At 35.4% G+C, this 57,671-nt stretch carries 57 protein-coding genes, 1 other RNA gene and 1 other annotated feature (1 of these 59 cut by a window edge); of the genes, 7 read left to right on the forward strand and 51 right to left on the reverse strand.

Going from position 1 to position 57,671, the window contains the following annotated elements; translation table 11 throughout:
- The 14 genes from yqeH to H9D55_RS06095 all read right to left on the reverse strand — a co-directional run.
- Window positions 1-620, reverse strand: partial view of a ribosome biogenesis GTPase YqeH gene (gene yqeH, locus H9D55_RS06030; RefSeq protein WP_377275352.1) — the 5' portion only. It extends 487 nt beyond the left edge of the window; 620 of the gene's 1,107 nt are visible here — the first part of the coding sequence; the start codon lies at window positions 618-620; its stop codon lies off the left edge, out of view.
- Window positions 604-1,146, reverse strand: a complete 543-nt coding sequence (locus H9D55_RS06035) for a YqeG family HAD IIIA-type phosphatase (protein WP_186077759.1) — start codon at window positions 1,144-1,146, stop codon at window positions 604-606. Before H9D55_RS06035 ends, yqeH begins: the two co-directional genes overlap by 17 nt.
- Before the next feature lie 173 nt (window positions 1,147-1,319).
- Complete coding sequence (locus H9D55_RS06040) at window positions 1,320-2,021, reverse strand: 5'-methylthioadenosine/adenosylhomocysteine nucleosidase (protein WP_186077761.1); 702 nt, start codon at window positions 2,019-2,021, stop codon at window positions 1,320-1,322.
- The gene (gene greA, locus H9D55_RS06045; protein WP_186077763.1) at window positions 2,014-2,502 is read right to left on the reverse strand and encodes a transcription elongation factor GreA; all 489 of its coding nucleotides are present in this window, start codon (window positions 2,500-2,502) and stop codon (window positions 2,014-2,016) included. The genes H9D55_RS06040 and greA overlap by 8 nt, the downstream gene beginning before the upstream one ends.
- Window positions 2,503-2,520: 18 nt before the next feature.
- The gene (locus tag H9D55_RS06050; protein WP_186077765.1) at window positions 2,521-3,129 is read right to left on the reverse strand and encodes an O-methyltransferase; all 609 of its coding nucleotides are present in this window, start codon (window positions 3,127-3,129) and stop codon (window positions 2,521-2,523) included.
- 161 nt (window positions 3,130-3,290) lie between these two features.
- Entirely contained in the window at window positions 3,291-4,418 is a 1,128-nt protein-coding gene (gene mltG / locus H9D55_RS06055; protein ID WP_186077767.1) for an endolytic transglycosylase MltG, read from the reverse strand.
- A 75-nt stretch (window positions 4,419-4,493) separates the two neighbouring features.
- Window positions 4,494-4,799 (reverse strand): DUF1292 domain-containing protein, encoded by a 306-nt coding sequence (locus tag H9D55_RS06060; RefSeq protein ID WP_186077769.1) that lies wholly within the window; start codon window positions 4,797-4,799, stop codon window positions 4,494-4,496.
- A gap of 11 nt (window positions 4,800-4,810) precedes the next feature.
- On the reverse strand, window positions 4,811-5,230 hold the full coding sequence (ruvX, locus tag H9D55_RS06065; protein WP_186077771.1) for a Holliday junction resolvase RuvX: 420 nt from the start codon (window positions 5,228-5,230) through the stop codon (window positions 4,811-4,813).
- Entirely contained in the window at window positions 5,223-5,486 is a 264-nt protein-coding gene (locus H9D55_RS06070) for an IreB family regulatory phosphoprotein (RefSeq protein WP_186077773.1), read from the reverse strand. Before H9D55_RS06070 ends, ruvX begins: the two co-directional genes overlap by 8 nt.
- 54 nt (window positions 5,487-5,540) lie before the next feature.
- Complete coding sequence (gene alaS / locus H9D55_RS06075; protein ID WP_186077775.1) at window positions 5,541-8,171, reverse strand: alanine--tRNA ligase; 2,631 nt, start codon at window positions 8,169-8,171, stop codon at window positions 5,541-5,543.
- A 251-nt stretch (window positions 8,172-8,422) separates the two neighbouring features.
- Window positions 8,423-10,807 carry an SF1B family DNA helicase RecD2 gene (gene recD2 / locus H9D55_RS06080; protein ID WP_186077777.1) on the reverse strand — a complete coding sequence of 795 codons (2,385 nt, stop codon included), beginning with the start codon at window positions 10,805-10,807 and terminating at the stop codon, window positions 8,423-8,425.
- Window positions 10,808-10,823: 16 nt separating this feature from the next.
- Complete coding sequence (locus H9D55_RS06085) at window positions 10,824-11,474, reverse strand: tetratricopeptide repeat protein (RefSeq protein ID WP_186077779.1); 651 nt, start codon at window positions 11,472-11,474, stop codon at window positions 10,824-10,826.
- Window positions 11,471-12,577, reverse strand: coding sequence for a tRNA 2-thiouridine(34) synthase MnmA (mnmA, locus tag H9D55_RS06090; protein ID WP_186077781.1), 1,107 nt, complete (start codon window positions 12,575-12,577; stop codon window positions 11,471-11,473). The genes H9D55_RS06085 and mnmA overlap by 4 nt, the downstream gene beginning before the upstream one ends.
- 13 nt (window positions 12,578-12,590) lie before the next feature.
- Window positions 12,591-13,715, reverse strand: a complete 1,125-nt coding sequence (locus H9D55_RS06095) for a cysteine desulfurase family protein (RefSeq protein WP_186077783.1) — start codon at window positions 13,713-13,715, stop codon at window positions 12,591-12,593.
- Between the two features lie 134 nt (window positions 13,716-13,849).
- On the opposite strand from H9D55_RS06095, the gene H9D55_RS06100 reads away from it, so the two are divergent.
- Window positions 13,850-14,851: an LLM class flavin-dependent oxidoreductase gene (locus H9D55_RS06100; RefSeq protein ID WP_186077785.1), complete on the forward strand. Its 1,002-nt coding sequence runs from the start codon at window positions 13,850-13,852 to the stop codon at window positions 14,849-14,851.
- A 149-nt stretch (window positions 14,852-15,000) separates the two neighbouring features.
- On the opposite strand, the gene H9D55_RS06105 is transcribed toward H9D55_RS06100, so the two are convergent.
- Window positions 15,001-16,176 (reverse strand): M20 metallopeptidase family protein, encoded by a 1,176-nt coding sequence (locus tag H9D55_RS06105; RefSeq protein WP_186077787.1) that lies wholly within the window; start codon window positions 16,174-16,176, stop codon window positions 15,001-15,003.
- Between the two features lie 277 nt (window positions 16,177-16,453).
- Between H9D55_RS06105 and H9D55_RS06110 the strand changes: the two genes are divergently transcribed.
- Window positions 16,454-18,133, forward strand: coding sequence for an ABC1 kinase family protein (locus H9D55_RS06110; RefSeq protein WP_186077789.1), 1,680 nt, complete (start codon window positions 16,454-16,456; stop codon window positions 18,131-18,133).
- 19 nt (window positions 18,134-18,152) lie between these two features.
- On the opposite strand, the gene H9D55_RS06115 is transcribed toward H9D55_RS06110, so the two are convergent.
- Window positions 18,153-18,605: an RrF2 family transcriptional regulator gene (locus H9D55_RS06115; protein ID WP_328795565.1), complete on the reverse strand. Its 453-nt coding sequence runs from the start codon at window positions 18,603-18,605 to the stop codon at window positions 18,153-18,155.
- 41 nt (window positions 18,606-18,646) lie between these two features.
- Here H9D55_RS06115 and H9D55_RS06120 point away from each other — a divergent pair, with 41 nt between their 5' ends.
- Window positions 18,647-19,918 carry a replication-associated recombination protein A gene (locus H9D55_RS06120; RefSeq protein WP_186077793.1) on the forward strand — a complete coding sequence of 424 codons (1,272 nt, stop codon included), beginning with the start codon at window positions 18,647-18,649 and terminating at the stop codon, window positions 19,916-19,918.
- An 86-nt stretch (window positions 19,919-20,004) separates the two neighbouring features.
- Here the strand turns inward: H9D55_RS06120 and H9D55_RS08215 are convergent, their stop codons facing one another.
- From H9D55_RS08215 to H9D55_RS06130, 3 genes are all read right to left on the reverse strand, one after another.
- On the reverse strand, window positions 20,005-20,133 hold the full coding sequence (locus H9D55_RS08215) for a hypothetical protein (protein ID WP_268884002.1): 129 nt from the start codon (window positions 20,131-20,133) through the stop codon (window positions 20,005-20,007).
- A gap of 123 nt (window positions 20,134-20,256) precedes the next feature.
- Window positions 20,257-20,449: non-coding RNA, 6S RNA (gene ssrS / locus H9D55_RS06125), on the reverse strand.
- A gap of 50 nt (window positions 20,450-20,499) precedes the next feature.
- Window positions 20,500-21,189, reverse strand: a complete 690-nt coding sequence (locus H9D55_RS06130) for a Crp/Fnr family transcriptional regulator (protein ID WP_186077795.1) — start codon at window positions 21,187-21,189, stop codon at window positions 20,500-20,502.
- Between the two features lie 119 nt (window positions 21,190-21,308).
- Here H9D55_RS06130 and H9D55_RS06135 point away from each other — a divergent pair, with 119 nt between their 5' ends.
- From H9D55_RS06135 to H9D55_RS06145, 3 genes are read left to right on the forward strand one after another with little or no spacing between them, the layout of a single operon-like run.
- Window positions 21,309-21,461, forward strand: coding sequence for a cytochrome c oxidase subunit 2A (locus tag H9D55_RS06135; protein ID WP_186077797.1), 153 nt, complete (start codon window positions 21,309-21,311; stop codon window positions 21,459-21,461).
- 16 nt (window positions 21,462-21,477) lie between these two features.
- On the forward strand, window positions 21,478-21,960 hold the full coding sequence (locus H9D55_RS06140) for a cytochrome c oxidase subunit II (RefSeq protein ID WP_186077798.1): 483 nt from the start codon (window positions 21,478-21,480) through the stop codon (window positions 21,958-21,960).
- The gene (locus tag H9D55_RS06145) at window positions 21,960-23,642 is read left to right on the forward strand and encodes a b(o/a)3-type cytochrome-c oxidase subunit 1 (protein WP_235963129.1); all 1,683 of its coding nucleotides are present in this window, start codon (window positions 21,960-21,962) and stop codon (window positions 23,640-23,642) included. The genes H9D55_RS06140 and H9D55_RS06145 overlap by 1 nt, the downstream gene beginning before the upstream one ends.
- Before the next feature lie 41 nt (window positions 23,643-23,683).
- On the opposite strand, the gene aspS is transcribed toward H9D55_RS06145, so the two are convergent.
- The 27 genes from aspS to H9D55_RS06280 all read right to left on the reverse strand — a co-directional run bounded on the left by aspS (window position 23,684) and on the right by H9D55_RS06280 (window position 51,540).
- Window positions 23,684-25,453 (reverse strand): aspartate--tRNA ligase, encoded by a 1,770-nt coding sequence (gene aspS / locus H9D55_RS06150; protein WP_186077800.1) that lies wholly within the window; start codon window positions 25,451-25,453, stop codon window positions 23,684-23,686.
- Complete coding sequence (gene hisS / locus H9D55_RS06155) at window positions 25,443-26,711, reverse strand: histidine--tRNA ligase (protein WP_245202341.1); 1,269 nt, start codon at window positions 26,709-26,711, stop codon at window positions 25,443-25,445. The genes aspS and hisS overlap by 11 nt, the downstream gene beginning before the upstream one ends.
- A gap of 257 nt (window positions 26,712-26,968) precedes the next feature.
- Window positions 26,969-27,691: an N-acetylmuramoyl-L-alanine amidase family protein gene (locus tag H9D55_RS06160; protein WP_186077802.1), complete on the reverse strand. Its 723-nt coding sequence runs from the start codon at window positions 27,689-27,691 to the stop codon at window positions 26,969-26,971.
- A complete protein-coding gene (gene dtd, locus H9D55_RS06165) occupies window positions 27,691-28,143 on the reverse strand; it encodes a D-aminoacyl-tRNA deacylase (RefSeq protein ID WP_186077804.1) in 453 nt (150 codons plus the stop codon). The genes H9D55_RS06160 and dtd overlap by 1 nt, the downstream gene beginning before the upstream one ends.
- Window positions 28,144-28,152: 9 nt before the next feature.
- Window positions 28,153-30,315 (reverse strand): RelA/SpoT family protein, encoded by a 2,163-nt coding sequence (locus H9D55_RS06170; RefSeq protein ID WP_186078215.1) that lies wholly within the window; start codon window positions 30,313-30,315, stop codon window positions 28,153-28,155.
- 99 nt (window positions 30,316-30,414) lie between these two features.
- The gene (locus H9D55_RS06175; RefSeq protein WP_186077805.1) at window positions 30,415-30,933 is read right to left on the reverse strand and encodes an adenine phosphoribosyltransferase; all 519 of its coding nucleotides are present in this window, start codon (window positions 30,931-30,933) and stop codon (window positions 30,415-30,417) included.
- 62 nt (window positions 30,934-30,995) lie between these two features.
- Complete coding sequence (recJ, locus tag H9D55_RS06180) at window positions 30,996-33,218, reverse strand: single-stranded-DNA-specific exonuclease RecJ (RefSeq protein WP_208454738.1); 2,223 nt, start codon at window positions 33,216-33,218, stop codon at window positions 30,996-30,998.
- 73 nt (window positions 33,219-33,291) lie between these two features.
- Complete coding sequence (gene secDF, locus H9D55_RS06185) at window positions 33,292-35,571, reverse strand: protein translocase subunit SecDF (RefSeq protein WP_186077807.1); 2,280 nt, start codon at window positions 35,569-35,571, stop codon at window positions 33,292-33,294.
- Between the two features lie 89 nt (window positions 35,572-35,660).
- Entirely contained in the window at window positions 35,661-35,924 is a 264-nt protein-coding gene (yajC, locus tag H9D55_RS06190) for a preprotein translocase subunit YajC (RefSeq protein WP_186077808.1), read from the reverse strand.
- Window positions 35,925-35,938: 14 nt separating this feature from the next.
- Window positions 35,939-37,084 carry a tRNA guanosine(34) transglycosylase Tgt gene (tgt, locus tag H9D55_RS06195; protein WP_186077809.1) on the reverse strand — a complete coding sequence of 382 codons (1,146 nt, stop codon included), beginning with the start codon at window positions 37,082-37,084 and terminating at the stop codon, window positions 35,939-35,941.
- Between the two features lie 11 nt (window positions 37,085-37,095).
- Window positions 37,096-38,118 (reverse strand): tRNA preQ1(34) S-adenosylmethionine ribosyltransferase-isomerase QueA, encoded by a 1,023-nt coding sequence (queA, locus tag H9D55_RS06200; RefSeq protein WP_186077810.1) that lies wholly within the window; start codon window positions 38,116-38,118, stop codon window positions 37,096-37,098.
- Window positions 38,108-39,121 (reverse strand): Holliday junction branch migration DNA helicase RuvB, encoded by a 1,014-nt coding sequence (gene ruvB / locus H9D55_RS06205; RefSeq protein WP_186077811.1) that lies wholly within the window; start codon window positions 39,119-39,121, stop codon window positions 38,108-38,110. The genes queA and ruvB overlap by 11 nt, the downstream gene beginning before the upstream one ends.
- 15 nt (window positions 39,122-39,136) lie before the next feature.
- Window positions 39,137-39,730 carry a Holliday junction branch migration protein RuvA gene (gene ruvA, locus H9D55_RS06210; protein ID WP_186077812.1) on the reverse strand — a complete coding sequence of 198 codons (594 nt, stop codon included), beginning with the start codon at window positions 39,728-39,730 and terminating at the stop codon, window positions 39,137-39,139.
- Window positions 39,731-39,738: 8 nt separating this feature from the next.
- Window positions 39,739-41,022, reverse strand: coding sequence for a GTPase ObgE (gene obgE, locus H9D55_RS06215; protein ID WP_186077814.1), 1,284 nt, complete (start codon window positions 41,020-41,022; stop codon window positions 39,739-39,741).
- A gap of 61 nt (window positions 41,023-41,083) precedes the next feature.
- Window positions 41,084-41,374, reverse strand: coding sequence for a 50S ribosomal protein L27 (rpmA, locus tag H9D55_RS06220; RefSeq protein ID WP_186077815.1), 291 nt, complete (start codon window positions 41,372-41,374; stop codon window positions 41,084-41,086).
- Window positions 41,375-41,385: 11 nt separating this feature from the next.
- The gene (locus tag H9D55_RS06225; protein WP_186077817.1) at window positions 41,386-41,703 is read right to left on the reverse strand and encodes a ribosomal-processing cysteine protease Prp; all 318 of its coding nucleotides are present in this window, start codon (window positions 41,701-41,703) and stop codon (window positions 41,386-41,388) included.
- A complete protein-coding gene (gene rplU / locus H9D55_RS06230; protein WP_186077818.1) occupies window positions 41,703-42,011 on the reverse strand; it encodes a 50S ribosomal protein L21 in 309 nt (102 codons plus the stop codon). Before rplU ends, H9D55_RS06225 begins: the two co-directional genes overlap by 1 nt.
- Before the next feature lie 11 nt (window positions 42,012-42,022).
- Window positions 42,023-42,092, reverse strand: a sequence feature (ribosomal protein L21 leader region).
- 42 nt (window positions 42,093-42,134) lie between these two features.
- Entirely contained in the window at window positions 42,135-42,653 is a 519-nt protein-coding gene (mreD, locus tag H9D55_RS06235; protein ID WP_186077819.1) for a rod shape-determining protein MreD, read from the reverse strand.
- Window positions 42,654-43,499, reverse strand: coding sequence for a rod shape-determining protein MreC (mreC, locus tag H9D55_RS06240; protein ID WP_186077820.1), 846 nt, complete (start codon window positions 43,497-43,499; stop codon window positions 42,654-42,656).
- Window positions 43,500-43,959: 460 nt separating this feature from the next.
- Window positions 43,960-44,646: a RadC family protein gene (radC, locus tag H9D55_RS06245; RefSeq protein ID WP_186077821.1), complete on the reverse strand. Its 687-nt coding sequence runs from the start codon at window positions 44,644-44,646 to the stop codon at window positions 43,960-43,962.
- Window positions 44,646-45,359, reverse strand: a complete 714-nt coding sequence (locus H9D55_RS06250) for a prepilin peptidase (RefSeq protein ID WP_186077822.1) — start codon at window positions 45,357-45,359, stop codon at window positions 44,646-44,648. Before H9D55_RS06250 ends, radC begins: the two co-directional genes overlap by 1 nt.
- Before the next feature lie 714 nt (window positions 45,360-46,073).
- Window positions 46,074-46,682 carry an SCO family protein gene (locus H9D55_RS06255; protein ID WP_186077823.1) on the reverse strand — a complete coding sequence of 203 codons (609 nt, stop codon included), beginning with the start codon at window positions 46,680-46,682 and terminating at the stop codon, window positions 46,074-46,076.
- 73 nt (window positions 46,683-46,755) lie between these two features.
- The gene (locus H9D55_RS06260; protein ID WP_186077824.1) at window positions 46,756-49,716 is read right to left on the reverse strand and encodes an AAA family ATPase; all 2,961 of its coding nucleotides are present in this window, start codon (window positions 49,714-49,716) and stop codon (window positions 46,756-46,758) included.
- Window positions 49,703-50,821: an exonuclease SbcCD subunit D gene (locus H9D55_RS06265; RefSeq protein WP_186077825.1), complete on the reverse strand. Its 1,119-nt coding sequence runs from the start codon at window positions 50,819-50,821 to the stop codon at window positions 49,703-49,705. The genes H9D55_RS06260 and H9D55_RS06265 overlap by 14 nt, the downstream gene beginning before the upstream one ends.
- Window positions 50,822-50,988: 167 nt before the next feature.
- A complete protein-coding gene (locus H9D55_RS06270) occupies window positions 50,989-51,111 on the reverse strand; it encodes a YvrJ family protein (RefSeq protein ID WP_186077827.1) in 123 nt (40 codons plus the stop codon).
- Window positions 51,111-51,323 (reverse strand): DUF2922 domain-containing protein, encoded by a 213-nt coding sequence (locus H9D55_RS06275; RefSeq protein WP_186077829.1) that lies wholly within the window; start codon window positions 51,321-51,323, stop codon window positions 51,111-51,113. Before H9D55_RS06275 ends, H9D55_RS06270 begins: the two co-directional genes overlap by 1 nt.
- A gap of 16 nt (window positions 51,324-51,339) precedes the next feature.
- Entirely contained in the window at window positions 51,340-51,540 is a 201-nt protein-coding gene (locus H9D55_RS06280) for a DUF1659 domain-containing protein (protein WP_186077831.1), read from the reverse strand.
- 95 nt (window positions 51,541-51,635) lie between these two features.
- On the opposite strand from H9D55_RS06280, the gene H9D55_RS06285 reads away from it, so the two are divergent.
- Complete coding sequence (locus H9D55_RS06285; protein WP_186077833.1) at window positions 51,636-52,142, forward strand: DUF2621 family protein; 507 nt, start codon at window positions 51,636-51,638, stop codon at window positions 52,140-52,142.
- On the opposite strand, the gene H9D55_RS06290 is transcribed toward H9D55_RS06285, so the two are convergent.
- The 5 genes from H9D55_RS06290 to H9D55_RS06310 all read right to left on the reverse strand — a co-directional run bounded on the left by H9D55_RS06290 (window position 52,139) and on the right by H9D55_RS06310 (window position 57,545).
- Window positions 52,139-52,648 (reverse strand): CcdC family protein, encoded by a 510-nt coding sequence (locus tag H9D55_RS06290; protein WP_186077835.1) that lies wholly within the window; start codon window positions 52,646-52,648, stop codon window positions 52,139-52,141. The genes H9D55_RS06285 and H9D55_RS06290 overlap by 4 nt on opposite strands.
- The gene (locus H9D55_RS06295; RefSeq protein ID WP_186077837.1) at window positions 52,649-53,353 is read right to left on the reverse strand and encodes a cytochrome c biogenesis protein CcdA; all 705 of its coding nucleotides are present in this window, start codon (window positions 53,351-53,353) and stop codon (window positions 52,649-52,651) included.
- Window positions 53,354-53,421: 68 nt separating this feature from the next.
- Window positions 53,422-55,200 (reverse strand): ABC transporter ATP-binding protein, encoded by a 1,779-nt coding sequence (locus tag H9D55_RS06300; protein ID WP_186077839.1) that lies wholly within the window; start codon window positions 55,198-55,200, stop codon window positions 53,422-53,424.
- Complete coding sequence (locus H9D55_RS06305; RefSeq protein ID WP_186077841.1) at window positions 55,193-56,977, reverse strand: ABC transporter ATP-binding protein; 1,785 nt, start codon at window positions 56,975-56,977, stop codon at window positions 55,193-55,195. Before H9D55_RS06305 ends, H9D55_RS06300 begins: the two co-directional genes overlap by 8 nt.
- Window positions 56,978-57,308: 331 nt before the next feature.
- The gene (locus H9D55_RS06310; protein WP_186077842.1) at window positions 57,309-57,545 is read right to left on the reverse strand and encodes a YneF family protein; all 237 of its coding nucleotides are present in this window, start codon (window positions 57,543-57,545) and stop codon (window positions 57,309-57,311) included.
- Window positions 57,546-57,671 lie beyond the last annotated feature (126 nt).

Here is a 57,671-nt window from a genome sequence, read left to right on the forward strand (position 1 = left end):
GGAATATCTATTAACCCTAGTGTCGTACCCGGAATATTCGATGTCGTGATAACATCCTTCTCTCCAGTACTGTCTTCTATTAATTTATTGATTAACGTTGATTTTCCTACGTTAGTTGTACCAACAATATAAATATCCTGTCCTTTTGATTCTTTGCTCACAATGTCAAGTAACGCCTTTAAATTATGCCCTTTTATTGCAGAAATAGTGATTGTTTCGTGAGCTGTAATCCCCTCATCTGCAAGCATTTTTTTCGCTCTTGAAATCACACGATTCATGTTAGTTGATTTAGGTAATAAATCGACTTTATTAATTACCGCAATGACACGTTTATTACCTACGATTCTGTTAAATGATGGTATTAAGCTACCTTTAAAATCAAATACATCAATAATTTTAAGTACTATACCATCTTTTTCAAAAATCGAGTTTAACATCGTCATGAATTCTCCCGATTCCATCATGACATCTGGCGTTTCATTATAATTTTTTAATCTAAAACATCTCTGACAAATAACGTCTTCATCTTGCATTCTGTTTGCTGGTACGAATCCAGGTTGAGTCTTATCTTCTGATTGAAGCGCTGCTCCACAACCAATACATTTATACATTGCCACTATTTTCCCTCCAATTAATGAGTTCTTTATTGTCCATCCATTTCATAACAACGCGTTCCATACGTCTATTTAAGAATGTTGCATATCCGTCTTTATCTTTAATTGGTAATACTAGTATTGAATCAACGCCTACACGATTAGCGCCTAACACGTCTGTCATAAGCTGATCGCCTACCATAACAACTTCACGTTTTAACACATTTAACATGCGTAAACCAAGGTGAAAATTTTTCATTAATGGTTTTCTTGCGCTGTGAATATAGTTTAAATCGTGCGGTATAGCAAATCTTTCAACACGATTACGATTTCCGTTAGATAAAATCAGTACTTCGATTTCATTTTCTTTTAACTCTTTAATCCAATTAAGAACTTCCTCATTTGCATTTGAATCATCAAAAGCAACTAAAGTATTATCCAAGTCGATCATAACTGCTTTTTTGTTTTTGTTTTTTAACATCTCCACACTAATTTCTGAAAAACGGTTAACATACTCACTTGGTAGAAAGTACTTTTCAATCAATTTTTTCATACAAATACCCTCATTTTAAATATAATACAAAAAAGCGCCTAATAATAGGCGCCATTTTATTACTCTTCAATCTCAAATTGTTCAGCTTCTGTATCTTTGTATACGAAAAAGCCAATGATTGTTGTAATAACCACTGCAAGAATCATTAAGAAAAGCATTGTACCCCTCCGTTATCACAGTTTCCTTAATACTAATTTTACCGTGTTAGATGAGTGAATACAAGCTTTTAAAAGAAACTCATCATAATTTATATCAGCACTATTATCCGCTTTATCACTCATAGATCGCATGATTAAACATGGGACTTCAAATCTGTGACACACTTGTGCAATAGGAGCAGATTCCATATCAACAGCAAGTGCTTCATTGAATTCATTTAATATAAATTCCTTACGAGCATCGTCATCTATAAAACTATCTCCACTTACAATTAAACCTTCGTGGAAGTTCACATCTCCATACTCATTGAGCGCTTCTACAGCAACTAGTACAGTCTCCTTATCGCCTTCATAGACAAGTGGCATACCTGGTACTTGACCGTATGCATACTCAAAATTAGTTGCATCTACATCGTGATGTATCATTCCACTACCTACTACGATATCTGCAATATCAAGTTTTGGAGATAAAGACCCAGCTACCCCTGTGTTAATAACTAGGTTGGCGTTGAATTGTTGAATTAATAATGTAGTTACAATCGAGGCGTTTACTTTACCAATTCCACATTCAACCAATACAACATTTTTCCCGTATAGTTCACCTGAAAAATATTTAATACCCGCAATCTTCACAATATCTTCAATCGTCATATCATTTTTTAATATTTCGATTTCTGGTTCCATTGCACCAATAATACCAATGATTTTTTTAGTCAATTTTAGTAATCTTAACTTTCATTTCATTGCCGTTTGGTAGTGGTACTTTAACTTCGTCGTTTATTTTCGCACCAATTAAAGCTTGCGCAATAGGTGATTCGTTAGAAATTTTACCTTCAAAAGGATCTGCTTCTGCTGAACCCACGATTTTGTATACTTCTTCGTCACCTTTCGGTAACTCTACGAAAGTGACTGTTTTACCAATTTGAACAGTTGTGTTATCTTTTGAGTCTTCGATGATTTTTGCAAAGCGAATCATCTCCTCAATTTTAGAAATTTCCTGTTCAACAAATCCTTGCTCGTCTTTAGCTGCATCGTACTCCGAGTTCTCTGATAAGTCTCCAAAGCTTCTTGCAACTTTTATTTTTTCTACTACTTCTGGACGTTTTACCGTTTTAAGATGCTCAAGATCCTTTTCTAATTTCTCAAAACCTTCTTGTGTCATTGGGTATTCTTTATTTAAGCTTACATTTTGTTCCATAATAAATTCTCCTTTAAATTAAATCGTAATTACTAATAGTCCGTCACCAACATTAAAATACATGGTGTGATCATAATTTTCTTTGACATAGTGATTAAAGCGGTCTACTTTTTCTTTTAATTTTCTTTTATTTTTATTTTGAATTGTTTCTTCAATTACTAGACCTCTAAGCAAGATATTATCAACAATGATAAATCCACCAGGATTTAGTAAAGGTTTATACTTTTCAAGGAATAGCTGGTTGTTACCTTTTGAAGCGTCAATAAATATCATGTCAAAAGTACCATCTATTTCTACTTCCTTAGCGTTGCCATGAATATTATTCACTCTATCTTGCACATTATATTTTTTAAAGTTTTCATCTGCAATCTTATAGCTATCTTTATTTAGTTCAACTGTCGTAAGCTGAACATCATCATGAACAGAAACAATGTGCAAACCACTATAACCAATTGCTGTACCAATTTCTAAAACTGATTTCACTGATTTTAATTGAATAAAGTTTTTAATGATATTAAGTGCATCACTATCAATAATCGGTATCTTGTTTTCAAGAGCATATTGATAGATATCTGCAAACAACTCGTCTCTAATATTCAGCGCTTCTATATACTGATTTTCATCCATTACATCACCACAAAAAATAAACAACCGACACTAATGGTGTCAGTTGTATAATCATTAATTTGTACTATACCACATACAGAGTAAAAATGAAACTGTTTTCTTTTTCATCATAAAAGTGCAGAAACTCATTAAAAAAGACGCATCCAAAGATGCGCATATTATTAGTCTGCATTAATATATTTCTCTCGTTTTTCTTCGTGTTCTTCTAGCGTCTCAGAGAAGTGATTCACTCCATTTTTGTCAGCTAAAAAGTAATAGTAGTTTGTATTTGAAGGGTTTAATATACTCTGAACTGATTCTGTACCAGGGCCTGCAATTGGACCTGGAGTTAATCCTCTATGTTGATAAGTGTTGAAAGGATCATTCACTTCTAGGTCTTCATATAAAACAACATCTTTATGCTTTCCTTGTGCATAAAGGACTGTAGGATCCGTTTGTAAAGGCATAGAAGGCTCTAGAGCAAGTCTGTTTAAGAAGACACTTGTAATTTTTGCACGATCTGCAAGTGAGGTTGCTTCTTCTTCTACTAGCGAAGCTAACGTCAGGAATTGATGAAATGTTAATGTTTCATTATTACCTTCAATATTTATATTGTATTCATCAACAGATTTATACAGGTTATACGTATTAATTTTAGTTGCGTCTAACATTTGTCTGATCAATTTGTCCATACTCGGTTCTTCTTCAGTGATATCATATGTCGCTGGGAATAAATATCCTTCTAGTGGATATTTGATATCCTCGTCTAATATCTCATCAGTTAACATGTCTGGATAATCTTCAATTAGTTGTTTCATATATTCCTTGTCCTGAATCTTATTGATGAATACTTCTTTTTTGACTGGAAGTGTATTTTCGATTGTGTCACCAATCTCATCAATTGTATAACCTTCAGGAATTGTTAATTTATAGACTACTTCTTCATAAATGATGCCTGTTTCTAACGTTTTAGAAATTGTTTCGAAATCCATTGATGGTGACAAATTATACTGGCCTGCTTGATAGTTAGAAATACTATTTAACCTTAAATACATTTGAAACAAGAAACTATTCTTAATAATTCCACTTTCTTCAAGCATATCACTAATATCACTTGAACTCGCCCCAGAAATAATTTCAACTTGTACAACTTCTTCAGAATCTGGATTTAGTGGTTTAGAACCTGATTTAACGTAGATAAAACCAGAAATTGCTAAGACGATTAGAACTACCGCTAAAATAGACACAATAAAGAGTGAAAGATATGAAGAAACATTCTTTGAGAATCTCACGTCATCATTTTTTTTCATAAGTCCTCCATTGTTTATCTTTAAAAAGTGCTTCCAATTTAAATCGAACTGGAAGCACTGAAATTAATTATTTAATTATTCAACATCATCGAAGTTAGTGTTTACGATTTCTTCAATCATGTCCCACTCTTCGTCTGTCTCAACTGGTAAGAAACGTCCTGTTTCACCATCTTCATCCGGCTCTAAAATCATTGGGATGAGTTCAATTTCAGTTTCGTCGTCATCGTCGTTGAAGTTACCTTCTTCAGCTAATATCACATAGTGTTTATTGAATCCAGGATGTTCAAATTCAAGTAACTTTCGGTAAAGTACTTCATTACCTTCCTCATCGTATAGAGTTAGTAGTTCTTCTTCATTGTTCAAATTTAATTCTTCAGACATATGTCTTCTCCTTAATGGCTATCTAAGTAGCCTTGAAGTATAAATACTGCAGCCATCTTATCGATGACTTTGCTTCTTTTTTTTCTGGATACATCTGCTTCAAGTAATGCGCGCTCTGCTGCAACAGTACTGAGACGTTCATCCCACAACACAATTTTAACACCACTAAAATTATTTTCAAGCAAATTGGAGAAGTACATTGTACGTTCCCCACTTTCGCCAATGGTATTGTTCATATTTTTGGGTAACCCCACTACAATTGTTTTAACCTGATACTCTTTGATGAGTTCTCCAATCGCATCAATCCCATAATCATCATTTAAAGTATCGATTTTTAGTGTAGTTATACCTTGAGCCGTCCATCCAAGCATGTCACTCACGGCAACCCCAATCGTTTTTGTACCTAAATCTAGTCCTAGGGTTCTATCCATCGATTTCTCTCTCAATGTAGAATTTAACTAAGACTTCCATAATCTCATCACGTTCGATATGGCGGATTTGATTTCTTGCATCATTATGTCTAGGAATGAATGCAGGATCGCCACTTTGTAAGTAGCCGACGATTTGGTTTACAGGATTGTAACCTCGCTCTTCTAGTGTTTTATACACATTTGTAAGTACATTCTTAATGTTCATTTTATGAGTATCCTCAACACTAAACTTCATTGTTTTATCGAATTCGTCCATGTAAAACACTCCTGACTACATAATTCTAATGATTATTATACCAAAGAAAAATGCTTATACAAAACTTTTAATATACTCTTCAACAAATTGTAATGCTGCGTTAATATTCCCAACGTTCGTTCCGCCACCTTGAGCTTGATCTGGTCGACCACCACCTTTTCCGTCGACACGCTCTGCCATACCTTTCATGATATCGCCTGCTTTAATATCTTTAGTCAGTGGTTTGGGAACGGATACTATAAGTGAAACTTTGTCGTCAATAATCGATGCTAAGGCAATAATTGAATTTTGCTCACTAGATTTAATCATGTCCATTGTATCTCTTAATTCAGATACGCTTCCTACGTTTACTTCAGTTTTAATCACTGAATAATCGCCAATCTGCACTGTATCATTGCTCAGATCGCTAAGTGCATCTTTCTGTATTGCTGCTTTAAGTTCTTTCAACTCTATTTGCAGTGCTTTTTCACTTCGCTCAAGTTCCACAATCTTAGACTCTACATTTTGTTTCTTCACTTTTAATGAATTTGCAATACGTTCAACTGTTTTCTCTTCTTCTTGTAAGCGTTCGACAGCGTATTTGCTCGTCACTGCCTCAATCCTTCTTACACCAGCACCGATTCCTGATTCAGAAAGAATTTTAAATGTGCCGATTTGACCTGTGTTCCCTACGTGTATACCACCACATAATTCAATAGAATACCCATCGATATCAACAACGCGTACAGCATCGCCATATTTTTCACCAAACAAAGCCATAGCACCTTTTTTCTTAGCATCTTCAATCGGCATTTCTGCAATCTCTACAGCTAAACTTGCATAAATTTTTTCATTTACAATTCTTTCGATTTGTTTAAGTTCTCTATCCTTAAGACCTTCGATATGTGTAAAATCAAAGCGTAGTCTTTCCTTTTCAACCAGTGATCCTGCTTGGTTTGCATGATTACCAATGACATCCTTAAGGGCCTGGTGTAGTAAATGAGTTGCTGTATGATTTTTAATAATAAAATTACGAGCTTCTTTGTTTACTTCTAGACTAAATACATCTGCTATATTAATGACACCTTCTTTTACATGAACTGTGTGAATGTTCTGGCCGTTTGGCGCTTTCGTTACGGCAACAACTTCCATCTTCGCATGTTCATTTTGAATAATTCCAGTATCAGCAACTTGTCCACCAGAAATCGCATAGAACGGTGTTTTATCAAATATAACTTCAACAAAATCATTTCCCTCATATGAATCTAATTTTTCATCGTCTTTAATGATATATAGAAGTTTACCTTCGGACTGAACTGATTCATACCCAGTAAATACGCTTATATCTTTAATACTTGAGTACGTTGCAGATTGCACATTCATTGAATTACTATCTTTTCGTGATGAGCGTGCTCGGTCTTTTTGTTTTTTCATCTCTGTATTAAACCCATCGATATCCACAGTGATTCCGTCTTCTGCTGCATACTCAATAGTCATCTCGATTGGGAATCCGAATGTGTCGTAGAGTTTAAAGGCCTCAGCACCACTAAGGATTTTAGTCGTATCTTTAACGTTGTCTCTCATATCTTCGTAGATTTTAATACCTTCATCAAGAGTTGTTAAGAAACGCTCTTCTTCTTGATGGATCACTTGCTTAATAAATGATTCAGAAGCGGCAATCTCTGGATAGTAATCATTCATCACTTCTTTCACTATTGGAACTAGCTCAGATAAGAACGCTTGTTTAATTCCAAGTTCTTTCCCAAAGCGTGTTGCACGACGGATCAAACGACGTAGTACATAACCGCGTCCTTCGTTTGAAGGTAACGCACCGTCACCAATTGCGAATGCAACTGTTCTAATGTGGTCACCGATGACTTTAAATGAAACGTCATCAACTTCTGAAACACCATATTTTTTTCCACTTAGGTCTTCAACCTTCTGAATGATAGGTATAAACACATCCGTGTCAAAGTTTGTTGGAACATCTTGAATAACACTCGCAAGACGCTCAAGGCCCATACCAGTATCAATGTTTTTGCTTGGTAGTGGGGTATAAGTGTGATCACTATTATGGTTAAATTCAGAGAATACTAGGTTCCAAATTTCAAGATAACGTTCGTTTTCTCCACCTGGATACATCTCACTTCTCTCTTCACCAAAGTCATATGACTCTCCACGGTCGTAGAAAATTTCTGAGTTTGGACCACATGGGCCTTCACCAATATCCCAAAAGTTCCCTTCGATACGAGTAATTTTTGATGGATGTAATCCAATGATTTCATTCCAAATTTTAAATGACTCTTCGTCTTCAGGGTGAATCGTTACAAAAAGTTTATCTTCATCAAAATTCAACCACTCTTCACTTGTTAAAAACTCCCAAGCATATAAAATTGAGTCCTTTTTGAAATATTCTCCAATAGAGAAGTTACCTAACATTTCGAAGAACGTATGGTGTCTTGCAGTAAATCCAACGTTTTCAATATCGTTTGTGCGGATTGATTTTTGTGAGTTTACGATTTTTGGATTCTTTGGGATTTCAGTTCCATCGAAGTATTTTTTTAATGTTGCAACTCCAGAGTTGATCCATAAAAGTGAATCGTCATTCACTGGTACGAGTGACGCACTCGCTTCAATATCATGGTTTTTAGATTCGAAAAAGTGTAAAAACAAACGTCGTAATTCATTAGTAGATAGTTTCTTCATTAATTTTCCTCCGTTAATATAGATAAAAAAATAGAATTCTCCCTAAAAGAGGGACGAATTCTATCCGCGGTACCACCCAAATTATGATTAAATCATCACTTTAGCTTTATTTATTTTTCATACAAATATAGCACGTTAACTATTCTTGTGTTGTTTTCACCAATCACAACATCTCTTCTTTGCCAAATAATTAACTCAGTATTTGTTTATATACTTATAAGAATAAATTATATGAGAATATACTTGAATCGTCAATTAAAATCGAAGGGTGTTACGCCATTCATGTTAATCATAGGGTCTATTCTTTTCTCTATAACCATAGATTCTGTCAACATAAATGACTTTGGATTACTTGATTCTTCAATAACGATATCTTTATCTTCTAATTTTTCATAGATTTTAAATATTTCGTGCAAATATGTTTCGAGCATCGTGTTTCTCTTGATACCCTCACGTTTGATACCATTTAAAAATGAGTTTGCATCTCCACATATAATTAAGCTATCTTTCGCCCTTGTAACTCCTGTATAAATAATATTCTTCTGAAGCATATGATAGTAACTTGGAACAATTGGCATTATGACGATTGGGTATTCACTTCCTTGCGCTTTGTGAATACTTGTGCAGTAAGCGTGTGCAAGTTCTGATAAGTCTTTTCTTTCATACGTAATTAAGTTGCCATCAAAATCTACTGTGACACTTTCTTTACTGCCTTCGTGTGAGTCTACAATTGAATGAATAATTCCAGCGTCTCCATTAAACACATTGTCTTCACGTCTGTTGATGAGTTGGATTACTTTATCGCTTTCTCTAAATACTTTTTCCCCAATTACAATTTCATTCTTTTCATTTGTTCTTGGATTCAAGACTTTTTGTAAGACTTGATTTAATGCATTGATACCAGCTGGTCCACGATATATTGGTGCTAATACTTGGACATCTCTCATGTCAAAACCACGTTCTACTGCTTTCTTTACAATGATATCTACAACATCTGCAATCTGATCCGTACGTGCTTCTATGAACGAACGGTCATCGTGACGCTCTTTTATGTTCACCTGTTGACCATTGTTAATTTCGTATGCAAGCTTCACGATTGAAGAACCTTCCGCTTGTCTATAAATCGTTTTCAACTTCGTTACAGGAATGACCCTAGATTCAATTAAATCTTTAAAAACTGTTCCCGGTCCAACGGATGGAAGCTGTGCGTCATCTCCAACAAATACGATTTGAGTTTCTGGCAAAACATTCTTAATGAATTGATAAAAGAGCCATGTATCTACCATAGACATCTCATCGACAATAATAAATTCTGTATCAATAATATTATCTATGATTTCAGTGTCTTCGGTTTCACGGCCCCATCCAATCAATCTGTGGATAGTAGAAGCGTCAATTCCAGTTGTCTCTTTCATGCGCTTTGCAGCACGACCAGTAGGAGCGGCAAGCTGAATTGGATATAATCCGTCAGAATTATCATGGTCAATAAAAGGCTTGATGTCATTCAACTGACGTATTGTCTCAATGATTCCTTTAACGATCGTCGTCTTACCGGTACCTGGCCCCCCAGTGATGATAGAAAGTGGTGAACGAACTGCATGTGTAATCGCATCCTTTTGTTCTTCGTTGTAAGTAATATTAAGCTCTGTCTCAACACGGTTGATTATGCGTTCAATCTCTTTTGTACTCACATGTTTCATTTCTACTTGAGATAATTCATAGATTTTATTTGCTGAGTTTTTTTCACTATAGTAAAATAGTTTATCTGTGATTCTGTCGTCTTGTACAACGAGTTTGTCATCTGATGCGAGAGTATTCACTTGCTCTGTTACGTCTTCAGTATCAAAATAACTAACTTCATCATTTAATAGAGTTAATGTGTCTGTTATTAGATTGTCAAGCGTAATATATGTATGTCCTTCTTCGTTTAAAGCACGCTCTAAACAATAGTGAATGCCAGCTGATAGTCTATCACTGGAATTTTTCTGAATACCCGCTTTTAGAGCTATAAGGTCTGCCTTTTTAAACCCTATGCCAAAAATATCCTCAACGAGTTTATACGGCGTATTTGTTAAAATGTTTAATGTTTCACTTTGATAAGTATCAAATATTTTTGCACGCTTAACAGGTTCAATACCGAGCTCAATCATTATGAGATCTGCTTCTTCAGTCGCATAGTTCTCTTTAATTGTTCTATAAATCATGCGTTTTCTAGAATCAGAAATACCAGGTACATCGTGAAGCACTGTATAATCTTCAGCAATTTTTTTTAACGCATTGATGCCGAGTGTATTTACAACTGCTTCTGCAGTTTTAGGCCCGACACCTACAAATTTATTTCCAGATAAATATTCTACAAGCCCATCTTCAGATCGTGGAATATCTTTTTTAAATTCTTTAGCTTGAAACTGTTTGCCATATCTTTGATGTTCAGTTACTTGACCAGTAAAACGGTACGTTTCACCTTCGTTGATGTCATAAAAGTTGCCTGTGACAATCGTTTCATCTATTAATTCAGTGTTTGTTTCATGAATAAATAAGACACACACATAGAAGTGATTGTCTTTGTTATGAAAAATTACACGGTCAATTTCACCAATAACAAATGGCTCATCATCAAGTGTCATCTGTGTCATATTTATTCTCCTTACTTTACTCATCTAATTGCTTATTAATCTCTTTTAAAACATGGTGCGCTAATAGATGATCCTGTTGAATTCTAATTGCTGTTTCAAAATGAGTTTTAGCACGCAATAAATCACTATCTCTAGTCAATTTCACAAGTCCGAGATTGTATTCCGCATCCGCATGTTCTTCTAGGGATGTAACTCTATTAAGCAATGATTCTCCTTGACCTAACAGACCTAACTGACATAGAAGTACACCGTACTGAAATAGAATTTCAGCGTCATCGTTATCTTTAATTGCCACTTCAAAAAATGGAATAGCCATGCGCGCTTCGTTTAAATTCACATGACATAAAGCGATCATATAATTTAAATCAATATCTTCAGACATTTTATCATATATAGATAAAAACAGCGTTCGCGCATCATAATATTTTCCTTCTTCATAATAAATGTTTGCCAATGAGTATATTGCGAGTGTATTGTCTTCAGCAATTTTAATTGCACGCTCTAAGAATTTCACTGCTTCTTCTAATTTATGAAGTTTATATAGAACAAGTCCACCATTTATATAGTGGACTTCATTATTTTTTTCAATCTCAATTTGCTCAAAAATTTTCTTTAAGGCCGCTTCATAATCACCCGATTCAATTAAGTGTTCATAAGTTAGAGTCATGCGAGATACTCCAATCTCTTGCCATTTTTGAAGACTTTATCGATTGTTGCGCCTCCGATTACACGTTCTCCGTCATAGAGCACAACGGCTTGACCTGGTGTAATTGCACGTGTAGGTTCTAAAAAGGTTACTTCAATTACATCTTCACCAATTCTTTTAACAGATACTTTCGTGTCTTTTTGACGATATCTGAATTTAGCTGTCGCTGTGAATTCATTTAAGACGTTGTTAATGAAGTTGACTTCCGTTGCAATCAAGCTTGTAGAATATAGATACTCGTTGTCATAACCTGAAACAACATAGAGTTCATTAGTTTCTAAATTTTTACCAGCAACGAAGTACGGACCACCTGAACCGCCAATACCGAGACCTTGACGTTGACCAATAGTGTAATACATTAAGCCATCATGATTACCTTTTTCTTCACCAGATTCAAAGTCAATAATCTTACCAGGGTTTGCTGGAAGATAATTTGAAAGAAACTCTTTAAAGTCTCTTTCACCAATAAAGCAAATGCCTGTTGAGTCTTTTTTGTCTTTTGTTGCAAGATCATATTTGTGGGCAAGTTCTCTTACTTCACTCTTCTCTAAGTGACCAAGCGGAAACAATGTTTTTTCAAGCTGATTTTTAGTTAATTGGTTTAGGAAATACGTCTGATCTTTGTTATCGTCGACTCCACGTAACATTTGTACTTCACCATCATGTGTAACACGTGCATAGTGACCTGTAGCAACATAGTCAGCACCAAGTTTCATAGCATAGTCTAAGAATGCATTGAACTTAATTTCTTTATTACACATGACGTCCGGGTTTGGTGTACGTCCTCTGTTGTACTCTTCTAGAAAATATTTAAATACACGATCGTAATATTCTTTTTCAAAGTTTACTGCGTAGTATGGGATCCCAATTTGTTCCGCAACTTTTCTTACATCCTCATAGTCCTCAGTTGCTGTACAAACACCGAACTCGTCTGTGTCATCCCAGTTTTTCATAAAAATTCCGATAACATTATATCCTTCGTCTTTCAGAACTTTGGCTGTTACGCTTGAGTCAACACCTCCACTCATACCGACAACTACGGTTGTATTACTATTATCTTTCATATTTTTTCATCCTTTATTTTAAACTTTCATATATTTCTTTGAATATTGTAGCTGCTTTCTTAATTTCATCTTCTGTCGTCATATAATTTAAGCTCACTCTAATTGAGCGGTTGGCACGATTTTCATCATACATATCAGTAATCACGTGTGATGGTTGAACAGTGCCTGCGTTGCATGCAGATCCCCCTGACACATACACATCTTTCAAATCTAATCTCGTCAACATAATATCTGTCGTGACAAACGGTAAATATATGTTGATGATGTGAGGACTCACATTTTTTGATGCATTTAGCTCATATGGGACACCAAGTGAGTTTAGTTCTGATAAGAATAAATTTTTTAATAATTGTTCTGTCGCTCTTCTCTCATCAAAGTCACGTACTGCTTTGCGTACTCCTACTGAAATTGCATGTGCATAGATTAGATTCTCGGTTCCTGCACGGCGCCCGCGTTCTTGTTCTCCACCATAAATTAATGGGTTTAACTTACTATCAGATTTAATATATAGTAAACCAATCCCTTTTGGTGCCCCTATTTTATGACCACTGATACTCATGTAATCGACATCTAATTTTGACATATCAAGTGGAACATGACCGAGTGCTTGCGCTGCGTCAATGTGTATTAGTATACCCGTATCTCTTAACATTTCACAGATTTCTTTAATTGGCTGGATCGTACCTGTTTCATTATTAACATAGTGAATTGTTATGAGTTTCGTGTTGTCTCTTATTTTAGATTTTAAGTCATCGATGTTAATGAGACCTTCACTATCTGTCTCTACAAAGCTTACCTCAATATTTTTATCTTGTTCCAGTTTTTCTAAGATAGACTTATGCTCAAGCTTCGTTGTAATGATGTGTGCATTTTTGTTTGCACGACTTACACTCTCTAACACCGTATTATTTGATTCTGTTGCACCACTAGTAAAAATAATCTCATTTGGATCTACAAAGATGTTATCTGCGATTAGTTCTCTCGCACGTTCTAATCTTATTTTTGCATTTTTTCCAAGTTTATGAACGGAAGATGGGTTACCATAATGTGTCGATACCATCATCATCTTACTTAGAATTTCTCTATCTAGCGGATTCGTTGCCGCATAGTCTAAATATATCGGTGTGTTTTCTTGCATTTTAAGCCTCTCCTTAGTACTTTATCAGTTAACTATTTTACCATGTTTGTTGCCCAGTTTATAGTCCACTGCTCAAAGCAATTAAATAGACTTTTAATGTATGTTTTATAATAATAGTTTTGAGGAGAGATTACATGAATAAAAACTTAGCAATTTCGGTTTTAAATTTAGTATATGTAAGAGAAGGTTATGATACTAAAGATGCGCTTGATAGAATGGTCGAACTTGCGCAGCACCTCGATCATTCTTCTTATAAAAGGTATTGGATTAGTGAGCATCATAATATGAGGTCAATCGCCTCGAGTGCGACGCGCCAGCTAATTCACTATACAGCTTCAAAAACAGAAAAGATTAGAGTGGGGTCTGGTGGTGTGATGCTACCAAACCACACTCCATATATAGTAGCTGAAGATTTTGGTACAATGTTTGAACTATACGGAGACCGTTTTGATATTGGACTTGGGCGCGCACCAGGGACAGATATGATGACAGCACGTGCAATTCGTCGGGATATCAATGTCGGCGTGTTTAATTTTAAAGATGAAATTCAAGAACTTCAATTCTTTTTATCTGACCAAGAATCACAAGTGATCGCGAATCCCGGTACCGGAACAAATATTCCATTATATGTATTAGGAAGTTCAACAGACTCAGCATACATTGCTGCAGAACTTGGATTACCATATGCATTCGCCTCACACTTTGCACCTAAAATGATGGAAGAAGCTTTTGAAATTTATGAGCGAAATTTCCAAGCAAGTGAGCAATTAGACAAACCATATAAGATGGCAACGCTAAATGTAATCATGGCAGATACAGATGAAGATGCTGATGTTCTTGCATCGAGCCACTATCAAAACATATTGAGCATGATTAAGCATGATAGAGCACCAATGAAGAAACCAATCGAAGATATGAGTAAAAAGTGGTCAACTCATGAACAATTTGTTATAGAGAGCCAGTTCCCTATTCAAATAAAAGGTAGTAAGGATACTGCTAAGAAGCAGCTAGAATTCTTCCAACAAAAACACAATGTTGATGAACTGATTATCGCATCTGCAATTTACGATACAGAAGCTTGGAAAAAATCATACAATTTATTTGAAGAAATCGTAAACGAACTTTTAGTTCAATAAGAGAATAAGCACCTAACGATATCGTTAGGTGCTTATTTTCTTGATTAAGAAATTAATAATCTCTCTCTTTATTTTTTCTAATGTATAAAATAATAACTGTGAAGGCAGCGACTTGAATTAATAAAATTGGAATGATTATCACTAGTAAATTAATCATTTAATTTTTCGTTCACTCTTTCTAATGTTTTTAGAGTAACTTCAACCATCGTCTCTACTCCATATTTTAGCGCATCTTCGTTTAATTTAAAACCTGGGTTATGAAGTGGTTTTTGACCTTCACCAATTGATGTACCAAGCCAGTAATATACACCAGGATACTTTTTTAAGAATCTTCCGAAGTCTTCTCCTCCGAGCGAAGGTCTTAAGCTCGGTACTGATTCTTCACCATATTTTTTACTTATGACTGATTTTACTTGAATAGCGATTTCCTCATCATTCACCGTTGCCGGATATCCATCATAGTAATCAATCTCTACTTTACCTTTGAATGCAGCAATTGTTTCTTCAACCACTTCATGGAAGCGTCTCTTAATGAGTTCTTTTACATCATCTGACTGAGTACGGATTGTTCCATTTAATTCAGCCTCTTCAGCAATTACGTTATATGCAGTTCCTGCTTTTACTGTACCAATAGTAAGCACTGCTGGGTCAAATGGATCGACATTTCTAGACACTATCGTTTGTAAGTTTGAGATCAATGCATTCATCATAATGATTGCATCGTTCGTTTCATTTGGCATTGCAGCATGTCCGCCAGTTCCAGTTATCTTGATTTTGAATCGATCAGAATTTCCCATGATGGGCCCACTCATCACACCGAATTGTCCAACAGGTAAACCTGGCCATACGTGTTGAGCGAGTAAAACATCTGGTTCGTATTCATCAAAAATACCATCGTCCATCATCGCTTGAGAACCTCCTGTTGGTGAGTTTTCTTCTGCAGGTTGGAATATAAGTAAAATCACTCCACTTATTTCTGATCTACGTTCGTTCAAAATCCTCCCAACAGTTACAAGCATAGACGTGTGGGCGTCATGTCCACATGCATGCATTATATTTTCTACTTTAGATGAAAATGGTTCTCCACTGGATTCATTTATGGGTAAAGCATCCATGTCAGCTCTAATCCCTACGATTCCACCCGGTTTTTCACCTTTGATAATTCCTAAGATTCCATGCTTTGCATATCCTTCCTTAAAAGGGATTCCATATTCTGTTAGCTTTTCTTTAACTCTTCTCGATGTATTTTCTTCCATCATAGATAGTTCAGGATTCTCGTGAAGTTCCCGCCTAAAGTTTATTGTATCTTGTATGTAATTATTCATAGTACACACCTTTCTTTTATACACTCAATTATAAACAAATATTTCCTAAAGGTCACAAACGACATATTTTTAAATAAATTAACTCTTTTACAGCCTTGCATTTGTAAGTGATTGCTATAATGAAGGGTAAGGTTTTAAAATCAATAGAATGATTTATAAGTTCTTTACTTTTAATATTACGTCTCATAAATTTGATAAAAAGTCAACAAATCAATTGCTATACATCATGTTGTTTAAACTTTAAAATAGAGTTATAAAGAACATAGAGGTGCACGCCATGTTATTAAAAAAACAAATAAAGTATTTAAATCGTTTTAGAGAAATTGCTGTTTTATTTTCAAAAAGTGGCCTCGGTTTTATAATTGAAGAATCAGGGTTAGACAGAATTCTCTCTTTGCCGAGACGCCTAATCACTAAACAAACCGTTTCAGATGAAAAAACTTTTGCAGAACGCATTCGAATCTTTTTAGAAGAAGCGGGGCCTACATTCATAAAGCTTGGCCAGATCGCTTCTACACGTGGTGATATTATACCAGATAATATCATCTCAGAACTTGAAAAACTTCAAAATCATGTGCCTCCATTCGAAACTGAGGTTGCAAAAAGCTTAATAGAAGAATCGTTAGATATTAAAATTGATGAGGTCTTCTCTATTTTTGAGGATGAACCCATCGGTTCCGCCTCCATTGGACAAGTTCATCGTGCTGTCCTTCATGACGGTCGCGTCGTTGCGATCAAAGTCCAAAGACCAGATATTGAAAAACAAGTACGTGCTGATCTAGAAATATTAAGAACGATCGCGCAAACTGCTGAAAATCATTTTGGTTGGGCAGAACAATATCAAGTTACAAGTATTGTTGACGAACTTGCGAATGCAATGATTGATGAAATGGACTATATGATAGAAGCAAGAAGTATGGAACGACTTAGAAAAGCATTTAAAGACGATCCAAACACCGCTTTCCCAGAATGTATACTCCAATTAACTAACAAAACCGTGCTTACAATGGATTATTTAGACGGTGTATCTATTAGAGATACTGAAGTAATAGAAGACTTAAATATCAGTACCGAAAAGCTTGCAGAAATTTTATCGAAAACAATATTTACTCAAATTTTTAACCTTGGATTTTTTCATGCAGATATCCATCCAGGTAACATCATCGTGTTAAGAGATGGACGTCTAGGCTTTATTGACTTTGGAATGGTTGGAACACTGACAAATGATTTACGATACAATTTCGGAAATATTCTGATTGGTATGATGCAACGTGATTCAACTAAGGTAGTACGTTCTATCATCCGAATGGGAGTCGTACCAGATGTTGTTGACGTAAATGATCTATATCGTGAAGCGGAAATATTACAAGATAAATACTACGATATTCCGTTAGCACAGCTCAACTTTAGCGATGCTGTAGATGATTTATTCTCTATTACAAACCATTATCACATTCGTCTACCTAAAGACTTTACGTTATTAGGTAAAACACTCATTACTCTTGAAGGAAATATTGAGTTACTCTCAAAAACATTCAGCATTATCGATGTTGCGGAACCATTCGGTAAAAAATTGGTCTTAGAGAGATTCAACCCGAAGCGTTTCGTAGAAACTAAGATGGTCGATTGGGTGGAAATTCAAGAAGATGCGGCAAATGCTGCACAAAATTTACATCAATTTACAAAAGGTCTTAAAAACAGAGAATTACCAATACGAGTCAAAGTTGATGGACGAAAAGAGATCAGCAAGCATGCCGATAAAATCATTAATAGACTGAGTTTCAGTTTAGTATTACTTTCACTATCCATTCTAATGGTAGGGCTAATCATAGGTGCGTCGATTCTTGGTGAAGGCTCTATATTATTTAAGTTTCCTATTATCGAGATTGGTTCTGTACTCGCAGTTTTCATGTTCCTATGGCTTATTTACTCCATATTTAAAACAGGTCGGTTATAAACTGACCTGTTTTATTAAATTAAATGTAAAACATATATTCTTCTATTTCGTCAGGACTAGTGATGAGATCATAAAGAGAAGTATTTTTCATAACACCACTAATTGCATCTCTCATCTCTCGCCATAAATATTTTTCATTTTTTGTATCTTTTTCATCTTGTTCAATGATGAGTATATTTTCTCCTACTGCTTTAAAAATCATATACACTGAAATTTCTTCAGGTGGCATGTTTAACTCATACCCCCCGTATGCTCCACGTGTGCTCTTAACTAGTTTTGCTCTTTTAAGTTTCGCTACAATTTGTTCTAAATACAAATCACTGATTTCACGTTCAGTTGCTACTGACTTAACAGAACGACGCTCTACGTTGTAGCTATCAGCTAAAACTGTCATGAAATAAAGCCCATATCTTCCTTTAGTTGAGATAAACAAAGTTTCACCTCTCGAATTAAGTCTGAAATTAATGTACAATATACACTACTTCATTATTATATAAATGTCAGGTGAATACAATGGCAAACCAACCACTAAGTTATAGAATGAGACCAAAAACAATCGATAACGTTCTCGGACAGAAACACCTTGTTGGCGATGGCGGCATTATTAGGCGTATGGTAAAAGCGAAGCGACTCTCGTCAATGATTCTCTATGGTCCTCCTGGAATTGGAAAAACAAGCATCGCAAGTGCCTTAGCAGGATCTACAAATTTAATGTTTAGAACACTTAATGCGGTCTCTAATACTAAGAAAGATATGGAACATGTTGTAGCTGAAGGTAAAATGTCAGGCTCTGTAATTTTAATGTTAGATGAAATACACAGACTCGACAAAGCGAAGCAAGACTTTCTGCTCCCTTATCTTGAAAACGGAACTATTGTACTCATCGGTGCAACAACGTCAAATCCATATCATGCCATCAATCCGGCAATTCGCTCACGTGCTCAAATATTTGAACTTCATCCATTAAGTAGTGAAGAAGTAAAGATAGCAATTTTGCACGCATTAGAGAATAAAGAAAACGGATTGGGAAATTATGATGTTGAGATAGAAGAAGATGCATTAGAGCACTTCACAAATAGCGCACAAGGAGACATCAGAAGTGCCTTAAATGCATTAGAGCTTGCTGTTTTATCTAGTGAGTCCGTTGATGGTAACATCAAAATTACTTTAAAAGATGCACAAGACACAATGCAGCAGACTACTTTTTTACATGACAAGGATGGTGATCAGCACTATGACGTGATGAGTGCCTTTCAAAAATCGATTCGTGGAAGTGATGTAGATGCAGCTCTACACTATCTCGCTAGACTTATTTCTGCAGGAGACTTAGTCACTATAGCAAGGCGACTACTTGTTATTGCATATGAAGATATTGGACTTGCTAATCCTGTACTAACCAGTAGAACATTAGATGCAATAGTTGCAGCGGAACGACTTGGATTTCCAGAAGCGCGAATTCCACTTTCACACGCAGTGATTGAATTGGCCTTGTCACCTAAGTCAAATACTGCGATAAAGAGCATTGACAATGCATTAAGTGATATTAAGCATGGGCGTGTAGGGATTGTTCCAAAACATCTGAAAGATGGACATTACGCTGGTGCAAAAGAACTCGGAAACTCAATCGAATATAAATATCCACATGAATATCCGAATCATGTTGTTAAACAACAATATCTACCAGACACACTAAAAACTAAAAAATACTTTAAAAACGATGGAATCTCAAAATATGAATCTCTTTTAAATGATACGTATAACAGGTTAAAACACTATTTTAATTAGAGATAAAGACACACAATTCGAGATTGTGTGTCTTTATTTTGAAAATTTTAAAATAAAAAAAGCACTCCATTCGGGATGCTTTTAATCTATATGCCTCTAAAAATATTGCGTCGAGCTTGCTTTCTTTTCTTTAGTAGCTCACACATTTTATCTTCATGTTTTGTTTGTTTTACTTCATTTAGTTTTTCATCATTGGCTTTGATTACATGTGCCATTAAACACCCGCAACCTTTCCATTTCAAATTTACGTTTATTATGATAACACACATTTTAATAAAATAAAGTGATTTTAATAAAATTAAAAATATAAAAAAGCAGCCAATAAATTGACTGCTTTAGAAATACCCAACATAAGCCGTGTGTATTTGTCGATTAATTTGGCCTGCTCATTGCAGGTGGGTGCCCTGTTCCAATTTCCGAACGTCCCAACATCGTCATGTAGGCATGCTCTTCCAATGAAAACTCGTGCTCCCGATTTAAAAGGTGTTAGGTCAAAATACAACCGACACATCACGAACCTTTCAGGAATTTCTTATTAATATAATTTTATCACTCAACTTTATAGATTGCAATAAATATGACTAAAATATCTGACAAACGTTGATATCACAGTTCTCGCAGTTGTTAATACGCTTTAATTCTTCTAGTTCTAGTATAGTAATTTTCTTCTTCTCAATACTCAGAATTCCTTCATTCCGCATTTCTCTCAAATATCTATTTACTACTTCTCTCGAAGTTCCTATTAATTTAGCTAACTCTTGGTTCGTTAATTTAGTGTCAATCAACACTCCGTCACTTTTTCTAACTCCATATGTATTTGTAAGGCGTATTAAAACACTCGCAAGCGCACCGTACTTTCCGAACATAATTAGATCTCTTATTTTAGTGGAATGTCTTGACCGTTCGAGATCCACCCATTTCATCCACTCTTTCGTATAATCTTGATGTGAGTATACCGCTTCTTCAAACTTGTGTTTTTCAATACGAATTAATTTACAGTCTACCCTCGCCTGAGCAACTGTGTTGAATGTTTTGGGTCCACAAAAAAGCGTCACAGCTCCAAAAATTGAATGTGTTTTTAATAAATGAGTTACCAACTCTATCCCTTCTGGTTGCATTCTAGATATGAAGACCTCACCCGAAATTAATAAATAAATAGAGTCTGTATGATCTCCAAAATTGTATATATAATCATCTTTTTTAACTTGAATTGATGTACCATTCTCCTTAATAAATTGAATTATTAAGTTTGGCTGAAATAATTGTGTCATCAATATCTCACCTTCTCATCATTACTAAAAATTCTATCACAAAATGTGACATTTATCACTTTTTTACGCAAAAAATTGTCATACAATGTTCATAACAAGAGATTATGGAAGGTGATTACATGTCAAATAACAAAAAGAAAAAAGACACTGTAAATGAGAATCATCACGACGGAATGAACCTAAAAGGAACATTCCTTATGGTTATGACACTCGGTGTCATAATGGTGATATCGTGGTTTGGTGCATTTATGCTGTTTATGGAGAGAATGTAGAGGATGGTGAACAATTGTGCATAAATACGAAAAAATTTGGCTGACATTTGGTACGAGTGCTTTAGTTATTTTCTTAGTTATTTTAGGTATATCAGCTGTGCATCAGGGACACTCACCTGCTGCAAGTGGTATTGAAACGATAAATCCAGAGCATGTCAGAGATGACGCAAGATTTAAAGAACCTGGATTGTACGAATCAGACACTGATGAATATGACTATGAATTATATTTTGTAGCGAGTGCGTTTCAATATGAACCTCGTGAAGTAGAGATTCCAAAAGGTTCTAGAGTAAGAATTCATGTGACAACTCCGGATGTCATTCACGGTTTTGAAATCGCCCAGACGAACGTCAATATGATGGTTGAACCAGGTCTAATTTCAAAATATACTGCAAATTTCAATAAAGAAGGCGAATTTTTAATCATTTGTAACGAGTATTGTGGTGTTGGTCATACAGATATGACTTCATTAATTAAGGTAACTGGAGGTGAGGAGTAATGTCTGTACAAAATTACACAGGGAATATGATTTTTGATAAAAATACTATAATCGATCCAAAAGATGGACGTCTTGTGCTCGCGAATATGATTTGGGTAATCGTGGCACTACTCATCGGTGGTACAGCTGGATTACTTCAAACACTAGTACGATCTGGACAATTTGAACTTCCTTTTGGAATCGGTTATTATCAATTACTTACATTACATGGAGTCATTTTAGCATTAGTACTTACGTTCTTCTTCATTATGGGATTCCAAACAGCAGCAGTTTCACGCGTTTGTGGACCGTTGAATAAAACAGAAAGAAGGCTTGGTTGGATTGGGTTCTGGTTCATGACAGTCGGTACACTTATGGCTGCAGCAATGATTGCAACGAACCAAGCATCAGTATTATATACGTTCTATGCCCCGCTTCAAGCACATGGTTTGTTCTATGTAGGTCTTACACTCGTAGTGATTGGCACTTGGCTTACAGCGACGAGTCAAATAATCAGATATCAAAGATGGAGAAGTGAAAACAAAGGGCAAAAATCTCCATTACTTGCTTTCATGGTCGCAGTGAACAACGTCATGTGGTATGTATGTACATTGGGTGTTGCATCAATGACATTATTCCAATTCATTCCTTGGTCATTTGGATGGATTGAAACGATAAACGTTAAACTTACACGTACTCTATTTTGGTACTTTGGACATGCGCTTGTATACTTCTGGTTATTGCCAGCATACATGGTATGGTACGTAAGCATTCCAAAGATCGTTGGTATTAAAGGTTTTTCAGATAAGCTTGCAAGACTCAGCTTTGTATTATTCCTATTCTTTTCAATACCGGTTGGAATTCACCACCAATTAGTAGAGCCAGGAATTGATGCATTCTGGAAAGGTCTTCAAGTGATTCTTACATTCATGGTAATCGTCCCATCATTAATTACGGCATTTAGTCTATTTGCGACATTTGAAACATACGGACGTAAACAAGGAGCAACGGGACTTCTCGATTGGTTTAAAAAATTGCCATGGAAAGACGCTCGATTTGTACTCCCATTTGTTGGTATGTTGTTCTTTATCCCTGGTGGACTTGGTGGGATTATCAATGCGTCAGGCCAGATGAACCAACTTGTACATAATACAATTTGGATTGTCGGACACTTCCACATTACAGTAGGTGCTCCGGTAATTCTTACGTACTTCGGAGCGATGATGTTCTTATTACCACACATTACTGGTAAACGGATTTCATCATCAATGAATACGATGGGATTGTGGCTTGCATACACATGGGCGCTTGGAATGGGTATCATGTCAATGGCAATGCATATTGTTGGACTTAAAGGTGCACCACGACGTTCTACTTTCTCAGAATACGGTGGACATGAACTTGCACAAGAGTGGATTTCTTATCAAATGATGCAAGCAGTTGGTGGAGTATTCTTATTCATTGCGATTATTATTGCAGTAACCTTATTTGTTCAGCTTATTATGGGACCACCTTCAGCAGAAGTAGAAGAATTCCCAGTAGCAAAATTCCTTGATGAGGATGTTAAGAATGTTGGATGGATTGAGAACTGGAGATTACTTGTAATCATCACAGTGTTCCTAGTATTAATAGCTTACACAATGCCAATATCACAGATATTTACAGAAAACATTGCAGGATCTAAAGGATATAAATTCTGGTAAAATAAAATGCATCTGCCACAATTTTGCGGCAGATGCATTTTTTATTCGTCTTCTTTTGTTTTGATGATATCAATGTGCAATTCTTCTAATTGCTCTTTTGATACTGTAGAAGGAGATTTCATCATTAAGTCTGATGCACTTGTAGTTTTAGGGAACGCGATTACATCACGAATGTTATCTGTTCCAGCAAGTAGCATAACAAATCTATCTAGTCCGTACGCAATTCCGCCATGTGGTGGTGCACCATATTTAAATGCCTCAATTAGAAATCCGAATTGTTTATCTCTCTCTTCATCAGTAAACCCTAATGCTTTAAACATTTTTTCTTGTAGATGCGGATCTGAAATACGAATCGATCCTCCACCTAATTCATAACCATTTAATACAATGTCATATGCGTTTGCTTTCGCCATTGTTGGATTTGTTTCCAGTAATCCCTCGTCTTCTTTCTTTGGTGAAGTGAATGGGTGATGAGCCGCAATGTAGCGTCCTCTTTCTTCATCGTATTCAAATAATGGCCAGTCTGTAATCCATACAAAGTTGTACTGTTTCTTATCAAGTAATCCTAAGTCTTTAGCTAACTTATTACGTAGGTTGCCGAGTGAAGCATGTACAATTGAAGGTTTGTCTGCAACAAATAGAACTAAGTCATTGTTTTCAACGCTTAATAATTCTTTAAGCTCATCTTGCTCTCTTTCTTCAAAGAATTTAGCAATTGGCCCTGTGAATGTATCTTCGTTGTACTTTAACCATGCAAGTCCTTTTGCTCCATAGTTTTTAACATATGCTTCTAGTTGGTCGACATTCTTCCTTGAATACTCTGATGCTTGGTTTTTAACAACAATTGCTTTAACTACCCCACTGTTTTCAACAGTTGATTTAAACACTTTAAACGCCACTGTCTTAGAAAACTCGCTTAGGTCTTTTAACTTCATGTCGAAACGTGTGTCTGGTTTATCTAGACCGTATTCATTCATTGCTGTTTCGTGAGTCATACGTGGGAATGGTATTTGTACATCTAAACCTTTTACTTCTTTCATGACATGACTTATTAAACGCTCATTCATCTCTATGATATCTTCTTGGTCAGTAAATGACTTTTCAATATCGATTTGAGTAAATTCAGGTTGTCTATCTGCTCTTAAGTCTTCATCTCTAAAGCATTTAACAATTTGATAATATCTTTCAAATCCACCAAGCATTAATAATTGCTTATAAATCTGTGGTGATTGTGGTAATGCGTAGAATTCACCTTCGTGAATTCTTGAAGGTACAAGATAGTCACGCGCTCCTTCGGGTGTTGACTTTGATAGAAATGGTGTTTCGATGTCTACAAACATTTCCGCGTCTAAGAATTCACGCACTGCCTTTGTAGTCTTATGTCTTAATCTTAAAATATTTTGTAATTCTGATCTTTTAAGGTCAACGTAACGATATTTTAATCTAATATCTTCATTGATGTTGTCATCGGAAATTTGAAACGGAGGTGTTGCTGCTTTTGATATAATCATCACTTCACTTATAATCACTTCTAAGTGACCAAGCGCATTGTTCTTATTTACCTGACTTTCGTCACGGCGGACGACTTCACCAATTGCTTCGATAACAAATTCTGTTCTCAATGTTTCTGCTATTTCAATCGCTTCACTTGAAACATCTGGGTTAAATACGATCTGAACGAATCCCGATGCATCACGGAGGTCAATAAATATTAACCCTCCCAAATCACGACGACGCTGTACCCAACCATTCAATTTTACTTTTTCACCAATCATATGTTCTGTAATTTCATTTACTAAACTACGCTTCATCAAAATTCACTTCCTCTTCAAAACAATCGAGATTTGCCTCAACTTCTTTTCGTGTATCCATATTTCTAACGTGAATTTTTCCTGATTCTAATTCACTATCTCCGAGTACAATCATATATCTTGCTTTTTTTCTATCAGCATCTTTAATTTGTGCTTTCATACCACGTTTTTTGTAATCCATGTCCGCACTAAATCCATTTGTACGTAAACGATTCAAGATTATACTCGCTTCAATACGCGCTTTTTCTCCCATTGTCACAAGATAAAAATCGATTGAGTCATCGATTGGTAATTCAATAGATTCGGCTTCTAATGCTAGTAATAATCGTTCTATTGACATACCAAATCCAATTCCTGTTTCGTTTGGACCGTCTAACATCTCAATCAATCCATTGTATCTTCCGCCTCCTGCAAGTGTCGTGATAGAACCAAATCCTTCAGCGCTACTCATGAGTTCAAAAGCAGTGTGCGTATAGTAATCAAGTCCCCTTACTAAGTTAGGATCTACGATAAAATCAATCCCCATATTTGTAAGAGTTTCCTTAATTGCTTCAAAATACGCTTTTGAAGACTCATTTAAATAATCTTGAATATTTGGAGCAGTCGTCATTAATGGGTGTTTCGCATCTGCTTTACAGTCTAAAATTCTCATCGGATTCCTATCGAGTCTTGACTGACAGTCTGAACAAAACTCACCAATTGAAGGTGCAAAATGTTCTCTTAATGCTTTTTGATAGTCTTCACGGCTTTCGAAGTCACCAATTGAGTTAATGTGTAACTCTAATTTTTCAAGTCCAAAGCTTTTGTAGATATCTAGTAAAAGACTGATTACTTCAACATCTATCAACGGATCTTCGACGCCAATAACCTCAACACCAAATTGTTCAAATTGACGGTAACGCCCTTTTTGTTGGCGTTCATATCTAAACATCGGACCTTGATAAAATATTTTAACTGGTTGATTAGGATCACCGTGCATTTTGTTTTCAATATAACTACGTACAGCAGGTGCAGTACCTTCTGGACGTAGTGTCATACTACGTCCACCCTTATCAGTGAACGTGTACATTTCTTTATTTACGATATCTGTTGTATCGCCCACTCCACGAACAAATAATTCTGTTTGTTCAAAGATAGGTGTACGAATTTCTTTATAATTAAAATTACGGCATGTTTCTCTTAACACTTCTTCAATATATTGCCATTTTATAGAATCTACAGGCAATATATCCTTAGTTCCTCTTGGAATTTGTATCATAATTAGTTCCTCCATGTATAAAAATATCCCTTATACCCGTTAAACGGATATAAGGGACGAAAAAGTCGTGGTGCCACCCTACTTTTTGCACAATCGTGCACTCATTTAAGCTATTAAAGTGAAATAGAAGTGTCCAGACAAGTGTTGTATTCATTACTCGCACCAACCGTAATGTCTCTAAAAATACGCTACCCTAAGTCTTCTATTCGTTTATTATAATAGTAATAATTATAAAGTGTTGTTACAACCTAGTCAAATCATTTCTTCTTATTCACATAATTGTCGATACCTTCAGCAATGCCGTGGACCATTCTCTCTTGGTAACCCGGATCATTTAATAATGAATCATCCACACTATTTGAAAGATATCCTAATTCAATTAATGTTGCAGGATAATCGAGTTGCCAAATCACCTGATAACTCATCTCTTGTGTACCACGGTTTGCTATGAATGCATACTGGTCAAGTGATTCACTAATCGTTTTAGCAAACTCAATCTGGTTTTCATATCTATAGAATGTCGTAAAGCCTGATACTTCACTGCTTTCGAATGCATCACTATGTATACTAATGAACATATCACCCTCCAACTTACGATTATCAAGTGAGACAGTTTCATTCTCTTCACGAGTAATCACCACGGTTGCACCCGAATCTTCAAGTACTTCTCGTAATTTATTCGCAACGGAATAGACAATATGTGCTTCATTTACACCAAAAATACTCGGAGCACCAGGATCATCCCCACCATGACCTGGATCTAACACGATCGTTTTTCCCTCTAGGTTATATGATTGCTTCTCAAAGCTGATTTTTATAGGTTCATACGTATCATTTGGTTCATATTTTTTAACGATAAACACAAAAGTAATTATAAACAAAACAGAAACTGTTAATAAAAAGAGTGGTTTCACATATAGATGTTTCTTATACTTTAAAAACTCACCAAATTTTTTAAGTATTAATTTTAAAACATCCATTATAGAATTTTACCCTCTTTTGATTCATAAATGATCGTAATTGGACCATCATTTGTAAGTTTTACATCCATATTCTCACCGAAGAATCCCGTCTTCACAAGTAATCCTTGGTTTTCTAAAGCTTCATTAAACTTTTCATAAAGAACTTGCGCCTTCTCACCAGGAGCTGCGTCTGTAAACGAAGGTCTATTCCCTTTTTTTACATCAGCATATAAAGTGAACTGCGACACACTTAGGATGTCGCCATTCACTTCTTTAATTGAACGGTTGATTTTACCTTCATCGTCTTCAAAATTGCGTGCATTCGCAATTTTTTCAGCGAGCTTTATCGCATCCGCTTCAGTCGATGATGTACTTACACCAACAAGCAATAAATAACCTGTATGAATTTCGTTAAATAATTCGTTCGTCGAAACTGAAGCATGGGATACTTTTTGTAATACGATTTTCATTTTAAGACCTCACTTAAACACACGTTCTACACTATATATATCAGGTAGTTGTTTAATTTTCTCTACTAATTTATATAATTCATCGTTAGATAAAACCATGACAGACAGTGTGATAACAGCATATTTGTTGATATCAGCTTGACCATTTACTCTTGTGATAGGAATTTTTTCACTTGAGACCAGGTTCAGTACTTCATTTACTAAGCCACTTCGGTCATAACCACTAATTTCAAGATCTACTTGGTATCTCTTATCCTTCTTCTTATTAGCTACCCATTCTACTTCAATGAGACGCTCTGTCTCATTTTTAATGTTCGGACAGGTTTTTACGTGAACTTTTACGCCGTGACCTTTAGTGATATAACCAATAATGTCATCTCCAGGAATCGGATTACAACACTTAGCAAGATTTACTAACATGTTGTCCATACCTTCTACGACTACGCCACTTTCAGATGAAATTTCTTTATAGTGTTTTGAACGATCAACGTCAACAACCACATTTGATTGAATAGCTTCCGGTAACTTGATGTTTGCAGTTAAGCGGTTTGTTGCTTGAGAAGGGGTAACTCCACCATAGCCTACTGAGGCATATAGATCGTTCTTTTCTTTTAAGTTATATCGTTCTAAAACATCTGATATGTTTTTATCAAATAATACTTCTTCGACTTCATAACCGCGAGATTTGATTTCTTCTTCAATTTGGATTCGACCTTTTTCTATATTTTCAGCACGGTCTTGTTTCTTGAAGAATGATCTAATCTTGCTCTTAGTGCTCGATGATTTAACCATTTTAAGCCAATCTAAGCTTGGGCCAAACGATTGCTTACTCGTTCTTACTTCTACAATGTCACCCGTTTTAAGCTCATGATTGATAGGAACAAGTTTACCGTTCACTTTCGCACCGATCATCTTATTGCCCACTTCGGAATGGACCTGGTAAGCAAAATCTATCGGGATTGCTCCACTTGGTAGTTCAATAACGTCACCATTAGGCGTGAATACATATATCTTGTCAGATAGCAGATCATTTTTTAATGCCTCCATAAACTCCTGAGCATTTGAATAAGATGATTCCGTATCGACAATATCTTTCACCCATTTATTTGCAGATGCAGCGTCTTTTCCTTCTTTATAAGCCCAGTGTGCGGCAACCCCATGTTCTGCAACTTCGTGCATCTCGAAAGTACGAATTTGAATTTCTAGTGGGTCACCATTTGGACCAACAACCGTCGTATGAAGTGACTGATACATGTTAGGTTTAGGCATAGCGATATAATCTTTAAAGCGTCCAGGCATCGGTTTCCATATCGTATGGATAATACCGAGCGTTGCATAACAGTCACGAATATCATTTACGAGTACTCGAATTGCAAGTAAATCAAAAATTTGGTCGAACTCTTTGTCTTGATCGTTCATCTTTTTATATATGCTATAAATATGCTTAGCTCTACCAGATAAGTCATGCTCAATCAGTGTTTTTTGAAGCTCTTCTTCAATCATTCCAATCGCACGGTTGATGATGATTTCACGCTCACTACGTTTCTTCTTCATATAGCTCACGATTCTGAAGTAACTCGCTGGATCAATATATCTGAGAGAGATATCTTCTAGTTCCCATTTAATACTAGAAATACCTAGACGATTCGCAAGCGGTGCATAAATCTCTAACGTTTCTTTGGAGATGCGTACTTGCTTTTCTTCAGGCATTGCCTTCAGTGTACGCATATTATGTAACCTGTCTGCAAGTTTAACTAAAATCACACGAATATCATTCGCAATCGCTATGAATAATTTACGATGATTTTCAGCTTGTTGTTCTTCAACTGAACGGTACTTAACTTTCTCAAGCTTAGTTACACCATCGACGATTTCAGCAACCTCTTCGTTAAACATGTCTACTAGGTCACTGTGAGTATATTGGGTATCTTCTACAACATCATGTAAGAAGCCGGCAACGATCGTGGGCATATCTAATTTAAGCTCGGCTAATATTCCAGCAACTTGAATAGGATGTGCGATATAAGGCAATCCATTTTTTCTGAATTGACCACGATGGGCTTTTTCAGCAAGATGATACGCTTTTTTGATCATATCAAGTTCTTCGTATTTAAGATATGCACCACACATAGTGAAAACGTCTTGATCCGTATATGGATACTCCTTACTCATACTCATGTTCCGATACCCCCTCCATCATTTTAGATTTAAACTTAATTTTACACTATTTTGGTTTACAAAAAAAGCCTGAATTATCAGGCTTTAAAGCTATTAATCTTCGTATTTAATTAATGAAATATAGTCGTATCCATCAAGCAATGATTTTCCGTTCAGGTATTCAAGCTCAATTAGAAACGCCATTCCAGCTACAACTCCACCTAATTCTTCAATAAGTTTAATTGTTGCTTTAACAGTACCTCCAGTTGCCAATAAGTCGTCAGTGATTAATACACGTGCACCTGGTTTAATGGCGTCTTTATGCATTTCTAAGGTGTTTTGGCCGTATTCTAAATCGTATTCAAACGCAACAGTTTCTCTTGGGAGTTTGCCCGGCTTTCTTACAGGTGCAAACCCAATACCAAGTTTATAAGCCACTGGGCATCCGATGATAAACCCGCGTGCCTCAGGTCCTACAACGATATCTATGTCAAGGTCCTTCGCGTATTCTGCAATTTGGTCAACTGCATATCCGTATGCTTTACCGTTATCCATGATCGTAGTAATATCTTTAAATTGCACACCTTCTTTAGGCCAATTCTCTACTTCTGAAACATACTGTTTTAAATCCATGATTTCCTCCCAAGGACATTACTTTATTCATATATTTTACCATACTAATGTCTCTATTACATTCAAATATTACTACTCGTAATTAAGTCTTCTAAATATTTCTTTAGTTCAGGTCGCGATGACATCTTAAGTTTCGATTCAGATGCTAACTTTTTCTGCATATCCGTATATAGATTAGATTCACTTACTAGAATAGTTTCTGTAATTTCTGGATTGTAGAATACTACACCATTTACAAGCTTAACTCTGTTTAAGTCTATTAAGATATTCATGATTTTTTCTAAGTTTTTCATCGATACATTTAATCTTTTAGCAAATCTTGGTGCATGTACCTTTAAGTCGATTGCACCATTTTTTACTTCTGTTATTAATTTGTATGCCTCTCTAACTGTAACCTCTTTTGGAATACCATTGAAGAACAGTTCTTCCTTTTGGTTTAAAATCGCTATAATCTTACCAACTTTCAGTTCTCTCAAAGTAAATTCGAACGCTTCTAAATCAATCGGTAAGTCTCTCAATACCAAAGATGATGCAATAAACGGTATGCGTTCGCCGTAATGGAAGTAATTACTACCGAGCTTTTCTTTACCTTCTTGTATCAAGAATATATCTGTCTCTTTGATTAGATTAAATTTCTGATCTGCTTTTGCACGCATATCGAGTACTCTTAGTTCATCCATTTTAATATCTTCTACAATCATCTGTAACTTACGATTGCCGTTAAAAACATTAACGTTTATTTTACCGATTACACTGATGTAATCATCGTTAAACACTTCATCCGCAAAATGACCAAAGTTAAACCCAATATAATCTAATGGTGAGTCTTTCAACTTAAATTTAAGATGAGTTTTATCTCTGCCAATTTGTCTAATTTCTTCAATCGGTTTTTGTTCTTTTAAAAATACTGGTGCAGAAAACCCTTGTCCAAAAGGACCGAGCTTATAAATTTCGTTAAGATCATCTTCACTAAATGAATCTGAAAGTTCTAAATCCACATATCGCGTTGGCTTTGTCTTCTTTATATTTTCATTAAAGTAATTGATTGCAGCTCTTTGAAATGTTTCGATATCTTCTTCTGGCACAGTGATACCGAACGCTGCAGCATGACCGTGCGCCGTAAATGTTGCATCTACACTACGCATTAAAGATAAAAGATCCACTCCATCTATAGAGCGGCTCGATCCTTTATATACACCTTCGTCATGTGTCAATAGAATCGCAGGTACACCGCACTCTTCTACTATTCTAGAGGCAACAATTCCCAAGATTCCAGGATGCCAATCTTTACCATAAATAATTTGCACTTTGTTTTCTCTATTAATATCTTCCTTAACCTCTAAAACTGTCGTTTCAACCATATCTTTGCGTGTATTATTCAACTCTTCTATTTCCGCGGCTAACATGTTTGCGTAACTAATATCATCTGTGAGTAATAACTCTACTCCAATAGAAGCGTCACTGATTCGTCCTGTTGAATTAAGTCTTGGTCCGAAGAAAAATCCGATTGTCTCAGTATCAATAGGGTCTGTGTTATCATTTAGATTCATGAGTGCTTTTAACCCAAGTGGTATGTTTTGATTTAATTCTTTCAATCCATCGATAACTATTTTCTTGTTTTCACCAAACATCGGTACCATGTCTGCTACTGTTCCTATCGCGGCAAGTCCAATGTGATTTGGTTGTAATAAACCTAGTGCTTCCACGACTTTGTATGTTATACCTACACCAGCAAGATATGGATCACTGTAATTCCCATTCGGATGGTTTGGATGTATGACAATCGCATCTGGTAACGTGTCACTGAATTCATGGTGGTCAATGATAATCGCGTCGACTCCATTTTCTTTTAGCAGTTCAAATTCTTTTACAGCTGTAACACCATTATCGACTGTGATAATTAACTCCACGTTACCAACGACTTCATGGTCAAAAAAGTCGAAATTTGGTCCGTAACCATGTTCTACTCGGTTAGGAATAAAGAAATGTACGTTATCTGTTTTCTCCAAGAGCGCTGAATAGAGGAGCACTGTACTCGTAATGCCGTCAGCATCATAGTCACCATATATGAGTATTGTACTTCCTTCATCAATGTGCTTATTGATTAAATTCGTCGCACGATCTATATCATAAATATCATTATAATTACCAAATTGTGGATGTAATACTGCTTCTAACTTATCATTAGACGTAATTTGTCTGCCTTCTAAAAATTCTTTTGCCAAAGGTGAAATAGAGTAATTTTTGACTGTCTCTTCATCAATTTGCTCTGTCTTTTTATGCAAAACCCAACGATATAATGATTTGAACATACAATTCCCCTTTAAAAAAACGCCTAGTTTCCTAGACGTTTCATTATTATACTACTACTTTGTCTGTATCTTTTTGTGAATCGTCATAAACTACAAGTGTGCCACCATTTTTACGCAATTGTTTCTTTTTAAGTACGCCCCATAATTGAATCGCAATAAAGAGCGATGAGTACACTCCGCTAATTAAACCAATTAGTAATGCAACTGAGAATGTGAAAATCGCTTCACTACCCATAAATACTAAGAACACAACGACTATTAAAACAGTCAGCACAGTATTAATAGAACGCGTTAAAGTCTGTCTCAATGACGTATTGATTAGGTTATCAATATCTGCTTCACTGCGGTAGACTTTCATCTTCTTATTGTTTTCCCGTATTCGGTCAAAGGTTACGATTGTATCGTTGATGGAGTAACCGACGATTGTCAGCACTGCAGCAATGAATGTAATGTCAACCTCTAATCTAAAAATTGAGAAGACCGCAACCATTATAAACACGTCATGTAGTAATGAAAGAACAGCAGGGAGACCCATGCGCCATTCGAATCGAATTGTTACATAGATTATGATACCAATTGATGCATAGAGTAATGCAAGGCCTGCATTTCTAACAAGTTCTTGACCAATTACTGGACTCACCGTAGAAAGCATTGGTTCTTCACCGTATTTATCTTTGAAATATGTTTGTACTTCAGCAACTTCTGTTTTATCTAAATCTGTTGAGTAACGTGCAACAACTGTGTTATTTCCACTTGTTGTAATGCTCTCAGGCTCTACACCTAGGTCTTTCAACTCTTTGTTTACAACGTTAGCTGTCACTCCATCCGTCACTTGGATATCCGCACGTGTACCACTTGTAAAATCGATACCTAGGTTTAGTTTAAAGATAAAGAGAACAACAATCCCTGTAGCAATAAGTATCCCACTCAATGCGAAGAATTTACTTGCATGCTTCGCAAAGTCCATCCTATCCCAAACTGTTGTAAGATCTTGGACGTTCACACCTTCGCTGATCGAATGAATATCACGTTCTTTAAGTCCGAAAAATCTTGGTTTATTGCTTAAATAACCTGAACTTACCAGTAAAGTCATTAGTATACGAGTTAAGAATACTGCCGTAACAAAGCTCATTATAATAGAAATTAATAGCATCGTTGCGAAACCTTTAACACTTGAAGTACCGAATATAAATAACACAATCGCTGCTATTAAAGTTGTAAGGTTTGCATCGACAATTGTCCATAGAGATTGACCAGCAGCTTTTTTATATGCTGCTTTAATCGTCCGACCAATTCGCAGCTCTTCTTTAATACGTTCATAGAGGATGATATTAGAATCCACTGCCATACCGACCCCAAGAATCAGCGCTGCAATACCTGGAAGTGTAAGAACTCCATTAATTAGGTTAAATGCAAACACCGTAAAGAATACATAGACGATTAATGTAATTGAAGCGACAATACCAGGTACTCTGTAGAAGAATATCATGAATAGAAGAACGACTCCCACACCAATTGCACCTGCAAGTACAGTTTCATTTAGTGCTTTCTCACCGAATTGAGCACCAACTGAAGTTGAGTAAATTTCAGTCAGTTTAACAGGTAGCGCACCTGAGTTTAAGAGTGCCGCAATATTTTGAGCTCGCTCTAATCCTTCTTTACCTTGAAATCCACCCGAAATCATAACATCTGTGGAGTTAATTGGTTGTGCCACGTTAGCAGCTGATATGAATTTTGGATTCTCTTTTTGTACCTCTTCATTATAAGAGTCTACGCCTTCTTCAAAGTCCATCCATATAACCATAATATTTTGACCTTCAGGCATTTCTGAAATCTTTTTAGTCACTTCATGGAACTTTTTTGCGTCTTTCAATTTAAGCGAAACCATCGGGTTGTTGAGTTCGTCATAGCCCTGACTTGCTCCACCCTGTTCAAGGTCTCCACCTGAAAGCATCACATTGTCTTTTATGTCACGAATTGTTAGTTCTGCTTGAGTGGATAAGAGTTCACGTGCTGTTTGCTGGTCTTCTACACCTGCAAGCTGTACACGAATTCTATTTCCTTCCTCTATTTGAATGTTTGGCTCACTAACTCCGAGTACGTTGACACGAGAATCTAGAGTTGAAGCTGTTGCCCGCACTGCAGTATCATCTATCTTTTCCCCGTCACTCAATGATTCTACTTGGTATAAAACTTCAAAACCACCTTGAAGATCTAATCCTAAATTTACGTCTCTGAATACATCTTTTGCTGTGAGTGCAATAACAGTAAATAGTAAAACAACAATCATCAGCCACGAGAGTATTCTATTTGGTTTCTTTTTCACCTCGTCACCTTACCTTTCAATAGCTCAATTATAAACTTATTTACCTAAAAACTAAATGGAAAATAAAAAAAGCCGACAGAGTCGACTTTTTAGGCATTGTTTACAACTTGATGTAGTGCGCGACGTTCGAATTTTACAACAGTTCCGTCACCAAGGTCCACATACATGTGGTTCGCATCAAATGAAGTAACTACGCCGTTAATACCGCCAACAGTTACAATCTCGTCACCTTTTTGAAGGTTAGATTGCATGTTGTTCATTTCTTTTTGACGTTTCTGAGCCGGGCGAATCATTAAGAAATACATCACAGCAAAGATCGCGATAAATGGTAATAACATTCCTAAGATATCCATTATATAATTTCTCCTTAAAAGTTTTTTGGGTTCTCTTTATTTAACCCGTACGCTTCAAAGAAAACTTCTTTAAAATCAAGCAAACTATCATTTAATATTGCTTTACGTACATCTTCCATTAAGTTTAACAGAAAATACAAGTTATGGTAAGTCGTAAGGCGTGCACCTAGAATTTCATTCGATTTAAACAAATGTCTAATATATGCACGTGTATAATTTTTACATGTGTAACAGTCACAGTTTGGATCTAGCGGTGTGAAATCACGCTCATATTTTTTGTTCTTTACAACTAATCGACCATTTGATGTCATGCATGTACCATTTCTTGCGATACGTGTCGGTAACACACAGTCAAACATATCGATTCCACGAATTACACCTTCAATTAATGCATCCGGTGAACCAACACCCATGAGGTATCTTGGTTTACTTTCTGGTAAGTACGGAACTGTTTCTTCTAACATTTCGTACATCAGTGGCTTTGGTTCTCCAACTGATAATCCTCCAATTGAGTATCCAGGAAAGTCTAAGCTCGTCAACTCTTTCGCACTTTGTTTACGAAGATCTGGATACTCTCCACCCTGGACGATACCGAAAAGTGCTTGTGTTTTGTCTTTACCAGACTTCGTGTGATATTCTAATCCACGTTCAGCCCATCGTGTTGTACGTTCAAGTGAGTTTTTTACGTAATCTCGAGTGGCCGGAATCGGAGCACATTCATCAAATGACATAATGATATCTGCGCCTAAGTCGTGTTGAATCTTCATTGATTTTTCTGGAGATAAAAAGAGCTTAGACCCATCTAAATGACTTCTAAAATGAACGCCCTCTTCTTCAATAGTTCTCATGTTTTGCAAACTGAAAACTTGGAAACCCCCACTGTCCGTTAGGATAGGTTTGTCCCAGTTCATAAATTTGTGTAAACCACCTGCTTCTTTTACGAGCTCGTTACCTGGACGGAGCCACAAATGATAAGTGTTAGAAAGAATAATTTGACTCCCAATATCAGCGAGCTCCTCAGGTGTCATCGTCTTAACAGTAGCAAGCGTACCGACTGGCATAAAGATTGGTGTTTCAATCACCCCGTGTGGTGTATGAAGACGACCAAGTCTCGCACCCGACTGCTTACATGTGTGTATATGTTCATAGCGAATCGCCATTAGTTCACATCCTATAAAATAATCATCGCATCACCAAAGCTAAAGAATCTATATTTATGATCAATAGCATGTTGATAAGCTTTTAAAATATTTTCTCTTGTGCTAAAAGCTGAAACAAGCATCACAAGAGATGATTTTGGCAAGTGAAAGTTTGTAATAAGACCATCAATAGACTCGACTTCAATACCAGGATAAATAAATATATCTGTAAATCCACTATCTGATACAAACTTACCGTGTTTTTTATAAATCGTTTCGAGTGTACGCGTTGAAGTCGTACCTACGCTGATAATTTTATTTCCACGCCTACGCGCTTCATTAAGTGCTTTGGCAGTTTCTTCACTCATCGTATAAAACTCGCTGTGCATTTCATGCGTTTCTATATCTGTTACTGAAACGGGCCTAAATGTTCCTAGCCCAACATGAAGTGTCACCATATGAATTTCGATGCCACGTTTCTTTATATTTTCTAATAATTCTTCAGTAAAGTGTAGACCCGCTGTAGGAGCTGCAGCACTTCCACTTTCACGGGCAAATACTGTTTGATATCTGTCTTTATCTTCTAAACGTTCCTTGATATATGGTGGCAGAGGCATCTCACCAAGTTGATCTAGAATCTCTTCTAAAATTCCTTCGTAATGAAGCTTTACCATGTGAATGCCATCATCGTGTTTTTCAACGATTTCAGCAACTAATTGACCGTTACCAAAAGTTACTCTCGTACCTATTGAGACGCGTTTAGCTGGTTTTACAAGTACCTTGTATAACGAATCCTCTGGATTTAAGAGAAGAATTTCTATCTTAGCACCAGTATTCTCTTTCAGGCCAAAAAGCCTAGCAGGCAGCACTTTCGTATCATTTAAAACGAGACAGTCTCCAGGATTCAGATATTTTACAATATCATAGAAATTTTTGTCCTGTATGTCACCTGTCTCTTTATCTAAAATAAGAAGTTTAGACTCTGTTCGATTTTTAAGTGGTGTTTGTGCAATTAATTCTTCCGGTAACTCAAAATCAAATTCATTAATATTCATTGTATTGTTCTCCAAACGATTTGCTAAAATAGTCGATGCTTTTTGCTGTAGCTTTTCTACCTCTCGGAGTACGCTCTAAGAATCCTTTTTGAATAAGGTAAGGTTCATAGACATCTAAAAGTGTAATGACCTCTTCGCCAATCGATACCGCAACTGTTTCTAGGCCAACTGGACCACCGCCATACGTTTCAATGATTGTCTTCATAATCTTATGGTCAACTGGGTCTAACCCCTCACTATCTACTTCTAATACGTTTAGCGCATAGTTTGTCGTCTCTAAAGTAATAGACTCTTCTTGTTTTACCATAGAGAAGTCTCTGACACGTCTAAGTAAACGGTTCGCAATACGAGGAGTTCCTCGACTACGTCTTGCGAGTTCGTGTGCAGAATCTGAGTCAATATTGCTTTCAAAAATATCTGCAGTTCTGTTGATGATTGTTTCGAGACTTTCTATATCGTAATATTCAAGTCTTAACTGAACACCAAAACGGTCCCTTAAAGGGGCAGATAGACTGCCGAATCGCGTTGTTGCACCAACTAAAGTAAATGGTGGTAAGTCGATACGAATGCTTCTTGCCTCTTCTCCTTTACCAATAACTACATCAATGAAAAAATCTTCCATTGCTGAATATAAAATTTCTTCGACAATTCTAGGCAGTCTATGAATTTCATCGATAAAAAGAACGTCACCTGGCTCTAAGCTTGAGAGAATTGCTGCGAGATCCCCTGGACGCTCAATTGCGGGTCCTGTCGTTGTTCTAATGTTAACTTCCATCTCATGAGCAATAATGTTAGACAATGTCGTCTTACCGAGTCCTGGTGGTCCATGTAAGATGACGTGGTCCAAAGCTTCACCGCGCATTTTAGCAGCATCAATAAATATTTTTAAGTTTCTCTTTAATGCATCTTGACCAATATATTGTGATAAAACGATGGGACGAAGAGACAACTCGACCATTTCTTCGCCAGTTTCTTGCGCGTCATTTAGTATTCTATCGTCCATATTTTCCTCCCGTATTTATTCAACAATAAATTTTAATCCCTGTTTCACTGCTTCTTCAACAGTTTCAATATCTAATTGTTTCAGGTGTTTATCTAACTTTGCAAGTTCACGCTTACTATACCCTAGAGCTTCTAATGTCATAATTGCCTCATCAACAATCACATCGTTAGATTTCGATTTTACGACAACTGTGTCGATTAATTCTTCGTCATAGGAAAGCTTCCCTTTTAAGTCTAAGATGATTTGCATTGAAGACTTTTTACCGATACCCGGAAATTTCTGAAGGTAAGCTTGATCTTCGTTTTCAATCGCATGAATAATTTCATTTGGAGTTGATGCAGCTAAGATTGCAAGCGCACTTTTAGGCCCAATTCCTGTTACTTTAAGGAGAGAGTTAAACATGTTTTTCTCCTTTTCTGTCTTAAATCCATACAATGTTAAGCTATCTTCGCGTACAATTTGCTCAATAAAAATCTGTACTTCAGTGTTTAATGCACTCTCAAATCTGAATGGATTTGGCACTACTATTAAAAAGCCAATATTATTATTTTCAAGCGTGACAAAAGTAGGTTTAACTTCTGTAATTACTCCCTTAATATATTGATACATTTTTTCACCTATTCTACAAATTCAAATTCAAAGTCCATAATCCTAACGATTTCACCTGTCTGAATTCCACGTTTACGTAACGCATCGTCGATACCCATAGAACGCATTTGCCGAGCAAAACGGCGTACTGCCGAGTCTCTAGAAAAGTCAGTCATCATAAATAGACGTTCGATACCTTCACCAGTTACAACAAACGTGCCGTCCATGTCACGTGTAATCTCGAATTGGTCACGACCTTTTTCATGTTTATATACTACACGAACATCAGACTCTTCGATTTCAACCTCTTCAACTTCTTCGTAGTTATCAAGAGTATCTGCGATTTCATATAATAACTCGTCAATTCCTTGACCCGTTACAGCAGAGATCTCCATAATTTTAGAATCCGTTTCGACTTCTCTCTTAAATCTCTCCATGTTTTCATCATCATTTAAAATTTCAATCTTATTCAACGCAATGATCTCAGGACGAGATAAGAGTGATTCGTTATATAGTTCCATTTCTTTTCTGATTGTATTATAATCTTCAACTGCATCTCTGAATTCTGTTTCAGCAATATCGATCACATGAACAAGTACTTTAGTACGCTCGACATGCCTTAAGAACTGATGTCCGAGACCTGTACCTTCAGATGCCCCTTCGATTAAACCAGGCAAATCAGCCATTACGAAGCTACGTCCGTCTTTAGTATTAACTACACCAAGGTTAGGCTTAATTGTAGTGAAAGGATATGCTGCAATTTTTGGTTCAGCACGGGAAACGCTACTTAGAAGTGTCGACTTCCCTACACTTGGAAAACCTACGAGACCAACATCTGCCATGAGTTTTAACTCAAGGATAACGTCAATCTCTTGTCCTGGTTCACCATTCTCTGCGAAGTCAGGTGCTGTGTTACGACTTGAGACGAAACGAGAGTTCCCACGTCCACCTCGACCACCCGTAGCGACGACAGCTGTTTGACCATCTGTTGTTAGGTCAGCAATTGGTGCACCCGTTTCCGCATTTTTAACGATTGTACCAGGTGGTACTTTAAGAACAAGCGCATCACGACTCTTACCGTGTTTGTTCGCGTTCATTCCATTTTCACCATGTTCTGCTTTAAAATGGCTTTGGAATCTAAAGTCCATTAACGTACGAAGTCCTTCGTCCACTTCCATGACGATATCAGCGCCATTACCACCATCTCCACCAGCAGGACCACCCATTGGTACATATTTTTCACGACGGTATGCGACTAACCCATTACCACCATTACCTGCTTTTAAATGTATTTTTACATAATCGACAAACATTTCGTCACCTCCATTAAATTTATAAAAAAAAGCATCAGCTTCTGCTGATGCTACAATTACATTACTTTGCTTCTTGATAAACAGAAACACGTTTTTTGTCTCTACCGAAACGCTCGAACTTAACAACACCATCGACTTTAGCGAATAATGTATCGTCTCCACCGCGTCCAACGTTCGCACCTGGATGAATTTTAGTTCCACGTTGACGATAAATAATAGATCCACCTGTTACAAACTGTCCGTCTTGACGTTTAGCACCAAGTCTTTTTGAGTGTGAATCACGACCGTTTTTAGTTGAACCTACACCCTTCTTAGATGCGAAGAATTGTAAGTCTAATTGTAATTTAAACATTTAAGTCCACCTCACTTATAACTTATTTTAATATATTCTTGGTATGACTCTTCTATCGTTTTTAGTGATATGATCATAGAATTCAGAATGAGGTCAGCACGTTCATCAAATTCTAATATCTCAATTTTTAAATAGCCACCATTAGGATCTTGCTCTACGGATACCTTTCCATCAGTAAGTTCGAACAACGCATTTGTTGAACCAAACACTACTGCGGAAGCACCTGCACAAACAATATCTTGACCATGAACATCATAGTCTGCATGGCCACGCATTGTGATACGCTCAATTTGATTAATGTTACTCTTCTTGATTTCTATTTCAACCATTAAGCATCAATCTTTTCGATTGTTACTTTTGTGAATGGTTGTCTGTGACCTTGTTTACGATGGTAGTTTTTTCTACGTTTAAACTTTATCACGTCGATTTTCTTAGCACGACCTTGTTTTTCTACTTTCGCAGAAACAGTAGCACCTTCAACTAATGGAGCGCCAACTTTAACGCTGTCTCCACCAACGAATAATACTCTGTCAAAAGTTACAGTTTCGCCTTCTTCAACGTCTAATTTTTCAACGAAGATCGTTTGACCTTCCTCTACTTTTAGTTGTTTACCGCCAGTTTCAATAATTGCAAACATACTTACACCTCCTGAATATTAAGACACGCCATATAGGTGGATTCCTCACTTAAAACCTTGTCTGAGCGGTTGATGTTTACAAATTCATCAACTTCTATATTATAAGATAATTCATTTTCTAAGTCAATGATTAATAAATACAGATTTACGAACTTTAGAAAGTATGATTACGACAACTAATACTGGTATATAGAGTACAGAGTTCAATAATAGACTAGGTACCGCGCGCAATGCGAAGTAATCAAATGTCGGCATCTCTATTATACCAATCACTTTATACATAATAAAAATATAAGTATCAAATAAAAAGGTGTTCATTATGACAACAAAAAACAATGTTACGTAGTCTCTATAGAACACTCGGAATGCCGTATTCATAAATAAAACAAACGTCGCAAAACCAAATAAATGCAAACCATAAACAGTACCGACGTATACATCAGTCATGAGTCCTAACAGAAGAGCAATCATCAAGCTCCACTTTACTCCTAAATAATAAGATAGAAGTAAGATAAACATAAAGAGAAGTTTAGGTACAAAATAGACACCTAAGCCAGCGACATCTACTGGGCTAATATTAGTAAAAGAAATATCTACATATAATAGAAGGAACGAGATTAAAAACAGAAATATCATTCTCATTTAATCACCCAAAGACTCCGGATCTCTCTTTAAAACAAACACTGTGTCAATGCTATTGATGTCACTAGCTAAAGACACATGTGCATTTTGACTTAATCCGTATGAATCATTCTCAGAACTTACAACCTCACCAATGATGACACCCTCGGGAAAATCACCAGTAAGACCAGACGTATAAACTTTTGCATTCTTATTGATGCGTCCTTCATTCACGATATTATTAACAATTAACGTTTCCGTTTTTTCATCATATTTCTCGATAGTTCCGTAATGCTTGTTTTTACCATCTCTAATTTCAACAGAAATGTTTTCCTTAGCTGTATTCGTGGCGATGATTTCAACGTACGAAGACATACCATTAACACGTTTAACGATACCGATTAACCCTTTTGGCGTCATTACTGCCATGCCCTCATTAATGCCATCCTTCTGCCCTTTATCTATAACTAAAGAATTTAGCCACTGATCAGGAGCACGAGAAATGACACGCGCATTGATTGCTTCATAATCAAATTTAGAAGAAACTTCTAAGGCATCTTTTAACTCCTTATTCTCTTCTGCAAGACGCTCGTTGTCAGCTTTTAACTGAGGCAATGCATCGAGCTGTGCCTCAAGTTCTTTTATTCTTTTGTCCGCACCAAATCCACTAAAAATACCTGAAAAAATATTACCAATAAAATTAAATGGCGCATCTATGATGCGTTGAGTGGTAGCTGTAGTATCCGCTGTAAATTGTTCAGCTTTAGTAGTATGCGATCTGTCAGATAATGAGAATCCGATTAATAGAATTAACACGATTACTGAAACAATAACGATGATCATTCTGTTTCTATTTAAAAATCGCATGAACCCACCTCCATATATTCCATACAAGTTTACCACAATCTAACATAAGACTTCTATTGTAATTGTGGAAGATAAAAAGTAATATTTAAACATTTAATTAACATGACAAAAAAAGAAAACCACTAGAGATGGCGCTCTCTAGTGGTTTAGGTTTTAGACTAGCTAAAACGTAACAGATAATAATATGATATCTAGCAGCATGTGCTATCGGTGAGTGACTGCTGTCTCAAAACAGTGTCCGATCTCTATGTCTTACTATATTCTCATTATATTTTAATGTTTAAGAGAATGCAAGGGTATTCATTAATTTAATGAATTATTGCATAATTAAAATCTGAGGTATAGTTACTAGGGTTATGATAGTCATAGTCACCTGACTTTATAGCTAATTAGTAATACTAATCAAATTATATATACTTGAACTGAATTTTGTCGAACAAATCTTTAAATTAATAGAATTTTAGAAATGGTCCATCTCTTTCATACTAATAAATTTCCCGTTTCCAATAACTATATGGTCTAAGAAGTCTATACCTATTAATTCACCACCCTGTTTTAACCTCTTAGTGACATCTATATCTTCTTTTGATGGAGTTGGGTCTCCACTTGGATGATTATGGACACAAATAAATGCCGCTGCACTACGTTTAACCGCTTCTCTAAAAATTTCTCTTGGATGTACGACTGTTGAATTTAATGAGCCTTTAAAAATTGTTTCTTCATGAATAACCATATATTTTGTAGATAAATACAAGACGATAAAGTGTTCTTGTTGATAATATCTCATTTTTTCCATAAGTAAATTAGAAACATCTTGTGGTGATCTGATATAAATATCATCTTCAAGGCTGTGACTGTGCATGCGAATCGCAAGTTCAATAACTGCAAGTATAGTAATGGCTTTTGCTTCACCGATCCCCTTAATATCCATCAATTCTTGAAGTGTGAGATGCCTAATTTCTCTTATTGATTTTACATTACTTAAAATCTTATTAGCAAGACTTAACGCACTTTCATTCTTATTCCCTGTATTTATGATTATTCCTAACAATTCTTGATTTGTTAGTTTTTCAGCACCGTATGTTTTTAATCTTTCTCTTGGTTTATCTTCAGAAAACATTTCTCTAATTAATAATCGCTCTGTCATTATAGACCTCCAAAAATTATTTTTAAATCTTTTAATGTAATCATTACAATAATAAATGATGTTGTAATAAACGGAACAAGTGGATATATAGTATTTTTATCTTTTAAAATAAAATCGAAAATTATAGCTGCTATACCACCAATTATAAAAGTAAATAGAAATATGATAAAAAAAACATTTATTGGGAAGAGTACTAAAAATATGGTGAATAATTTGACATCACCGAATCCAATCAAATTTGAAAATAGAGGGTATAATATATAAGTTATAGCAATCAAAAATATCTTTATCCATAAATATTCCATGTGAATAGGTAACAAAACAATTGAACAAAAACTAAATAAAAACAGCATATGATTTGGAATAATGAATTTCTCGAAATCTAGGATTGAAAGAGGTATTAAAAATGATGAAATTAAAAAATAGTGAATGTAATATTCATTTTCCAAACTGAATAATAAAGGAAACACATAAACAATTCCCATTAACAACTCTGTATAAAAACATCCCTGTGATATCTGTACTTTACAGTTATTGCATTTTCCTTTTAAAAATATAAAACTAAAAATTGGTATGAGTTCATACCAATTTAGATGCTGCTTACATTGGTCACACCGACTACGTCTATTGAGAAATTGTATGTTTATTTTTTCAGTATAAGTAACAACAAACATAAATGATGCAACAATGGATCCAACAATAAAAAAGCCCAAGTTATCCCTCCTATTAATAACAAGGATACTTGAATCATTCCTTGAATCAAAATTACTATTAATAACATTTAACAACAATTTTTTAATAGCTGTAGCACGTGATTCCCTAACCTATATAAATAGTCTATCAATTCCCCTATATATTGCCGTATATCAATTTCCACACAAAAACCCACACTTCCTAAGTGTGGGTTAATCATCTATCTACTCGTCTTCTTTTTTATTCCGCTTCGCACTTAGCACAGCTGCAATAACGACTACCGCAGCTACTGCAACCATTATTCCTACCATCAAAATCATCATCATTGTCATAACTGATGACATGTCGTCATCTCCTTTGTCGGATTAATTTCCGTTTATAAAATCGTTTCACTCATATTAATATAAGTTACATATTAAGAATAATATCGGGAATCCTTATACAATATTATTTCTTTTCGTATTCTTTTTATAAGCGAAGTTGTCGTAATGTTATTTTTATATTTGACTCCTTTAGTACTTCTTAGTCTAATTCCTATATCCCAAGTTTCTGATGGAAGAATAGGTTTTCTAACATACTGATGACTTTTAATCCTATAATTTAACTTCTATTACATATTTTATATGGAGTTTTTAATTATTAAAATAATATCTTTAAATGATTGAACCGTGTTCTAATTGAGTTAGTTATAATTTTATAAGCGATTATTCCTCAGTTTCTGTGGCTTTCTACCTTTATTGTTCAGATTTAGTTAAAGTTTTAACATCTTTAATAATTTCTTCTTTAGGGAAGCTTGTGTTTCCATTATCGACACCTGAGTAATCTTTAATAATTTTACCGTTTTGATCAATGAGATAAAATGCTGTTCCGTGCGTCACTTGGTTGCTTCCTTTTGGTGGTGGTGCAACGATTGTCTTAAAGTTTTTCTCAGCGAGATGTCTTATATAATCATAATCGTATCCTGTAACGAACTTCCATTCAACATCCTCTGGAATTTCATAATAACTCATGTATTCTTTAAGAACTTGTGGTGAATCTGTTTCCGGATCTACTGAAAAGCTCAGTACACCAAAGTCTGTTACGCCGTCATCGTTTAATTGGTTGACGACGTCTGTCATGTTCATTGTCATTGGAGGGCATACTGTCGCACAGTTAGTGAAGATAAAGTCAACTAACCATACTTTGCCATCCATATCACTTTCCGTAAATATTTCATCATTTTGATCTGTTACAGAAAATTCTTGCATTGTGTTTCCATAGCGACTCATAACTTCAACGTCAGACTTGTTACATGCAGCAAGTAACAATGACACCGAAAGTATTAAAAACAAGAACTTTTTCAATTTAATTCCTCCGTAGTTTCTCTATATTTTAATATATCAATTTTTTTAAGGATGATTCCATATATTTATAATGTTAATTTGACAATGGTGTGACAAGTCTAGTCTGACTACGTTCGTCTAATGTTTCTACATACAATATATTGCCAATCATAGACTTCAATTCTTCGACGTGTGAAATGATTCCGATCATTTTACCTGATTTTTGGAGATCAAATAATGTATCAATCGCTACCTTCAATGTTTGTTCATCTAAAGTACCAAATCCTTCATCAATCAGAAGCATATCCATGTCAATACTTCCCGATTCGTGTTGAATAATTTCTGATAATGCGAGTGCGAGCGCAAGTGCTGCTTGGAATGACTCACCTCCGGATAACGTTGCGACGCTTCTTCTCGCATTGTTAAAGTAATCGAACACATCGATGTGTAATGATTGGTCACTCCTGTATGACTCAGCACGGCGAAGCTCGTAGCGACCGTTAGTCATCTTACGGAGACGAATGTTCGCTTGATTTAATATTCTCTCTAAATAATAAACAAGTACAAATCTAGAAAGCGTTGGAGTGCCTTGCTTGCCACCGAGTAGTTCTACGAGTTTAGCTAGCTCTGTAAACCTACTCTCTTCATGGTTGTATGACTCTATTTCATTAACTATTCTATTATAAGTTGCATTGTATTCTTTAATTTTGCTCTCTAACTGCCCCACTAATTTTGATTCAATATTGATTAATTCGCTTAATTTGGATTCTTCTTTAAGCTTTTCTGTTAAATCAACTATTTCAAATGACTTAATGTCTTTTTTAATGTGCTCAATTAGACTCTCAACCTGCATGACTTCGTTATGAAATGATTCAATCTCAGATTTTAATGCGTCATTATCAGCTTTAAATAAAGACTCGAGATCATTTAATGATACATCTTCATGCTCTGATAAAAACAAACTTACTTTTTTGCTGTTTTCATCAAGAATATTACGTTCTGTATATAACTTGTATTGAATAGAATCTAGTTGACTCTCGAACTTTGCTACTTCAACCATTAGTTCTTGCTTTTTACTCTCTAACTTATTTAATGTAGATTCGTATGCATCAATCTCACTGTTCATTTTAGTCAAAGATTGTTTAAATTCTAAAAAGCTTCCAAAGTTAGTTTCTTGTTTGAATTTTTTAAAACGAATATTCAAAGACTCTAAATCTCTATTAGAAAAATCTAGTATGTGTATCATCTCATGAACTTCAGAATTTAATTCTGTAAGGTTTGATTCAAGTTCGTGTTTTCTCTTAAGCTCTAATTCAATCCTTATGATTTCTGTTTCATAATTTGAGAGCTCATCTTTCAGAACAGAAATATCAGACTCTATTTCACTACTCGATCTTATTTCTTTAAAACCTTTTTCAGATAAAATTAAGCGTTTAATTTCCATTGCATCTAAATCTTTTGTTTTCAATTCTAAATCTCTATAAAGATCCACATCATAATTTAATGTATCTGGAATTTGAGACACTGTTTGTTGACATATTACACAAGGTTTACCTACTTCAAGATGAGTGATCATATCGTTAATTGTCTCTATGTCTATGTTATCTAGAGACTGAACGTCATTATTTTGTTTTTCAATATTTAAAGTTAACTCATCAATTTCTGATTTTATTAAATTAATTTTCTCTATTAACTCATTATGTTCTTTTCTATTTTGTTCAACTTCCTTCGCAATGATTAGCTCATTTTCAATCTTAAAAAGTCTTTCTTTAAGACTGTACATATCGACTTCAGCAGTCCTTAACATAGTGTCAGTAACGTCAATTTCAAATATTTTCTTTTCTAAAGCTTCTAGTTGTTCTTGTTTAGTTACAAGGGTTTTGTTATTTTTTTCAATGTCTTTTTGAAGGTTTTCAAGTTCACTTTCGATGGTCTGATATTCGCTATTATCAAATTTTGAAATTTGTTTGATTTTTTCTTTATAGCTCATAATTTTCGAATTGTTTTTAGAAATTTTTTCAAGTTCACGATCTATATTTTCCTGGTAAGCAACTCTTTCTTTATATATATCATTAGTTTTGTCTATTAATTTCTCGGTCGCACTCACTTTCGATGCGTATTCTTTATAACTATAGTAGGCATCTTTAATCGTTAGTACTTTCTGAGTTAAATTTAATCTGTTCTCTTTCTCTCTAATGACACTCTTTTGTTTCAATAGAGTTTCAAGGTTATTCTTTTTATTAAAGTAAGATTCTACTCTATCATTATTTTCTTTTATTTTTAAGATTTCATTCGATAATTCTTGTTTTGATTCTAATCGTTCAGCATAATTTATTTCTTTTTCTTTCAGTTCTTTTATAGCAATTTCTTGTTTGCTAGTAAACAATTCCAAGTTTTCTTTAAATGATGTAGATATCTCTTCATCAACAAGCACCTGACTAAACTGATTCATGATGAGTGCATGATTCATGATGAGTTTTTGTTTATTAGTATCATGATCTTTTTTGAGTTTTTGATAAAGTGCGTTGAATCGTTCTGTTCTAAATAATGCTTTTAGTATTTCTTCTTTATCGCTTGAACTGGCAACTAAAAACTTGCGGAACTCTCCCTGAGGTAAAAGTCCAATTTGTCGGAATTGTGATGCGCTGATTTGTAGCAGCTCCGTAATAAACGCAGTTACTTTTGTTAACCCATTTTCAATTAGTTCTCCAAACTCATCATATATAGACGATTCTGGCGGTGTCTCTGTGGTGTTCGTGCCTCTAAAGTATCTGAGTCGTCGCTCTACTTTGTATGTCTTACCCCTATACATAAATGTGAACGTGATGATAGAGGGTTCTGTGCTTGGAGCAAATTGACTCCTTAAACTCTCTGTACCTCGTACTGACGTCGATGCAGTCGCAAAAAGTGCATGGGTAATTGCATCAAAAATCATAGACTTCCCTGATCCAGTTTTACCACTAATTAAAAACAATGTTTTATTGATATCTTCAAAGTTAATCGTTTCATTCTCATATGGCCCAATATACTTAAGTTCTAATTTAATCGGTCTCATGGATAACTTCCTTCATCGTGTGATTAAATATCTCACTTTCAAATTGTGTTGGTTTTCTACCTTTGAATTTTTCCATAAATGATTCGAATATTTCAGCATCTGATTGTTGACTCACGTCAATCATCGTCATATCATAATTCATTGTTTCAATTTGCCTTGATAGTACTAATGTGTTTGGATACAGCTTTTTAAGAGTTGCCATTGGTTCTGTCGCACTTTCCATATCCGATAGCACAAATTTGTAATAGGCGTCCTCTGGCCCTACATCTATTTTGTCTTCGACAACTGATTTGTAGCTACCATGATATTCAACCACATCGTGCTTACTCTCAAGCTGAACGAATTCATGTGTCTTTTCTACTAAATCAATAACTTTAAATCCTTTAGGTTGATTGGCTTCATCAAACGAATATTTTAATAAAGATCCACTATAGTGAATGGTGTCACTCGAGATAGCAAATGGATGATGAAGATGTCCAAGAAGAGTGAAATCAAAATCATTAAGTAGAGAAGCTGAAATCTCCTCTATAAGACCAACATTAGTCTTCTCTTCAGAATCAGATTCTTTCGCATTCTTAACGAATAAATGCCCGACCAACACGTTCGTTTCGTCCGTATTCATATCTTTTTTCATATCGCTTAAGACACGTTCGTATGCATGTTCGAAAGTTGTAATATTTTTATCTTTATAGAAGACACGTGCTTCAGCCACTTCAATGTAAGGTAATAGATAAAAATTCACATCTCCAATTCTGACTTTCTCGAAGCATTTTTCTAAACATGTATTTACAAAAAGCTGAGTCTGTTTGTACCATTCAGAATTTCCGTCCAAATATGGTTTTCCATCATGATTTCCACTAATCATAACAATGGGTACTTTTAGATCTAAGTTGATACGTTTTAAATAAGTATTAACTGTATTCATTGCACCTTGTGAGGGGTTGACTCGGTCGTATACATCACCTGCAATCACTACGACATCAATATCGTTTTCTTCAATATATGTACAAATTTGTTCAAGAACAAACGCTTGATCTTCAAGTAAATTTTTGCCTGCTAAACGCTTACCAATATGCCAGTCTGCAGTGTGGAGTATCTTCAACACAATCATCCTCTCTATTCTAATATATGGTACTAGAAAACCATATATTTGTCAGTATCACATAAAACAGTTACTAAAGATCTATCTAATAAAATTCTATTAACTGTTAAACATGAAAAAGCACATTTAACGCCTGGTTGGAAGTAAATGTGCTTTTATATGAATTTATTTTACTGTGAGATTTGTTGTAAGGTTAAAATTAAGTCATCGAGTTTTCTCTCTACTCTGTGAAGCAAGAAAAACGTGATGGCTGCCGGAACCCCGACGTCACTCACAAATGGCACCCAGTCCATTATAGCAAGACAGTTGTGTCAGTCTGAATAACCTTAGCACTAATTAGAGATACCGGCTTACCCGCAGATGGTCTAAGTACATCTGCTGCAATGATCTTATTAGCTTCACGAACGATATCCGCTTGTGTCAAACCTTCCTTTGGATCATTGATTGTCATGTTAAATTTTTTGTCGTACTCGGTGTTAAATGTTAATACCAATTTTTCTGCCATTTTGTACTCCTCCTAATTATTTAATAATATGTGTAACATTTTTCTCAACTGCGTAGTAGATTTCATCCTTTAATGCGCCGTATGCTTCACCAAGTAATATAACATCTTGGTCTGGTGCATCGATTGATAATCCAAAAATTGAACGATACTTTAGACGTTCTTTTCCATCATCATCATGAACAACAAAGTAATATCTAGCACTTAATTCTTTAACCATATGTGTCACCTCCTTTATGCTATATATATCGTTTTGTGAGATTAAATGGACAAATATTTTTTTGTTTTTTATAATATGTAAGAGAGGTGAAGAAAATGTATGCTGATTGGGTCATGATCTTAATTGCCGTATGGGGATTTATTATGATTGGTTTACTCGCTATTGGTGGATATTTCATGTTCAGAAAGTTTTTAAAAGCATTGCCGAGAGAAGATGGTTACTCAGAACTCGATTGGCAGGAGTATTACATTAATGAAGCTTTACCGCTCTGGAACGACGAAGCGAAAGAGTTATTAAACGAATTAGTAAGTCCAGTGCCTGAACTGTTCCGTGACGTTGCGAAGCAGCGCATTGCGGGAAGGATTTCTAAAATTGCACTTGATGATAAAGTAAACACAATAAGTTTAGACGAGATTATGAAGGGGTACATCATCGCAACACCAAAACGCGATCACAAGTTTATGAAGAAAAAGTTAAATGAACTAGATATCGACTATACAAAATATCTTCCACTATTTGAATTAGCTGATGATGAAAAACAAAAGTTTTCTATATTTGAGCAAACAGAACTCGCAACAAAAAAATCTCGACAAGAGGATTAATTTCCTTCTTGTCGAGATTTTTTAAATTTAAGATAGTGTCGTAACATTGAAATACGCCAGATAACAATCATTGTGAATGCTAGTAAAAAGAACATTCCGCCGATTTCACCTGGTGTCGTGTTAACACTTAATACTTGTTTCATAACTGTACGAATGATGAGTAAACCAATTAAAATCACTGGAAACAGTTTAGATGGTTTAACAAATAACTCATCTCCACGTGCTTCATATTTTGTTGTGATTAAAAGTAATAATGAGAATATTGCACCTACAACGATCGATTCTATTATCATTGCACCATCAAGTCTAAAATACGGAAAAACAAACATCAATGCACCCGTACTCATCATAATGGGGGGAATAATAATCTTTTTAAGATAAAGTGGTGTCTTCGTCTCTTTATTTCTCCAAATTATCACACCGATACCCATGAAAATGGCACCGATTGATAAGATTATAAAGAGCGTATCTTCTTGTTCTTTTAAAAAACTTAAGAATTCATTCATTTAGAAACCTCTAAACTCACCAAAATATGGTGCAATCCATATGATGATTTTCGTTAGTCCATCAAAGTATAATAGGATACCCATCAATATCATGAGCACACCACCAACCTTCATTATTACACTAGAATACTTTAAAATCCAACGTGTTCTAGATACGAAGAATGATAATACAAAGAATGGTACTCCAAATCCGAGACAATATACTATCATTAACATTAGAGCATCATTGGGTTGGCTTGCACTCATCGCAAAAATTGCACCAATGATTGGACCATTACATGGTGTCCATCCTGCTGCGAATGCCATACCAATTAAAATTGAACCGATAAAACCAGACGGACGATTTTTAAATTCTACTCTATGATTCTTCATTAAGAAGTCTACTTTAAAGACACCTAAGATAATTAGTCCAAAAATTATAATTAAGATCGAACCCAGTTGACGAATAAGATCTGAATGTTCAATTAAGAATCCGCCAAAAAATGACGTACCAAAACCGAGGGCAATATAAATTAAACTAAATCCAATTAAGAAGAACAGAGTATGTAAGATTGCTCTCATGTTAAACTTCTGTTCCTGTACCTCACTAAAGCTCATCCCAGTAATATAAGATACAAAAGCTGGAAATACAGGTAATACACATGGTGAAACAAATGATAAGACACCGGCACCAAATGCTAGTAGAAATGTAACATCACTTCCCATGAAAAAACCCCCTATTCCAACTAAGTGTATCAAACTTAGTAATTAGGGGGAACAATTTTTTTATTTAATTATGACAAATTTGTAATACCATTTTGTAATTGATACATCTTATGGTAAATGCCTTTCATTGCGATGAGTTCTAGATGAGTCCCCTTCTCTACAATTTCTCCACGATTTAAGACTATAATTTGGTCTGCGTCTTGTATCGTTGATAATCTGTGTGCAATTGCAAGTGTTGTACGATTCTTCCGCATTTTCTCTAAACTTTTCTGAATCTCTTCTTCAGTTCGAGAGTCAATGTTTGCCGTGGCTTCATCTAAAATAAGTATCTTTGGTTCAGTTGCGATCGTTCTAGCAAATGCAAGAAGTTGCCTTTCTCCACTCGAAAAACTACTCCCTTTTTCTGTTACCTTTTGATGATACCCTTCGGGCAATGCTTCTATAAAAGTATTTGCGCTTACGAATTCTGCTGCCCGCTTCACTTCTTCAAATGTCATTGTAGGATGATACAGCTTAATATTTGACTCCACAGTACCGTAAAATACAAAAGGATCTTGAAGTACAAGCCCTATGTTTTTTTTCATGCTTTCTCTACTTATATTTTTGATAGAGTGAGAATCAATCAGTATATCACCTTCATTAAATTCATAGAAGCGCATAATGAGATTGATGATAGAACTCTTACCTGAACCTGTGTGACCGACTAGAGCTACGGTTTCTCCTGGTTTGACCTCGAAACTAATATTTTTTAATACATCTACTTTTCCGTCGTAACTAAAAGTTACATTTTTAAATTCAATGTGTCCGTCTGTAATGACTTCGGTTTCTTTTATTTGCTCGGGCTCATGTCTTTCATCATCCATAAGTGTAAATACACGGCTAGCAGAAACAAGCGCTTGTTGTAGTATATTCAAGTTTTGAGATACTTGATTAATCGGTTCGAAGAACCTTTCCATATATTGAATGAATGCAAACACTACCCCCGCTGTTACTACTGATCCGAAGCTCATCACTCCAAAATAACTTAGGATGATACTAATCGCTAAAATGTAAATCATATCAAATGCAGGTCTCAGTAATAGCCCATCAAGTTTGATATTTTTAACGTTGTAGTGGTAGAAGTTGTGGTTCGTTTCTTCAAATTCTTTTTGTAGTCTTTCTTCTTGGTTAAATGCTTGAATAACGTTCATTCCGTCTATTGATTCTGCAATTTTTGCGTTTAATTCAGATAAATACCCACGTGCCTTACCAAAGTAAATCGCAGAATATTTGCGATAGATTCCAATGATTAACACGATAATTGGTACAAACAAGAATGCAATGAATGCGAGTTTAAAATCAAGAATGAACATCATTACAAAGCTCGATAGTACCATGAATAACGCCATCATAAATGTTGATAGTACACTAACAAACATATCTACTATTGATTGAGTATCATTGGTCAGTCTTGAAACAACACTTCCACTTGGTACTACATCAAAGTATTTCATACCTAATGTACCAATCTTTTCAAAACTATCAATTCGTAGTTGCTGTATTACTTTAAAAGCAAGTACTTGAAATAAATATGCTTGGAAATACCCGCAGACTACAGCAATAATTTCTACAATGAAAAACAATATGATAAGAATACTTATATCCTGCTCTGGAAATTGCATAGGTGATAAGTAGTTATCAATGAATATCATTACTAAATATGGCACCATAACCCCAGCAACAGTTGTTAAAATTAACATCAGGAATGCGAGTGATATCAAACGTTTATACGGAAATACGTATTTTAAGAGTCGAGCTAAAACTTTCATCTGATCTCTGAATGTCAAGTTTATTGTCTCATTAATCATGATCACTCGCCTCCTCATCTGTAATGACTTCTAAATCATGCTCTAGCGATTGAATTAATGACTGAGTCTTGTAAGTATCATAATACCAACATTTATTCTCCATTAACTCATCGTGAGTACCCATTTCTAAAACAGTACCATTACTCATGACAATGATTTTATCAGCATCCATAACCGCACTCATTCGATGTGCCGTAATAATGTTTGTCTTACCACTTCTTAACTTCTCTAGATTATTTAGAATTGCTTTTTCTGTTTCAGCATCTACTGCAGATAACGAGTCATCTAATATGAGAACATCCGGATCCATAATTAAAGCACGTGCAATTGAAATTCTTTGCTTTTGTCCACCAGATAAAGACACACCCCTCTGTCCCACAACTGTATCATAACCATATTGGAACCTTTCAATGTCATGGTGGATATAACTGTTTTTCGCCGCTTCAATAATTTCCTCCATTGGAGCGCCTGGATTTGTGAACGCGATGTTGTCTCGGATTGTTGTTGAGAACAAAAAGTTTTCTTGAGGTACGAGACCAAACTTTTTACGTATCGTTTGAACATCAAAATGACTGAGCGGTTGTCCTCCATATGTCACTTCTTCTAATTTATTCGGATCATACTCACGGAGCAGTAGGCGAATCAGGGTAGATTTACCAGAGCCTGTTTGGCCAACAATACCAACAGTATCCCCTGGACTCACTGTGAAATGTACATCTCTTAGCGTAACCGTGTCTGAGTCATCAAAACGGAATGTATCAATTTTAAATTCGATATCACCTTCAGGAACTGAAGATATTTCATGTGTCACTTTAATCGAGTCTTTCGAATTTAAAATCTTGATAATACGATCATATGACGCATTCCCGCGTTGCAAAATATTAAAGAACATTCCAAGAGCGAGTAGTGGCCAAACCATCATTCCTAAATACGTTGTGAATGTGACCAATTGACCAATTGTGATTTCATCACTTATGACCATCTTAGCACCAAAGAAAATACTTAAGAAATAACTTATCCCTATTATTGCTGTTATCGTTGGGTTGAATAAAGCATCGATTTTTGCAACACTCAAGTTCTTACGTACGACTTCTGCACTTAGGTCCGTGAAGTCTTCTAAGTCTTCTTTTTCGTAACCAAACGTTTTTGTAACTTTTATACCTGCAATGGATTCTTGTGTTTTATCATTTAAAGAAGAAAACGCTGCTTGGGCAACCCTAAATAATTTGTGAAGCATTAACCCATAATAGCTTGTCAAAATTACCATGAATGGCAGTGGTATCATCGCAATCAGTGTTAGTTTTGCATCTACAGTAACTGCCATTGTGATTAAAACAGCACCACCCGAAATTATACTGTCTGCAATCGTAAGTATTCCCGCACCAGCTACCATATTTACTGCGTTGATATCATTCGTTGCATGTGCCATTAAGTCACCTGTACGATGCTTTTGGTAGAAGGATGGTGACATGGAAACATATTTTTTAAACAATTGGCTTCTTAACTCTAAGCCAAGTCTGTTAGCTGTAGCAAATATTAATAGTCGCCATAGATATCTAAACAGGTACATCAAAAGTGCAACTGCGATAAGCAAAACGACGAGTCCAATGAGGATATTCACAGTTAAGGTATCTGTATTAATAAAGTCGATTGTACGGCCAATAACTTGTGGGGGGACAAGTTGTAACAAAGCAACTAAAAGCAACATGATTACACCTAAAATGTAATGCTTATAATATGCTTTAAAAAACCATGCTAGATTTTTATAAACACGCAAATTGTTTCCTACTTTCTACACTTTCTTTTGATTTATCGTACCATTATCATTCGAATATTGAAATAGTTCTCATGGCCTATAAACAAAATAAAGCACTCCAAAATATAATGTTTGGAGTGCTTTATTACTAGATCATTATTAAGATATACGAATGTTTTAAAATCATTTATTATATAAGTTAAATTTCTTATTATTAGTAATGTATACGCCTAGGATATTAAATATTACGTTAATTAAATTAAACACTGATCTTCAATAAGAGTCAGTGATTAAAAATATAATTGTCAATTAATATAAAAATAGTATCGCCAGTTTGACGATACTTAGTACATTACTTTTTCTTTTTCTGATCTTGCATATTTTTATTCATCATCGACATCATTTGATTGATTTTTTTCTGCGACGGTTTCTGTCCCATCTGCATCATCATCATTCTGAGCACGTCTTCATTAATTGGTGGATTCTTTTCAAGATAATCCATCATATATTTTCTAGCTAGGAAGAACCCTAGTGCAACACCACCCGCTAACGCCACGATTACGATAATAATCCAAATCCAAGTTGCCAAAATGCTCACCTCTTTCACTTTAAACCATTATTAAGTTTACATTAATTATCCTTAAATATCAATATTTATATTAATGATATTAAAGCAGAAATTAAAATTAAAATGCAAGAAAAACCCGGGTTTTGC

This window comes from Phocicoccus pinnipedialis, assembly GCF_903994035.1.
Lineage (GTDB): Bacteria > Bacillota > Bacilli > Staphylococcales > Salinicoccaceae > Phocicoccus > Phocicoccus pinnipedialis.

Excerpts from the sequence above, each read along its gene's own strand:
- H9D55_RS06275 (WP_186077829.1), bottom strand. The coding sequence starts at position 51,323 with ATGGCAGAAAAATTGGTATTAACATTTAACACCGAGTACGACAAAAAA.
- rpmA (WP_186077815.1), bottom strand. The coding sequence starts at position 41,374 with ATGTTTAAATTACAATTAGACTTACAATTCTTCGCATCTAAGAAGGGT.
- H9D55_RS06295 (WP_186077837.1), bottom strand. The coding sequence starts at position 53,353 with ATGGGAAGTGATGTTACATTTCTACTAGCATTTGGTGCCGGTGTCTTA.
- ruvX (WP_186077771.1), bottom strand. The coding sequence starts at position 5,230 with ATGGATAGAACCCTAGGACTAGATTTAGGTACAAAAACGATTGGGGTT.
- H9D55_RS06300 (WP_186077839.1), bottom strand. The coding sequence starts at position 55,200 with ATGATTAATGAGACAATAAACTTGACATTCAGAGATCAGATGAAAGTT.
- H9D55_RS06060 (WP_186077769.1), bottom strand. The coding sequence starts at position 4,799 with ATGTCTGAAGAATTAAATTTGAACAATGAAGAAGAACTACTAACTCTA.
- H9D55_RS06135 (WP_186077797.1), top strand. The coding sequence starts at position 21,309 with ATGTCAAATAACAAAAAGAAAAAAGACACTGTAAATGAGAATCATCAC.
- H9D55_RS06105 (WP_186077787.1), bottom strand. The coding sequence starts at position 16,176 with ATGAATAATTACATACAAGATACAATAAACTTTAGGCGGGAACTTCAC.
- radC (WP_186077821.1), bottom strand. The coding sequence starts at position 44,646 with ATGACAGAGCGATTATTAATTAGAGAAATGTTTTCTGAAGATAAACCA.
- H9D55_RS06170 (WP_186078215.1), bottom strand. The coding sequence starts at position 30,315 with ATGAGTAAGGAGTATCCATATACGGATCAAGACGTTTTCACTATGTGT.
- dtd (WP_186077804.1), bottom strand. The coding sequence starts at position 28,143 with ATGAAAATCGTATTACAAAAAGTATCCCATGCTTCAGTTTCGACGAAC.
- H9D55_RS06280 (WP_186077831.1), bottom strand. The coding sequence starts at position 51,540 with ATGGTTAAAGAATTAAGTGCTAGATATTACTTTGTTGTTCATGATGAT.
- H9D55_RS06095 (WP_186077783.1), bottom strand. The coding sequence starts at position 13,715 with ATGCAAGAAAACACACCGATATATTTAGACTATGCGGCAACGAATCCG.
- alaS (WP_186077775.1), bottom strand. The coding sequence starts at position 8,171 with ATGAAGAAACTATCTACTAATGAATTACGACGTTTGTTTTTACACTTT.
- H9D55_RS06120 (WP_186077793.1), top strand. The coding sequence starts at position 18,647 with ATGGCAAACCAACCACTAAGTTATAGAATGAGACCAAAAACAATCGAT.
- rplU (WP_186077818.1), bottom strand. The coding sequence starts at position 42,011 with ATGTTTGCAATTATTGAAACTGGCGGTAAACAACTAAAAGTAGAGGAA.
- H9D55_RS06225 (WP_186077817.1), bottom strand. The coding sequence starts at position 41,703 with ATGGTTGAAATAGAAATCAAGAAGAGTAACATTAATCAAATTGAGCGT.
- mnmA (WP_186077781.1), bottom strand. The coding sequence starts at position 12,577 with ATGAAAGATAATAGTAATACAACCGTAGTTGTCGGTATGAGTGGAGGT.
- H9D55_RS08215 (WP_268884002.1), bottom strand. The coding sequence starts at position 20,133 with ATGGCACATGTAATCAAAGCCAATGATGAAAAACTAAATGAAGTAAAA.
- yajC (WP_186077808.1), bottom strand. The coding sequence starts at position 35,924 with ATGGATATCTTAGGAATGTTATTACCATTTATCGCGATCTTTGCTGTG.
- H9D55_RS06050 (WP_186077765.1), bottom strand. The coding sequence starts at position 3,129 with ATGGATGAAAATCAGTATATAGAAGCGCTGAATATTAGAGACGAGTTG.
- H9D55_RS06285 (WP_186077833.1), top strand. The coding sequence starts at position 51,636 with ATGTATGCTGATTGGGTCATGATCTTAATTGCCGTATGGGGATTTATT.
- H9D55_RS06110 (WP_186077789.1), top strand. The coding sequence starts at position 16,454 with ATGTTATTAAAAAAACAAATAAAGTATTTAAATCGTTTTAGAGAAATT.
- H9D55_RS06160 (WP_186077802.1), bottom strand. The coding sequence starts at position 27,691 with ATGGATGTTTTAAAATTAATACTTAAAAAATTTGGTGAGTTTTTAAAG.
- H9D55_RS06085 (WP_186077779.1), bottom strand. The coding sequence starts at position 11,474 with ATGACTCTAACTTATGAACACTTAATTGAATCGGGTGATTATGAAGCG.
- H9D55_RS06100 (WP_186077785.1), top strand. The coding sequence starts at position 13,850 with ATGAATAAAAACTTAGCAATTTCGGTTTTAAATTTAGTATATGTAAGA.
- mreD (WP_186077819.1), bottom strand. The coding sequence starts at position 42,653 with ATGAGAATGATATTTCTGTTTTTAATCTCGTTCCTTCTATTATATGTA.
- hisS (WP_245202341.1), bottom strand. The coding sequence starts at position 26,711 with ATGATACAAATTCCAAGAGGAACTAAGGATATATTGCCTGTAGATTCT.
- H9D55_RS06290 (WP_186077835.1), bottom strand. The coding sequence starts at position 52,648 with ATGAATGAATTCTTAAGTTTTTTAAAAGAACAAGAAGATACGCTCTTT.
- H9D55_RS06270 (WP_186077827.1), bottom strand. The coding sequence starts at position 51,111 with ATGGACTGGGTGCCATTTGTGAGTGACGTCGGGGTTCCGGCAGCCATC.
- aspS (WP_186077800.1), bottom strand. The coding sequence starts at position 25,453 with ATGAAGCGTAGTTTAGTAAATGAAATTACAGAACATATGATTGGTGAA.
- H9D55_RS06035 (WP_186077759.1), bottom strand. The coding sequence starts at position 1,146 with ATGAAAAAATTGATTGAAAAGTACTTTCTACCAAGTGAGTATGTTAAC.
- H9D55_RS06130 (WP_186077795.1), bottom strand. The coding sequence starts at position 21,189 with ATGACACAATTATTTCAGCCAAACTTAATAATTCAATTTATTAAGGAG.
- H9D55_RS06175 (WP_186077805.1), bottom strand. The coding sequence starts at position 30,933 with ATGGATTTAAAACAGTATGTTTCAGAAGTAGAGAATTGGCCTAAAGAA.
- greA (WP_186077763.1), bottom strand. The coding sequence starts at position 2,502 with ATGGAACAAAATGTAAGCTTAAATAAAGAATACCCAATGACACAAGAA.
- H9D55_RS06070 (WP_186077773.1), bottom strand. The coding sequence starts at position 5,486 with ATGGACGAATTCGATAAAACAATGAAGTTTAGTGTTGAGGATACTCAT.
- queA (WP_186077810.1), bottom strand. The coding sequence starts at position 38,118 with ATGAATATTAATGAATTTGATTTTGAGTTACCGGAAGAATTAATTGCA.
- mreC (WP_186077820.1), bottom strand. The coding sequence starts at position 43,499 with ATGCGATTTTTAAATAGAAACAGAATGATCATCGTTATTGTTTCAGTA.
- ruvA (WP_186077812.1), bottom strand. The coding sequence starts at position 39,730 with ATGTATCAATATATTAAGGGAGTAATTACAGAAGTTAAACCTACTTTT.
- tgt (WP_186077809.1), bottom strand. The coding sequence starts at position 37,084 with ATGGCGATTCGCTATGAACATATACACACATGTAAGCAGTCGGGTGCG.
- recD2 (WP_186077777.1), bottom strand. The coding sequence starts at position 10,807 with ATGACACAGATGACACTTGATGATGAGCCATTTGTTATTGGTGAAATT.
- H9D55_RS06145 (WP_235963129.1), top strand. The coding sequence starts at position 21,960 with ATGTCTGTACAAAATTACACAGGGAATATGATTTTTGATAAAAATACT.
- H9D55_RS06260 (WP_186077824.1), bottom strand. The coding sequence starts at position 49,716 with ATGAGACCGATTAAATTAGAACTTAAGTATATTGGGCCATATGAGAAT.
- ruvB (WP_186077811.1), bottom strand. The coding sequence starts at position 39,121 with ATGGACGATAGAATACTAAATGACGCGCAAGAAACTGGCGAAGAAATG.
- mltG (WP_186077767.1), bottom strand. The coding sequence starts at position 4,418 with ATGAAAAAAAATGATGACGTGAGATTCTCAAAGAATGTTTCTTCATAT.
- obgE (WP_186077814.1), bottom strand. The coding sequence starts at position 41,022 with ATGTTTGTCGATTATGTAAAAATACATTTAAAAGCAGGTAATGGTGGT.